Source organism: Streptomyces sp. NPDC051576, assembly GCF_040681835.1.
GTDB lineage: Bacteria > Actinomycetota > Actinomycetes > Streptomycetales > Streptomycetaceae > Streptomyces.
The window spans coordinates 283,776-339,186 of record NZ_JBFAZO010000004.1; the positions used below are offsets into that span (position 1 = coordinate 283,776).

The following is a 55,411-nucleotide window of genomic DNA, read 5'->3' on the forward strand; positions in this document are numbered from 1 at the left end:
CGTCGACGTCCTCGGACTCGAAGCCGTCCACCCCCTCGACCACTTCCTCGTCCTCGGACGCGAAGTCGAAGTCGTCGAGCTCGGGCTCCTCGTCCAGCAGCAGCTCCGCCGCGTAGGACTCTTCGTCGCGGGACCCTGTCGTCGTCGACGACAGGGTCCTCGGCGTTTCCGGAGCCGCCTCCTACGGGCTCGTCGGCGGCGGCTAGGGTGCTGGTCATGGTGAACGCAGAGATCGGCGTAATCGGCGGCTCCGGCTTCTACTCGTTCCTCGACGACGTGACCGAGATCCAGGTCGACACCCCCTACGGGCCACCCAGCGACTCCCTCTTCCTCGGCGAGATCGCCGGCCGGCGGGTCGCCTTCCTGCCCCGGCACGGACGCGGCCACCATCTGCCGCCGCACCGCATCAACTACCGCGCCAACCTCTGGGCGTTGCGCTCCGTCGGGGTCCGCCAGGTCCTCGGCCCGTGCGCGGTGGGCGGGCTGCGCCCCGAGTACGGGCCGGGCACGCTGCTGGTGCCGGACCAACTGGTGGACCGTACGAAGTCCCGGGCGGGGTCGTACTTCGACGGGCTGCCGCTGCCCGACGGCGGAGTGCCGAACGTGGTGCATGTGTCCCTGGCCGACCCCTACTGCCCGACCGGCCGGGCGGCCGCGCTGAAGGCGGCGCAGGGGCGGGACTGGGAGGCGGTCGACGGCGGCACGCTCGTGGTGATCGAGGGGCCGCGCTTCTCGACCCGCGCCGAATCCCTGTGGCACCGGGCACAGGGCTGGTCGGTGGTCGGCATGACCGGCCACCCCGAGGCCGCGCTCGCCCGTGAACTGGAGCTCTGCTACTCCTCGTTGACCCTGGTCACCGACCTCGACGCGGGCGCCGAGACCGGCGAGGGCGTCTCCCACGACGAGGTGCTGCGGGTGTTCGCGGCGAACGTGGACCGGCTGCGGGGCGTGCTGTTCGACGCGGTGGCCGCGCTGCCGGAGAGCGGGGCACGGGACTGCCTGTGCGTGAACGCGCTGGGCGGGATGGATCCGGGGTTCGAACTGCCGTAGTAGAGGGAGCGGGGAGGGCTTCCGGGGCGCGGAACGTCCCGTTCGGGTGAGGGAGTTGTCCACAACCGGCGGGTGACACACGGGCTCCGGCGGGCGGCGGCGCGGTGCCTCATCGTGGGACCGCAAGCCGATCCCTCGTCGCAGGTGGTGGTCCACATGTCCCTCTCCCCCTCCCCTTCGTCCGTTCCGAGCGCGCTGGGCACTGATTTCTCTCCGCGCCCGTTGGGCACCGACGCTCCGGCCACGTGCGAGGTGCCGCACTTCGCGCCCGTGCGGGTGCGCGGCGGGTGGTATCAACTGCGCCGGTTGCTACGGCATCGCAGGCGGGCCGTGGCGGCCGGGCTCGCGGTGACCGCGGCCGCCCTCGTGGCGGCGGGCCCGCGCGAGGCGGTGGAGGCGCGGCACAGCGAGCGGCCCCGCGGGCACCCGGTGGCCGATCCGGTACGGCAGCACCGGGCGGTCGAGTGGGTGTCGGCGGCGGTGCGGATCGCCGATGCCGGCACGGTCCGGCTGCTGCGGTCCGGCGACCGGGTCGATGTGATCGCCGCCGAGGAGTCGGCGGCGGGCGGTGACGCCCGGGTGGTAGCGCGCGGTGCGCGGGTGACGAAGGTGCCCGAGCCGCTTCAAGAGGCGGACGGCGGCGGGGCGTTGGTGGTGCTCTCGGTGCCGCGTGCCACGGCGGCCCGGCTGGCCGGTGCGAGTGCCACGGCACGGCTGGCGGTGACGATGTGTTGAACCGTGCTCTCCGTATCGTGAGCCGCGCCTTCAGCCGCCTGTGCGAATTCGTGTCAAGTCCCTCGTTCGAGTTACTGAATTGGACAGGATGGCCGGGCATTGACGTAGGTTGCGGAGCTGTTCGTTCCACACCGTGCGCGTGCGAGAAGAGGCTCCGAGTTGAGCGAGAAGAAGAAGGAACCGGGCGTCTGGCAGGGCTTCAAGACCTTCCTGATGCGCGGGAACGTCGTCGACCTGGCAGTCGCGGTGGTCATCGGCGCCGCCTTCACGAACATCGTCAACTCGGTGGTGAAGGGGCTCATCAACCCGGTCGTCGGCGCGATCGGCACCCAGAACCTGGACACCTACAGCTCGTGTCTGAGCGACTCCTGCTCGGGCGACAAGGGCATCCAGTTGATGTGGGGCTCCGTCCTGGGAGCCACCCTCAGCTTCGTGATCACCGCGGCGGTCGTCTACTTCCTGATGGTGCTGCCGATGTCGAAGTACCTGGCCCGGGTGGAGGCCCAGCGCAGGGCCAAGGAGGGCACGCACGAGGTCATCGAGATCACCGAGCTGGAGGTGCTCAAGGAGATCCGCGACGCGCTCGTCGCACAGCGCGGCGACGGGCACCGGGAGCAGTAGCCGACGGCTCAGATGTGGTGGGGCGGCTTCTCGTCGAGGAAGCGCTTGAGATCGGCGGCGCCGTCGCCCTCGGCCCGCTCGCCCCACCCGCGATCCGTGTCGTCCGAGGAGGGCCGGCTCAACGGATCGTCGAAGACCAGCGCGGGCTTCGGATCGCGCGGCTCGGGGGCGGGGGCGGTACTCATGCCTCCAGGGTACGGCCCCGGGTGGACGTCATCTGCTGTGCTTGGCCTCATGACGTCCGAAATTCAAAGACCCCTGCGTCCGCTCACCGCCCGCGGCCGGGACGAGTCGCACCGGGTCGCCTCGCCACTGGAGCTCTTCTTCGACCTGTGCTTCGTCGTGGCCATCGCGCAGGTGGGCATCCAACTGGCGCACGCCGTCGCCGAGGGGCATGCGGGCGAGGGCATCCTCAACTACGCGATGCAGTTCTTCTCGATCTGGTGGGCCTGGATGAACTTCTCCTGGTTCGCGTCGGCGTACGACAACGACGACGTGCTGTACCGGATCGTCACGCTGGTGCAGATCGCCGGCGTCCTGGTCCTCGCGGCCGGGGTCGCGCGAGCCTTCGAGCAACACGACTACCTGGTGGTCTGGCTCGGCTACGTGATCATGCGGCTGGCTATGGCCACTCAGTGGCTGCGGGCGGCACGGAGCGCCACCGGGCCGGAGCGGACGATGGCATTGCGGTACGCGGGCGGCGTGCTGCTCTGCATGGTCGGCTGGACGGGACTGGTCGTCCTGCCGGAGCCGGCCCGGGGCTGGGTGTTCCTCGTGATGGTGATCGCCGAGCTGTGCGTGCCGCGCTTCGCGGAGAAAAACTTCCCTACGCCGTGGCATCCGCACCACATCTCCGAGCGGTACGGGCTGTTCACGATCATCGTGCTGGGCGAGACGATCGCCGCGGCCACGGTCGCCGTGAAGTCGGGGGTGGACGAGCACGACGCGCTGGGCGAGCTGCTGCCCATCGCGGCGGGCGGGCTGCTGATCGTGTTCGCCGCGTGGTGGATCTACTTCGTGGTGCCGATCCACGGACACCTCCGGTCCAACCAGCAGGCATTCCTGTGGGGCTACGGCCACTATCTGATCTTCGCCTCGGCGGCCATGATCGGCGCCGGCCTGGAGGTGGCGGTCACCCAGGCGGTCGGCAAGGCACACATCTCCACCCTGTCCGCCTCCGCCGCGGTGACGCTGCCGACGGCCCTGTACCTGCTCAGCGTCTGGGCCCTGCACGCCCGCCACTACAAGGTGGGCATCACCCAGCAACTGGTGCTCCCGCTGGCCGCGTTGCTGGTGATCTGCTGCACGTTCCTGGGCTCCTGGGCGGTACTCGCGGCGGGCCTGGTGTCGGCGCTGACGGTCGCGGCCGGGGTGACACTGACAGCACGCACGGCAGCCGGGCAGCGCAGGGAAGAGGCGACGGCACCGGCGAGCTGACGACGAACACCAAGCCGACCGCCCCCGGATCCGACCCTCGTTGGGCAAGACTGAACCCCATGACAGTTGACGCGTTGACGGACGTGGCCGGCGTGCGGGTGGGGCATGCGACGCGGTCGGGAGGTGGGTGGCTTACCGGTACCACCGTTGTGCTCGCGCCGGAGGGTGGGGCGGTGGCTGCCGTGGATGTGCGGGGCGGGGGGCCCGGGACCAAGGAGACCGACGCGCTCGACCCGCGCAATCTGGTGCAGCGGGTCGAGGCGATCGTGCTGACCGGTGGGAGTGCGTACGGGCTTGATTCCGCGTCCGGGGTGATGGGCTGGCTGGAGGAGCAGGGGCGCGGGGTGCGGGTCGGGGTCGATCCGCTGCATGTCGTGCCGGTGGTGCCCGCGGCCTGTGTCTTCGATCTGGGGCGGGGCGGCGACTTCAGGGCCAGGCCGGACGCGGCCACAGGGCGGGCCGCGGTCGAAGCGGCCGCGATCAGCGGGCCCGGGGTGCGGGTGCGTGAGGGGTGCGTGGGGGCCGGTACGGGCGCCGTGGTCGGGGCGATGAAGGGCGGGGTCGGGACCGCGAGCATCGTGCTGGAGTCCGGGATCACGGTGGCCGCGCTGGTGGTGGCCAACGCGGCGGGGTCGGTGATGGATCCCGAAACGGGTGTCCTGTACGGGGAGTTGTTCCAGGGACGCGTGACCTGCCCGGAAGCGCAGGTTCACGAGGCCGCGCGTCGGCGCCTCGCCGAGACCGCCGCGAAGAACACGCCTCCGCCGCTGAACACCACGCTCGCAGTGGTCGCCACGGACGCCGAACTCACCAAGGCGCAGGCGCAGAAGCTGGCCGGCACGGCGCACGACGGCATCGCGCGCGCCGTACGGCCGGTGCACCTGCTGCACGACGGGGACACGGTGTTCACCCTTGCCACCGGAGCCCGCCCGCTCGACGCCGAGAACCCCCTCGCCCTCAACGACATTCTCGCGGCCGGCGCGGACGTGGTGACCCGCGCGATCGTGCGCGCGGTGCGGGCCGCCGAGTCGGTGGACGGGCCGGGCGGGGCGTGGCCGTCGTACGAGGAGTTGTACGGGAGGCGGTAGGCGCCCGGTGTTTGTCGCGGTTCTGTCACCGGATGGCGTCCGTGGGGAACGGCGGGAACCCGTGCGGGGGTGTGGCCCCTCTTTGTCCACGCATCACAGCGGATCACGCACACCACACGAACCTGGAGCAGCCCGTGACAACGCCGGACATAGCAGCGCGGCGCGTACTGGGGGCCATCGCCGCCCTGGTGGTCGGCACCCTCACCCTCAGCGCGTGCGGCGGCAACGCCAGCGCGGACACCGACACCAACAGCAAGGGTGGCGGCGGGACGTCCGCCAAGACGTCCACCGCGAAGATCGTCATCTCGGCGAAGGACGGTTCGACGAACGCGTCCATCAACGCCACCGGCGTGCGGGTCAGCGACGGCACGCTGACGGACGTGAAGATGACGGTCGCGGGGTCGGGGCAGGCCGTGGACGGCGCGATCTCCGCGAACGGCTCGAGCTGGAAGCCGAAGGAGCAGCTGGAGCGCGGTACGAAGTACCAGATATCGGCGACCGCGAAGGACTCCAGCGGCAAGACCTCGGCCGCCAACTCCATCTTCACCACGGTCACTTCGAGCAACAGCTTCATCGGGACGTACACGCCGGACAACGGGACGACGGTCGGTGTCGGGATGCCGGTGTCGTTCAATTTCGACAAGGCGATCAGCGACCAGAAGTCCGTGCAGTCGCACATCACGGTCACGTCCAGCAGCGGGCAGCAGGTCGTGGGGCACTGGTTCGGGGCGCAGCGGCTCGACTTCCGGCCCCAGGACTACTGGAAGGCCGGTTCCAAGGTCACGATGAAGATCGACCTGGACGGCGTGGAGGGCGCGAACGGCGTCTACGGCGTGCAGAAGAAGACGGTGACCTTCACCATCGGCCGTTCGCAGGTCTCCACGGTCGACGTCAACACGCAGACCATGACGGTCGTGCGGGACGGGCAGACCCTCAAGTCGCTGCCGATCTCCTCGGGCAGCCCCGAACACACCACGTACAACGGGCAGATGGTGATCTCCGAGAAGTTCACCCAGACCCGGATGAACAGCCAGACGGTCGGCCTGGGCGGCGAGTACGACATCCCGGACGTGCCGCACGCGATGCGCCTGACGTCGTCGGGGACGTTCATCCACGGCAACTACTGGTACAGCAGGTCGAACCCGCCCTTCGGGCAGACCGGCACCAGCCACGGCTGCGTCGGACTCGCGGACGTACAGGGCGCGCAGGGCGCCACGAACGCCAAGTGGTTCTACGACAACTCCCTCATCGGGGACGTCGTGATCGTGAAGAACTCCCCCGACAAGACGGTCGCCCCGGACAACGGGCTCAACGGCTGGAACATGGCGTGGAGCGAGTGGACCGCCGGAAGTGCCGCCTGACCGGCGGGTTTTGACGGATCTTCGGGCCGCGCGGGAACATCTCGCGCGGCCCGCGCGTTTTCCGGGCATACGTTTTCTCGGTTCCCGGACATGATGTCCGACCGAGGGGCTACGGTATGCACCCACAAGGTGACATGCAGCAACGCCGGGAGAAGCCTTGAGCGTTCCGTACGACACGGCAGCGTACGAACCACCCGAGTCGCCCGAGTCTCCGGAGGAGCACCTCGCGCGGCTCCTCGGTCGTGCCCTGAACTCCTTCGAGCTGCCGGACGAGACGATACGGCGTCTCGACTGCGCGCTGGCGCACGACAGTTCGCTGCACTCCGCGCACCACAGCGCCGGCCTGCACCGGGAGACGTACCGGCACACATGGCTGCTCGCCGACGGTTCGGCCCTGACCCTGTGGGAGCTAGTCCACAACACCGTGCTCGGCCGTGAGGCTCAGCACGAGGTGTATGTCGACGAGGAGGAGGTGCGGGCCGCGACCGCGCGCCTGCCGCTGCCGCCGGACGCACCGGACTTCGAACTGCCGGTGCTGGTGCACCTGTCGACGGTCCCCGAGCCCCGGCACGCGTATCTGGCGGACCACTCCGCCGACCACGCGCGCCGTTTACTGCGCCGGGCGGAGAACCCGGACCGGCCGGACGACGAGACCGCCGCGCTGCTGGCGACGGCCTTCGCGCACCAGATCACCCAGGCCTTCGGCCGCCCCTACCGCGCGGGCCGTCCCGCGCTGTCCTTCTCGCTCTACGAGCACGCGTTCCTGCTGCGCGACGGCGCGGAGATCTCCCTGTGGGAGGTCGAGCACACGGCGACACCCGACGGCCGCCACATGTGCGAGGTGTACGCCGACGAGGACGCGGCCCGCGACGCGATGGAGCGGCGGGCGGCGCAGGTCTCCTAGGACCTGGCCCTGGCCCCGACCTTCGGGCCGCTGCCTCAACGCCCGTCGCTGAGCTGTCGTACCAGGCCCGCGAAGGCGTCGCGCTCGGCCGGGGTCAGGTCGACGGACTCCAGGTGGGGCGCGGTGGCGCGCTGGTTCGGAAGGCCGTACAGCGGGTGGGCCGCGTGCCACACGGTGGGCTCCGCGAGGGAGCGGCGCAGGATGCGCGTCAGGCCGAACACCCAGGCGACGGTCGCCAGGGCGAGAACGGCCACACCGGTCAGCTGGAGGATCGAGACGTGCTCAGGCATGCGTTCCAGTAGACACCACGGTCCGGGACTGTGGTCCCGGACCGTGACGTATCTCGCAGTTGCCGTGAACACCTCACAGCGGCCCAAAAGAGGCTAGGCGGCGACCGGCTGCTTCGCGTCCGCCGTGGGTGCCGCCATGTCGTCCGGCGTCCCGGCGGCCGTACCGCCTGCGGCCGGCTTGCGCATGCCCTTCAGTGCGACGACCAGGCTCGCCGTGACGCACATGCCGATCGCGATGGCGATCAGGTAGAGGAACGCGTTGCCGATCAGCGGGACCACGAAGATGCCGCCGTGCGGGGCGCGCAGGGTCGCGCCGAAGGCCATCGACAGGGCGCCGGTGATCGCGCCGCCCACCATCGAGGACGGGATGACACGCAGCGGGTCGGCCGCCGCGAACGGGATCGCGCCCTCGGAGATGAAGGAGGCGCCCAGCACCCAGGCGGCCTTGCCGTTCTCGCGCTCGGTCTCGGTGAAGAGCCTGCCGCGCACGGTGGTGGCCAGGGCCATCGCCAGCGGCGGGACCATGCCGGCCGCCATGACCGCGGCCATGATCTTCATCGCCGAGTCGCTGGGGCTGGAGACCGCGATGCCCGCCGTGGCGAAGGTGTACGCGACCTTGTTGACCGGGCCGCCGAGGTCGAAGCACATCATCAGGCCGAGCAGGGCGCCCAGCAGGATGGCGTTCGAGCCGCTGAGGCCGTTCAGCCAGTCGGTCATGCCCTTCTGCGCGGAGGCGATCGGCTTGCCGATGACCACGAACATCAGGAACCCGACGATCGCCGTGGAGATCAGCGGGATCACCACCACCGGCATGATCCCGCGGACCACCGCCGGGATCTTCACCTTCTGGATCGCCAGCACCACACCACCGGCGATCAGACCGGCCGCGAGGCCGCCGAGGAAGCCGGCGTTGATGGTGGAGGCGATCATGCCGCCGACGAAGCCGGGCACCAGGCCGGGCCGGTCCGCCATGCCGTAGGCGATGTAACCCGCGAGCACCGGGACAAGGAAGCCGAAGGCGACGGCGCCGATCTGGAACATCAGCGCGGCCCAGCTGTCGGTCTGCGTCCACACGAAGTGCTGCATGACCGAGGGCGCGGACTTGATCTCGTAGCCGCCGATCGCGAAGCCGAGGGCGATCAGCAGACCGCCGGCCGCGACGAACGGGACCATGTAACTGACGCCGGACATCAGCCACTTGCGCAGCTTGGAGCCGTAGCCCTCGCCCGGCTCGCCGCCGCGCTCGACGGGGGTCGCGGCGCCGGAACCGGCCGTCACCTCACCCCGTTCCGCCTTGCCGCGGACCTCGGTGATCAGCTCGGCGGGGCGGTTGATGCCCGCCTTGACGCCGACGTCGACGGTCGGCTTGCCGGCGAAGCGGTCCTTCTCCCGTACGGGCACGTCGTGGGCGAAGATCACGCCGTCCGCCGCCGCGATCACCGCCGGGTCGAGCCGGGTGAAACCGGCCGAGCCCTGCGGCTCGACGACGAGTTCGACGCCCGCGTCCCGGCCGGCGTTCTCCAGTGACTCGGCCGCCATGTAGGTGTGCGCGATACCGGTCGGGCAGGAGGTGACGGCGACGATACGGAACGGGCGGTCGTCGTCGGACTCCGGTGCCGCCGGTGTCGTGGTGCCCGTGGCGGCGTCGGCGGAGGCCGCCGCCGACGTCGCCACGGAGTCTGTGGTGCCCGCAGCCCCGGACTCGGACTCGGGCTCGTCCCCACGGATCAGCGCCGCCGCCGACTCCGCGTCGCCCGCCGACCGCAGCGCGGACGTGAACTCGGCGTTCATGAGCTGCCGGGCCAGCGCGGACAGGATCGTCAGATGGGCGTCGTCGGCCCCGGCGGGCGCGGCGATCAGGAAGATCAGGTCGGCGGGGCCGTCGGGGGCGCCGAAGTCGACACCCTCGGCGCTGCGGCCGAAGGCGAGCGTCGGCTCGGTGACGTACTCGCTGCGGCAGTGCGGGATGCCGATGCCGCCGTCGAGGCCGGTCGGCATCTGCGCCTCGCGGGCCGCCACGTCGGCGAGGAAGCCGTCGAGGTCGGTGACCCGGCCCTGGGCGACCATGCGCTCGGCGAGGGCACGCGCCGCCGCCTCTTTGGTATCGGCGGACAGGTCGAGGTCGACCAGGTCCGCGGTGATCATCTCGCTCATCGCGGGCTCCTTCGCACGCGTATCGCCCGGGAACTGCCGTGGGCGGGGGTGGGGACGGGGGTACAGCTGGGTGTCGCGGTGGTGCGGGTGGTGGCGGAGGCGGAGGCGGGGCCGGGGAGACCCCGCCTCCCCCGGGTCGCGGCGAGTAACGGGGAGTGTCGCCGCTTGAGGGTCGGTTCGAGGGGCGCCGGGATGGTCGTAGCGGAATCGGCCGTGACGGTCGTCGCCGTAGAAACGTTCATGCCACCGGCTCCGTCAGTACGAGGTCCACCGGGACGTCGGCCGTGACCGTGACCGCGGCCGGGTCCAGGTCCGCGGGGGTGGGCATCACGCTGCCCGGGAGCTGGACGGCCGCGGCGCCGTGGGCGACGGCCGAGGCGAGGGCCTCCGGGCCGCTGCCGCCGGCGATCAGGAAGCCGGCCAGCGAGGAGTCGCCCGCGCCGACATTGCTGCGTACGACGTCGACGCGCGCGCTGCCGTACCAGGCGCCCGAGGCGTCCACGAGCAACTGGCCGTCGGCGCCGAGGCTCGCGAGGACGGCGCCCGCGCCCAGCTCGCGGAGTTCCTCGGCGGCCTTGACCGCGTCGCCGACGGTGGCCAGGGGGCGGGAGACGGCCTCGGCGAGTTCCTCGGCGTTGGGCTTGACGACGTCGGGGCGTTCGCGCAGGGCCTCGATGAGCGCGGGGCCGGAGGTGTCCAGTGCGATGCGGACGCCGGCGGCGTGCGCGCGGGCGACCAGCTCGGCGTACCAGGACGGCGCGAGGCCGCGCGGGAGGCTGCCGCAGCAGGCGATCCAGTCGGCGTCGCGGGACTGCCGCCGGACGGTGTCCAGGAGCAACTCCTGTTCGGCGGCGGTCAGTTCGGGGCCGGGGGCGTTGATCTTCGTGAGCACGCCGTCCGCCTCGGCGAGGGCGATGTTCGAGCGGGTGGCCCCGGCGACCGGGACCGGCGCGACCTCGATGCCCTGCGCGTCGAGCAGGTCCGCGACCAGCGCGCCCGGTGCGCCGCCCAGGGGCAGCACGGCGACCGTGCGCCGGCCGGCGGCGGCGACGGCGCGCGAGACGTTGACGCCCTTGCCGCCCGGGTCCATGCGCTCGCCGGTGGCCCGTATGACCTCACCTCGGTCCAGGGAGGGGACCTCGTAGGTGCGGTCGAGGGACGGGTTCGGGGTGACCGTGAGGATCATGCGCGCACTACTTCCATGCCGCCGCGCTCCATGGCGGTGGCGTCTTCTGGGCTCAGCCCGGTGTCGGTGATCAGGAGGTCCACATCGCTCAGGGCACCGAAGCGGGCGAAGTGCTCCTGGCCGTGCTTGGCGGAGTCGGCGAGCAGCACCACCCGGCGGGCGGCGCCCATCGCCGCGTGCTTGACCGCGGCCTCGGCGAGGTCGGGTGTGGTCAGCCCGTGCTGGGCGGAGAAGCCGTTGGCCGCCACGAACACGACGTCGGCGCGGATCTCGCCGTAGGCCCGCAGCGCCCAGGCGTCCACGGCGGCGCGCGTACGGTGCCGCACGCGCCCCCCGACGAGGTGGAGCTGCATGCCCGGGTGGTCCGCGAGGCGGGCCGCGATGGGCAGCGAGTGGGTGACGACGGTCAGTTCGGCCTCCAGCGGGACGATGCCCGCGAGGCGGGCCACCGTCGTGCCGGCGTCGAGGATCACCGTGCCGTGGAGGGGCAGTTCGGCGAGGGCCGCCTTGGCGATGCGGTCCTTCTCGTCGGCCGCCGTGGACTCGCGCTCGGCGAGATCCGGCTCGAAGTCGAGCCGTCCGGCCGGTATGGCACCGCCGTGCACCCGGCGGAGCAGGCCCGCGCGGTCCAGAGCCTTCAGATCCCGGCGGATCGTCTCCGCCGTGACCTGGAACTCCTCGGCCAGCGACACCACGTCCACCCGGCCGCCGTCACGGGCCAGCCGGAGGATCTCCTGCTGCCGCTCCGGTGCGTACATGTCCGTTCGCCTCCGTCCAGTGCCCGAACTTGTGGTTTCGCTCGGAGGCTACGCCCGCATTTCCGGAAAGTAAACAGGTTCGGGCATTAGATGGACATGAACGGGCAGGGCGCTCCCTGTCGGGAACGCCCTGCCGGTGTCTCGTCAGCTGTGCCGTCGCGTCGTGATCTTCTGCTGGGCCGCGATGATGGCGTGCGCCAGTTCGTCGCGGGCGGCCTCCTGCCGCATCGCCCTGACGAGCAGACCGCGGTGCTCCGGGAGGGGGACTCCCCGCACGGCCGGGCCCGGCTCCGGCAGCGCGGTGGCGACGTATTCGCCGACGCGCTCGACGACCTTCGTCAGCTCGGGGCGAATGGCCTCGACGTGGTCGGCGATCCCCTTGATCATGGTGCCGGTCTGGGCGATGTCCTCGAAGTCGTCGGCGCGACAGGGCTTCTGGGCGAGGCGGCACTGGGCCTTGTAGAGGTCGGCGAGCCACTCGGAGGGCTTGTCGAACGCGGTGTTGGTCTCGTCCTTGCGGCGGATCCGCCGCGTCCAGGCGAAGACCCGTCTGTGGTGGACGAGGGTGTACGCACCGAGGGCGCCCATCACCAGAAAGGACAGGGCACCCAGCACGAGGGAGCCGGCGCCGGTCGTCATGCCGGGCTCCCGGCGTGGAAGTGCCGCAGTTCATCGATGTCGTGGACGACGAACTGGCGGTACCTGGCTTCGATGACGCCCTGGTAGCGCAGGGTCCGGACCGCGTTCTCCACCGTGGAGACGGCGACCTGGAGGGAGGCGGCGATGTCCTTCTGCCCCGGGCCGGTGATGACGGTCCAGCCCGTCCGCGGATCGGGCACGCCCGTGGTGTCGGCGAGGTGCGCCAGGAGTCGGCTCACGCGCTCGACGGGCGGCCGGGTGGCCATGGTGTAGACGAGTTCGTCGCTACGGCTGCGGTCCTCCAGGCTGCACAGGAGCGCGACCTGGATGTCCTGCCGCCTGCGCAGCAGGACGTTGAGATGGCGCGCGCGGCAGGGGATGGCCACGGTCGGGGTCAGGCACTTGGTGACGACGGCGGAGTCGGGCGTGATCAGCTTGGCCTCGCCGACGAGCTGGCCCCGGCCCCGGAACCGCGTGACGGTGGGCACGTGCTCCCCGCGGCCGAGCGGGAAGCGGTCCTGCCGGACGACGCCGTCCCAGATGAGGTAGACGTCCCGGCCGTCCGGCCCCAGGGGCAGGCACTCGTCGCGGACGAAGCCGCTGCCGTCCAGCTCCGACTGGAGCAGGGCGAGCAGCGCCGGCCAGTCCTCGGCCTTCAGGCGGTGCAGGAAGCTTCCCTCAGGCTTGTTCTCATGGCCGAGGAGAAGGTCGGCCGGCCGGGGGATGTCGACGGTCGAGGGCATGCTCACTCCCCCGCTCCGGCGGCCGTGGTGGCGCGTGTCCCGGCGTACGCGCCCCGGGGAGTGTGATGGTGACGATGTGTCACGGGTGAGATACCGCGGGGTCCGCGGCACGACGGCGGAATGACGCCGTCGGCGGTGACGGTGCGCATTGACCTGATCCCTTGTTCCGTTGACGCTGTGGAACCCCACTGGCCAGCGGGGTTCCGGTGGTGGGTCCTGCTCCCTCTCCGGGAGGTGCGACAGCGCCCGGGTGGTGAGGCCGGGCGGGTGGAGACAGTTGAGCGAGAGAAACCGTACCGCTCACCGTGAGCGAAGAGCCAGTCGCCATTTCCAAGGGGGTCGCGAAGAATGGTGATCATGCGGGAAACCCCTCGCGGTGGGGCTTTGTTACAGAAGATCGCGCGTAATCATGACGGGAAAGTCGCCGCTCTTTTCACGCAATTACCGATCCCGGTTATCCACACGGCCTCGCAGTGGGCGGTAGGACCCTTCTCGGATGAGCAACATATGACGTCCGCACAAACCCCCGGCAAAAACGAGAGGCCCCGGGGCACCACCCCCAGGACCTCCCGGAAAGGTCCGGACCCACCAGGGATCAGACCGGTGCCCAGTAAACACCACGGATGGCCTTTAGGTCACTCCCCGTCAGGCAAACGGCAGCCCTCAGTACCCGGCGGCCAGCCGGAACCCCGGCCGCGGGGCAGACGCGAGGAACGTCACGCCACCCCGCGCACACCGCCGGAACATCCTGCCCCGCGGCACGTTTTACCCCCTTTATGCACGCAGGGGCGAGACGATCCCGACCTCACAGGGCACTGACAGCGTTATCAAGCGAAGGCCATCGATCAAGAGTCAACAGATCCGGCCAATACGGCTCAGCCCGACCGGCGACACCGTCGACCGGAACCCCACCCGCCGGAACAGGTGGAGGGGGCCGCTCCGGTCCGCCGAATTAGGCCGCCACAGCTTCGGGAATTTCTTTTCGAGAGGCAATCGAAGGCAACAGGAAATGCGGTGGTTCCGGGCGGCGGCGGAATCCCGTACGGGAATGCACAGTTCGCCGCCGCACATCACAAATTGTCGACTAAGGAACAAGGTAACCAACACCCGGTCCAGGGCCGGCACTCCCGTCGAACCCGGCCGTCCCGCGTGCCCCACCGTGAACTTCCGTCCAGTCAGTTTTGTTACAGGGCAGGTGGGTTGGGGTGCGTCCGACCCGGAGGCCGACCTCGGATCCTCCCGCCGCACGCCCCGCTCCGGCCACCGGCGTACGCCACCGTCCGGCCGACTGCGTCGAGCGCCCCGCCCCCGGTACGGCCTCGGGGCGGGGCGCTGTCCTGCGGTGCCGAGCGGCATCAACTCCCGCTCGGCTCGGCCCCCTTGACCGCCTGACCGGCGCCCCGCCCCGGCAGCGCGAACATCAGCAGGAAGATCGCGACCATCACCGCGGCGACCCAACCCAGCGCGTGCTGGAACGCGTTCACGAAGGCCGGGCCCACCTCGCTGGGAGTCAGCCGGTCGCCGATCACACCGAAGAAGACGACGGACACCAGCCCGAGCCCGAGCGCGTTGCCCATCTGCTGCACGGTGTTGATGAGCCCGGACGCGGAACCCGCGTGCTCACGCGGTACCTCGGAGAGGATCGTGTCGGTCAGCGGGGCGAAGATCAGGCCCATGCCGACGCCCATCACGACCAGCGGCAGCGCCATCTGCCAGGAGGCGATGGCCAGTTGGTACCGGTCGGCCTCCCAGAGGTAGAGCAGCACGCCCGCGACCATCACCAGCGCGCCCGTCTGGAGGACGTTGCGTCCACCCAGGCGCGGCACCAGTTTCTGCACGGACATGCCGGCCGCCGCCGAGCAGGCGATCGAGAACGGTACGCCGGTCAGCCCGGCCCGCAGCGGGCTCCAGCCCAGGCCGATCTGCATGTACAGGGTCCAGACGAGGAAGAAGATGCCGAGTCCGACGCCGAACACGGTCTGCACGGCGATGCCGGCCGCGAAGCTCTTCACCCGGAACAGGGACAGCTCGACGAGCGGGGAACCGTCCTGCTCGGCCTTCCGCCTCTCGTACGCCACCAGGCCGACGAAGACGCCGATCGAGCCGGACATCGACACGAACCCCCAGGCGGGCCAGCCCAGTTCGTCGCCCCGGGTGAGGGGGTAGAGCAGCATCAGCAGGCCGAGGGTGACCAGGGCGACGCCGACGAGGTCGAGCTTGAGGGCGCGCGGGGCCCTGGACTCGGTGATGAAGCGGCTGCCGAGGAGCAGGCCCGCGATGCCGACGGGCAGGTTGATCAGGAAGATCGGGCGCCATTCGAGGCCGAAGAGGTTCCACTCGGTCAGCAGGGCGCCGAGCAGCGGCCCGGAGACCGCGCCCAGGCCGACGATCGCGCCGAACAGCCCGAACACCTTGCCCCGCTCGTGCGCCGGGAAGGTGGCGTGCACGATCGACAGCACCTGCGGCACCATCATCGCGGCCATCCCGCCCTGGAGGATGCGCGAGGCGACCAGCATCTCCGGGTTCGCGGCGAAGCCGCACAGCGCGGAGGCGAGCGTGAAGCCGCCGATCCCGAGGAGGAACAGCCGCTTGCGGCCGTAGATGTCGCCGAGCCGCCCGCCGGTGATGAGTCCGGCGGCGAAGGCGAGCGCGTACCCGGCCGTTATCCACTGGATCTGGCTGAAGGAGGCCCCCGCGTCCCGCTGGATCGAGGGGATCGCGACATTGACGATCGTGACGTCGACGAGGTCCATGAAGGCCGCGGTCATCACGATCGCGAGGGCGAACCAGCGCCGCCGGTCGGCCGCCCCGGACGCCGTCACTACGGGGGCCGGGCTTTCCACAAGGGTTTCGGTGGAGGTCATGTCCTGAAACTACGACCCCACTAGGTCAGATCGTGTCCTAGTTCTACGGCATCCTCGAACCCATGACGACGGACACCCCGGCACGGCTGCTCCAACTCCTCTCCCTCCTCCAGACGCCCCGCGAGTGGCCCGGCGGCGAATTGGCCGAGCGGCTCCGGGTCTCCCGGCGCACGGTCCGGCGGGACATCGACCGGCTGCGCGAACTCGGTTACCCGGTACAGGCGACGCTCGGCGCCGACGGCGGCTACCGGCTGGTCGCGGGCAAGGCGATGCCGCCCCTGGTGCTGGACGACGAGGAGGCGGTGGCCATCGCGGTCGGGCTGCGGGCGGGCGCCGGGCACGCGGTGGAGGGCGTGGACGAGGCGTCGGTGCGGGCCCTGGCCAAGCTCGAACAGGTACTGCCCTCGCGGCTGCGGCACCGGGTCGCCACCCTCCAGGCCGCCACCACCCCGCTGACCAGCGGGGACGGGGCGAGCATCGCCCCCGAGACACTGACCGTGATGGCCTCGACGGTCGCCGGCCACGAGCGGCTGCGCTTCGCCTACCGCGCCAAGGACGGCACCGAGTCGCGCCGCGTGACGGAGCCGTACCGGCTCGTCTCGACCGGACGGCGTTGGTATCTCGTCGCCTACGACCTCGACCGCGAGGACTGGCGGACCTTCCGGGTGGACCGGGTGAGCAGGCCGCTGGCGACGGGGGCGCGGTTCACCCCGCGTGAGCTGCCCACGGGAAACGCGGCGGAGTTCCTGCGGCAGTCGATGTACCGGCGGCAGGAGACGTACGAGTACACCGTGACCTTCGCCGCCCCCGCCGAGATGATCGCCGCCCGCATCCCCGCCTGGCTCGGCACCCCCGAGCCGCTCGACGAGCAGAGCTGCCGGCTGCGCGCCACGACCGGCGACGCGGTGTCCTGGCTCGCCGTACGGCTGGCCATGCTGGAGTGCGAGTTCACGGTCCAGGAACCGGAGGAACTGGTGCGGTGCGTACGGGAGTTGGGAGAACGGCTGAGCCGGGCCGGGAGCGCGTGACCCCGACCGCCTACCGGGCCGCCCCGCCGATCTCCGTCCACGGAAAGTGCCGCAGCACCCGCAGGTTCCGCAGCGCCAGGTCCGCGGGTCCCGCCTGCGCGGCCGCCCCGGTCGGCTCCTCCCCGAAGGCCCAGCCCTCAACGGCCGTGCGGACGGCGGCACTTGCGACGGCGGCGGCGAAGCGCAGTTCCGGTGAGGTCACGGACGGGATCCGCGCGGTGCCGATGTCGTCGGCCTGGGCCATCCGTTCCGCGAGCACTTCCGCGAGGGTGTGCTCTCCCGCCTGGCAGACCTCCGCCCACACCCTGCGCAGGCCGGAGCTGGACTCCGCCATGCGGATCAGCGGGCGGACCCAGGTCCAGGAGGAGTGGGAGACCCCCACCCCGGGGGTCAGGGTGTGGAGCGCCCCGTGTTCCAGCGCCTCCGGTACCGAGAGCGCGGGCGGGGCCGTGCGCACCGCGTCCGCCCAGCGCTCGTTGCCGGCCGCGTAGAGCGGGGCGACGGCCTCTTCCTTGGTGGCGAAGTAGCGGTAGAAGGTGCGGGGGGCGATGCCGGCGGTCTGGGCGATGTCCTCGGCGCGGGTGGCGCGCAGCCCCTGTCTCACGAAGAGTCCGGCCGCCGCCCGGGCGATCTCCATCCGGGTCTCGGCCTTGCGCCGCTCGGTCAGCGAGAGCGGTGCGGAGGGGGAGGCGGTAGGGGAGTCCGGTGCTGGGGTGGGGCTGCTCACACCGGCAGGCTATGCCGCTGTGGCAGAATCTGCCATTCGGCGGGCCACCCCGGGGTTCAGGTACGGGGTGCCCCGCCGTCCTGGCATGCCCGCACGCCGTCCGCCCCGCGCGTGAAAAGAGCCGGGCCCCGACGCCCGGGGGGACAGGCGCCGGAGCCCGGCTCGGGAGAGTCCCGGCGCCGGGGGGGTTGCGTCGGGACTTGGCTCAGGGGGTCTCGGGGCGTGGCCCCGGACGCGAACTCCTGGGCCCTGAAGTCTTGTTCCCAGGGCCCCGTAGGTTGAAGCGGCTTTCCCGGCCATGTTTGCGCGGGCTCCCGCCACCCGGCGTACGCGGCCCGGCGTGCGCCACATGTGTACGCGCCCCAGCGGGCCGCCGCAGACGCCGGGCGGGAGGCCGGAGGCTCACGCCCCCGGCACACCTCCCGCCGCGCTCACGGCCGCTACGCCGCCGCGTCGAAGCCGGTCTGGCTGGCCAGCTTCTTCAGTTCCAGCAGTGCGTGCTTCTCGATCTGGCGGATGCGCTCGCGGGTCAGGCCGTGCTCCTTGCCGACCTCGGTCAGCGTGCGCTCCCGGCCGTCCTCGATGCCGTAGCGCATCTTGATGATGGAGGCCGTGCGCTGGTCGAGGCGGCCGATCAGGTCGTCCAGCTCCTCGCTGCGCAGCAGCGTCATCACGGACTGCTCGGGCGAGACCGCGGAGGTGTCCTCCAGGAGGTCACCGAACTGCGTGTCCCCGTCGTCGTCCACCGACATGTTCAGCGAGACCGGGTCACGGGCCCAGTCCAGGACGTCCGTCACGCGCTCGGGGGTCGAGTCCAGCTCGGCGGCGATCTCCGCGTGCTCGGGCTCCCGGCCGTTCTTCCGGTTGAACTCGCGCTGCACGCGGCGGATCCGGCCCAGCTCCTCCACGAGGTGGACGGGGAGCCGGATGGTCCGGGACTGGTCGGCGATCGACCGGGTGATGGCCTGGCGGATCCACCAGGTCGCGTACGTCGAGAACTTGAAGCCCTTGCGGTAGTCGAACTTCTCCACCGCGCGGACCAGGCCCGCGTTCCCCTCCTGGATCAGGTCGAGCAGGGGCAGGCCGCTACGGGGGTAGCGGCGGGCCACGGCCACGACCAGACGGAGGTTGGACCGGATGAAGACGTCCTTGGCACGCTCCCCTTCGGCGACCAGGGCCTCCAGCTCGGCGCGGCTGGCGTCCGCCTGGGACTCCTCCTCGCCTTCGAGGACCTGGCGCGCGAACACGCCCGCTTCGATGGTCTGTGACAGCTCGACTTCCTTGGCGGCGTCGAGCAGCGGTGTGCGCGCGATTTCGTCGAGATACATGCCGACCAGGTCGCGGTCGGCGATCTCGCCGCCATGGGCGCGAACACTGCGCGCACCGTCGGAGGTCTCGCCGGTGGCGGACTTACGACGGGCGACGGCACGGGTTGCCATGCGTGCTCCCTTGCGATGGTGGGTCAGCAGGTGTTCGTCGGATGCTCTTGCTTCGGCACTCTTCTCGTGTGCCCTGCATCTGATGGAAACAACGACTGGAATCCGGACAGAATTCCCGACCCGCTCCCCTATTTTTCTGATCTTGCAGTACCCTGTCCGGCCACAAAGGGAGGCATGATGCCGTCGGAACGTACAGAGGTGCAGGTCAGGCCAGGAGTCGAGAGCGACCTCGATGCCCTCACCGACATCTACAACCACTACGTACGCGAGACCCCGATCACCTTCGACACCGCCGCCTTCACACCGGAGGAGCGCCGCCCTTGGCTGCTCTCCCACCCTGAAGACGGCCCATACCGGCTGAAGGTTGCCGTCGACGGGACCTTCCAAGGAAACACGCAGCGAATCCTCGGGTACGCCACATCCAGCCCTTACCGGCCCAAGCCCGCCTACTCGACCTCGGTCGAGGTCACCGTCTACCTCGCCCCGGACGCGGGCGGCCGGGGCGTCGGAACACTGCTCTACAAGGCCTTGTTCGCGGATCTGGCGACCGAGGACGTCCACCGGGCGTACGCGGGCATCGCACAGCCCAACGAAGCGTCCACGCGGCTGCACGAACGCTTCGGCTTCCGGCCCGTCGGCACCTACCGGGAGGTGGGCCGCAAGTTCGGCCGCTACTGGGATGTCGCCTGGTACGAGAAGGAGTTGTAGGCCCCGCGGGCCCTGCGGCCGTCAGCCGAACTGCACCGACCGCTTCGCCATCCCCATCCAGAACCCGTCGATCACGGAGTGCTGCGCGTCCAGCTCGCCGCCCGCCTCCGCCGCGCCCATGGCGACGAACAGCGGGGCGAAGTGCTCGGTGCGCGGGTGGGCGTAGCGCCCGGCCGGTGCCTTGTGGAGGAAGTCCAGCAGGCCGTCCCAGTCGCGGGCCTCCAGCGCGCGCCGGCCCCAGTCGTCGAACTCGGAGGACCAGGTGGGCACTCCCCCGCCGGTGTGGCGCAGGGCGGCCAGGTTGTGGGTGAAGAAGCCGGAGCCGACGATCAGGACGCCCTCGTCGCGCAGGGGGGCGAGCCTGCGCCCGATGTCCATCAGCTTCGCCGGGTCGAGGGTCGGCATGGAGACCTGGAGGACCGGGATGTCGGCGGCCGGGAACATCTCGACGAGCGGGACGTACGCCCCGTGGTCGAGGCCGCGGTCCGGCACGTCCTGCACGGGTATGCCCGGGGCGCGCAGCAACTTCCGCACGGACGCGGCGAGTTCGGGGGCGCCCGGGGCGTCGTAGCGGACCTGGTAGTAGTGCTCTGGGAAGCCCCAGAAGTCGTAGACCAGGGGGACCGGTTCGGTGGCGCCGAGGGCGAGGGGGGCCTCCTCCCAGTGGGCGGAGACCATGAGGATCGCCTTGGGGCGGGGGAGGTCGGCGGACCAGGCGGCGAGCTCGCCGGGCCAGATCGGGTCGTCCGCGAGGGGCGGCGCGCCGTGGCTCAGATAGAGGGCGGGCATGCGCTCCGGTGCGGCGGTGGACATGACGGTCACTCCCCATGCTTGAAGTCTCAAACTTCCCGGTACGACCTTACGCCCGATTTGTTTAACCTTCAAGGAGAGCTCTCGTACAGTGGATCCATGAATACGGCATCCACCTCCGCTGAAACCCCTTGGCTGACCGACGAGGAGCAGCGCGTCTGGCGCTTCTACATGCACGCCAGCACCCTCCTGGAGGACCATCTGGACCGTCAGCTCCAGCGGGACGCGGGCATGCCGCACATCTACTACGGCCTCCTCGTCAAGCTCGCCGAGACCCCGGGCCGGCGGCTGCGGATGACCGAGCTGGCCATGAACGCGAAGATCACCCGCTCCCGGCTCTCGCACGCGATCGCGCGGCTGGAAAAGAACGGGTGGGTGCGCCGCGAGGACTGCCCCTCCGACAAGCGCGGCCAGTTCGCGGTGCTGACCGACGAGGGGTACGAGGTGCTGCGCCGCACCGCGCCGGGCCATGTGGCCGCCGTACGGCAGGCGCTGTTCGAGCGGCTGAGCCCACAACAGCAGAAGTCCCTCGGCGAGATCATGGAGATCGTCGCCGAGGGACTTCAGCCGAACGAAGCGGGCGCGGACCTGCCCTGGCTCCGCTGAGCCGCTCAACTCAGCCGGAGACCAGGGCAGTTCCTGGGAGTCGTACGTACGGGGCGTCCCCTTCCCCGTACGTACGGATGGTGCGAAGGGGGTACGACCGGGCCGGGCGCCGTCAGTGCGCGACCACCGGCACCTTGAACTCGTCCTCGACGCCGTCACCGGAGGCGACCGGGTCGGAACCCTGCTTGCCCGCGTTGACGAGGACCGAGACGATCGCGGCGGCCGCGACCAGCATGCCCACGGCGAACCAGATGGCGTTGGTGTAGCCGTGCACCTGACCCTGCAACTGGACGAGCTGCTGCTGGGTCTTGGAGGTACCGGCGCCGGCGATGTGGTCCTTGATGTACGCGGTCGTCGCGGAGGCGGCGATCGTGTTCAGCAGGGCCGTACCGATCGCGCCGCCCACCTGCTGCGAGGTGTTGACCATCGCGGAGGCGACACCCGCGTCCCGGGGCTCGACGCCCAGGGTGGCCAGGGACATGGCCGGCATGAACGCCGTACCCATGCCGAGACCGAGCAGCAGCATCGCGGGCAGGATGATCGAGGCGTACGACGAGCCGATCTCCAGCCGGGTCATCAGCAGCATGCCGACCGCGGCGACCAGGAAGCCGGGACCCATCAGCAGACGGGCCGGCAGACGGGTCATCAGGCGGGTGCCGATCTGGGTCGAGCCGACCATCATGCCGACGATCATCGGCATGAAGGCGAAGCCGGTCTTGATCGGCGAGAAGCCCTTGACGACCTGGAGGTAGTAGGTGAGGAACAGGAAGGTGCCGAACATCGCGATGATGGCGATGCCGAGCGAGAGGTAGATACCGCCGCGGTTGCGGTCGGTGATGACGCGCAGCGGCAGCAGCGGGGCCTTGACCTTCGACTCCACGATCACGAACGAGATCAGCAGGACCGCGGAGGCGATGAACAGGCCGACGGTCGTGGTGTCGCCCCAGCCGTCGGACTCGGCGCGGGTGAAGCCGTAGACGAGCGAGACCAGGCCGAGGGTGGAGAGCAGGACACCCGGGATGTCGAGCGGGTTGCGGTTGCGGCCGCCCTCCGGCTCACGGATGACGAAGTACGCGCCGAGCGCGGCCACGATGGCGAACGGGATGTTCACGAAGAACGTCCAGCGCCAGTCCAGGTACTCGGTCAGCACACCGCCGAGGATGAAGCCGACGGCGCCGCCGCCACCGGCGATCGCGCCGTAGATGCCGAACGCCTTGGCGCGCTCCTTGGCGTCCGTGAACATCACGGCGAGCAGGGAGAGCGCGGCGGGCGCGAGCAGTGCGCCGAACGCGCCCTGGAGGGCGCGGGCACCGAACATCATGGCGCCGGAGGTGGCGAGACCGCCGAGCGCGGACGCGGCGGCGAAGCCGGTCAGGCCGATGACGAAGGCGCGCTTGCGCCCCCACAGGTCGGCTATGCGGCCGCCGAAGAGGAGGAGTCCGCCGAAGGCGAGGGCGTAGGCCGTGACGACCCACTGCCGGTTGCCGTCGGAGATGCCCAGGTCGGTCTGGGCGGACGGGAGGGCGATGTTCACGATGGTCGCGTCGAGCACGACCATCAGCTGGGCGAGCGCGATGAACGCGAGCGCCTTCCAGCGGTTGGAATGGGCTTCGTGCTCGGCGGCCTCGGCCGCCTTGTCGAGGGCGCTTGGCGCGCCGCTTCGAGCTGTTTCAGACATGGTGGTACCCACTTCGGGACTTCGTGACGGAAAAATTCGGAAGAAGGACGTCGAAGACGTGGTCGGGGACGCTTGTGGTTGAGACAGGCGAGACGCGCTGAACTAATCGGTCAGGGCTGCCGGAGATCCTCCATCGTCGCGGCCGCGCCGGGCAGGACCGAGCGGGCCGGGGCCCGCAGTCCGTCCAGGAACAACTGCAGGTGTCGGTGTACGAAGCGGTCGGCGCTGACGCATCCGGTACCGGCCGGGGGCCTGCTGAGCTGGGCCACGGCGACCATCACGTCACCGACACCCACATCGGGGCGGAGCTGTCCGGCCCGCGTCGCGCGGTCCATGACCTCCCCGATGAGTTCCTCCCCGCGCTCGCGGGCGGCTTCCAGGTCCGGGTGGTACTGGTCGAAGGTGCTGGCGACCATCGGGCACAGCGCGCCGATCCGCTCGTCGGCGGCACCGTGCACGAAGCGCTCCAGAGCGGCGAAGGCGTCGCCGGTCTCGGCGAGCGCCTGCTCGGCGGCCTCCGACAGTCGGTCCATGACCGAGCAGACGACCTCGCGGACGAGGGCGTCGCGGTCCGGGAAGTTGCGATAGAGCGTGGCATTGCCGACGCCGGCCCGGCGGGCGACCTCGTCGAGCGGCACATCGGCGCCGAACTCGACGAACATCTCGCGGGCGGCGGTGACGATCCGCTCCCGGTTGCGCAAAGCGTCGGCGCGCGGCCGGGTCACCTTTCGCTGTACGGGGGTCGCGGTCGTCACGGCGTACTCCTGAAGATCTTGGACTGCTGGAGGCGATCCGGGGATGGAGTCCCCGTTTCGCTCGGACACATGGCTAAACGGGGAAACGCTCCCCGGTTATTTCCCACTCAGCGGGACATTCGATGTGACCTGAGTCACATTCTGTTTCGCCCCCGATTCAGCCCCCTCGCGGCGAGAAACACACGGTCGGTCTCCTCCAGCGCGCGCCCTCGCACCACACGACACAGGGTGATCGAAAGGGTGCAGCCCGAGACCGGCGGCTGCCGTGGCGCGAAGGGTCCATGCATGCAGCCCAGCCGTCGGATACGCCCGCGCCGCGTGGCCGCCCTCGCGTCCGTGACCGTCCTGACCCTCGCGGTCAGCACCTCGGCCGGTACCGGACACCTCACCCCGGGCGCCATGACGGCGGCGGGCCCGGTCGCGCTCGCCCGCACCTCCGCACTCGGCCCCTGCATGATCAACGGCCCCGTCGACGTGGAGATGTCCGAGGGCATCCCCACCCCCGGCGGCTACTCCCGCTCCACCGGCACGGTCCACGCCCTGACCCTGATGGTCGACTTCTCCGACGCCCCCGGCCAGGGCAGCGCCATGGACCGCTACCGCGAGTTCTTCCCCCAGACGCAGGACTGGTTCCGCACCAGCTCCTACGGCCGCCTCGACTACCGCCCCGAGACCCCGGTCGACCACTGGCTGCGCATGCCCAAGCCCTTCAAGTCCTACGGCATAGAGCGCGGCGCGCCCTTCGACCCCGGGTACCGGCAGCTCGTCCAGGACATCGTGGCCGCGGCGGACCCGAGCGTGGACTTCCGCCGCTACGACCTCCTGAACGTCCTGGTCACCCCGAACGCCGGGCCGTCCGCCCTGGACACCGTCCTGTCCGTGACATTCGCCGGCAACACGGAGGCCCCGGTCGCGGACGGCGTCCCGGTCGCCAACGCCTCCTTCGTCTACTCCCGCCAGGACGACGGCTCCGGCACCTACTCCCGCACCGGCTACCGCGTCCTCCCCCACGAGAACGGCCATGTCTTCGGCCTCCCCGACCTCTACACCCAGGAGGGCGGAGGAGCGGTCGGCCACTGGGACATCATGAGCGAGGACTGGGGCGCCGACAACGACTTCCTCGGCTGGCACAAGTGGAAGCTGGGCTGGCTCGACCCGGCCCAGGTGGGCTGTGCGATGACGCGCGGCACCACGGAGTACACCCTCACCCCCCTGGAACGCCCCGACGCCACCGGCTCAAAACTCATCTTCGTCCCCCTCTCCCGCCGGACGGGCTACGCCCTGGAACTACGGACCCACGAGGGCAACGACGAGGCGGTCTGCCGACCCGGGGTCCTCATCTACAAGGTCGAGGCGGACGTCGACACAGGCATGGGCCCGGTCAAGGTCTACGACGCCCACCGCAACAGCGGGGGCTGCACCCGGAGCCCCAACGTCCACGCCGAGTTGTCGGACGCGCCGTTCGGGGTGGGGGAGACGTTCCGGGATCCGGGGAGGGGGGTTCGGGTGGCGGTGACGGGGGTGGACGCGGCCGGGAATTATCGGGTGACGGTCAGTCGGGGGCGGTAGGGGTGGGGGAAGTGGCGGGGGCGCGGATCGGCGGTGCTGTGGATAGAGCACCGCTCTCCTAAAGCGGGTGTCGCGGGTTCCGTGGTGCGCGGCAGGTCTGCCGGAAGGGGGTCCGCCGTAGGACCTTCGGCGATGTGGGTGGCGGGCGCGGGCTTACCGTAGGGCTGCCGAGATTGCCGTACCGGAGAATCGATGCCCGCTGATACCGCCGATGCCCGTCCGCTTGCCGATGCCGTGCCCGCCGAGGCGGTCGCCCCGCTGATCCGGGGGGTCGCGGTGTTGCGGCAACTGACCGATGTGGGCGGCACGTTGAGCCTCAGTGGGCTGGAGCGGGCCACCGGGCTCGCCCGGTCCACCGTTGACCGGATCACCGCGACCCTCGCCCGGATGGGATACGTCCGTCTCGATGGCCGGGACGCGATTCTCACCCCTCGGGTGATGGAGCTGGGCAACGCCTATCTGGGCGCGCTGCGGCTGCCGGCGCTGCTGGACGCCCGGGCGGACGCGCTGGCCGACGAGTTGGACGAGTCGGTGTCGTTGGCGGTGGCCGACCGGGACGGGATCCGTTTCATCCACCAGGCGACCCGGCGCCGCGCGATGTCCCTGAGCTTCCGTATCGGCGACCTGCTGCCGGCCGAACGCACCGCGCCCGGACCGCTGTTCGCGACGGAGTGGACCGAGCGGGACTGGGCGCGCTGGCGGGAGCGGCGGGCGGCGGACCCGGAGGACCGGGGTTTTCCGGCCGTACCCCCGCGGTCGTCGTCGCCGGGACCCGACTTCGAGCAGTCGGCCGTACAGGCCCGCGAGGACGACTGGGCGCTGGACGACCAACTGATCGAACCGGGGTTGGTGGCCCTGTCAGTGCCGGTACGCGATCCCCGTACGGGCGCGATCACGTGTGTGGCGAGCGTCGTGAGCCATACCAGTCGGCACACGGCGGAGGATCTGCGGGACTCGTTGCTGCCGCGGCTCCGGGCGGCGGTGCGGACGATGGAGGAGGACCTGCGCGAAGCGCCCGAGGGTGATGCCGTCGCCGCCCCCTCCGGGCTGGCGACCTGGACGGGCGCGTCCAAGCAGGAGTTGGGGCGGGAGTTCGTCGAGTCCCTGGCCCGCGGGCTGACGGTCCTGACCGCCTTCGGTACGGGCCGCGCCGAACTGACCCTGACGGAGGTCGCCCAGGCCACGGGGCTGGCACGGGCCACCGCGCGCAGGGCCCTGATCACCTACGAGCACCTGGGTCTGGTGAGCCCGTCCGGCGACCGCCGCTTCGCCCTCACACCCCGGGTCCTGGCCCTCGGCTTCCCGCCCCTGTCCCGTACGACCCTGCCCGACCTCGCGCTCCCCCACCTCACCGCCCTCACGACCCGCATCCACGAGTCGGCGTCCCTGGCGATCCTCGTGGACCGGGACATCCAGTACACCGCCCGGGTCGCCACGAGCCGGGTGATGAGCGTGAACCTCGCGGTCGGCACCCGGCTCCCGGCGTACGCGACGGCACTGGGCCGAGTACTGCTGGCGGAAGGGCCGGCGGACCCGGGTGAGCTGCGCGCCCTGACCCCGTACACACTGACCGACCCGGCGGCGTTGGCAGCGGCCCTGGAAACGGTCCGCTCCCAGGGGTACGCCCTGGTCGAGGAGGAGTTGGAGGTCGGCCTCCGCTCCATCGCCGTACCGGTCCGCGACCACACCGGCCGGGTCGTCGCCGCCCTCAACACGGCGACCCATGTGGCCCGCCGGACGGCCGAGGAGTGCGTGCGGGACATCCTGCCCGAGCTGAAGATCACGGCGGGGTGTATCGAGGCGGATCTGCGGGTGGCGGGACGGTTCACGCGGGTGCCCGTGTCCTGACCCCACCCCCGCCGAACCGGGCGGCATCGGCCCACCCGAATCGGCTACCCTGTCCACAGCGTCCCGCCTTCGTAGCTCAGGGGATAGAGCACCGCTCTCCTAAAGCGGGTGTCGCAGGTTCGAATCCTGCCGGGGGCACAGCTTGCACAGCAGGTCATGGGCGTCTCGGGCCTCTCGTTCTCTTCGGACGGGAGGCCCGTTCCATGATCGCTCACATCGCCTGGTCAGGCCGGATTCCGTCCCGGTTCGCGGGTGGTCGTTCTCGGACGGGAGTCAGACCTCAGGCTGACCATGGATGGGCGCGGAGGATGACGCAATCGGGATTCCGGGGCGGGCAGGATGGCGTCAGAGGAGGTTCCCCCGGCCGGCGAACTCCGAGCATCCCCCCACCAGCAAGAGGAGACAACCGGTGCAGGCGCAGTTCACACACCAGACAGCCCTGGGCGATACGGGCCACCTCATGATCGCCTGGGCAATCGTTGCCGTAGGCGTGGGCCTTCTCGCGTTGTTCTTCGGCACCCTGCTCAGCATCGTCAGGTCCGACCTCACCGGCGGGATGAAGCTGGTCTGGATCATCTTCGCCCTGATGGCCCCGTTCCTCGGGTGCCTGTTCTGGTTCCTCGTCGGGCGCCGTGACTCCCGGCGCCGGCCACGCATGGCCTGATTCCACGGGCGCGCCGTCACCTCACGACGGTCCGGCCGCCGTGTCGAACCGACCTCCGCGGGAGCGGCGTGGTACGCGGCCGGCTCGCGGTGGGCGTGATCGTGACGACGGCTGCCGTCGACGTACCCGAGCTGCTATCGCCGAAGAGACGTTCCCAGCCCGGCCACCCAAGCAGTGCTCGATGTGGTCGGGCTGGGAGCGGATTCAATGTGACGGCAGTCCCCCCACAGGGGCAGAGGCCCAGTACCCGTACCTGTATCCGTACCTGGCGGCTATTCGGACTGCCAGGTCGCGAGGTTGAACGGGTTGCCCTCCGGGTCGGCCAGCACGCTCAGGCGGATCGGCGGGAGGTAGGCCTCGTTGACGAGCTTGGCGCCCAGGCCGGTCAAGCGCTCGGTCTCCTCGTCGTGGTCGTCCGTGAGCAGGGTCGGACGGAAGCCGCCCGTGCCCTTCGCGGCCTCGGTGGCCGGGTGGAAGATCATCTGGAGGCCGCTCCCGGAGTCGGGGGCGTCGACCGTCATGACCCCGGGGGTCGCGCCCGGCGTCACCGGGCGGCCGAGGGCCTTTCCCCAGAAGTCCGCCAGGCCGGCGGGATCGGCGGAGTCGATGTTCACGGACGCGAAACTCAGGCTGACAGCGGTGATCATGGCTTTTCCCCTTTCCTTCCGATGGGTTCGTGACTGCGGCGCTGTTACGACGCCTCTGCGATCAGGTCGAATTCGTTGCCCTCGGGATCCAGGAGAGTGGTCCAGCGCATGCTGCCCATCTCGATGTCCTCCTTCCGGCTCGCACCGAGGCCGATCAGCCGCTCGGTCTCCGCCTCGAGGTCCGCGGTGATCAGGTCGGGGTGCATCCGGTTCTTCGCCGTCTTGCCTTCGGGGACCTGGGCGAAGCACCAGCGCGGCTCGGTCCGGCCGGAGTCCCCCATACCGATGGAGGCGAACGCCATGCCCGCGCCCGGATCCAGTTCCTGGCCGAGCGCCCGCGCCCAGAACTCGCCGAGTCCGGCGGCGTCCGCGCAGTCGAAGGTCACTGCGAACAGTCGGTTCGTCATGATTCCTTTTCCCCTCTTCTGGAGAGCACCGGCCAGCACACCTCGGTGACCAGACCGTGCTCGTTGTCCGTGTCGAACCGGCTCACCAGGTAGTTCTCCCGGATCGCCGTGCGTGTGCGCGAACCCATGCCCTGCTCGGCGACGAAGCCGCCCAGTGCGGCATAGGTCCGGTCGAGCTCCCGCAGCGGGCCGTTGTGCACCGTCACCGCCATGGGGCCCTCGGGCAGCGGGTCCCCGGTCTGGCCGGCGGCGGCGCTGAGCGGGATGAAGGCGGTGACCTCGCCGACGTGCGACTCGAAGATCTCGGCGCTGTAGATCGCGCCGTCCGGGCCGGCGCGCAGACCGGCGTCCGAGCCGATCCGCCGACGCAGGTCGGTGAGCGTGTCGGGCAGCCACTCGAAGACCTCGTTCCAGGTCACCCGCGCGCTCGCCACGAGGGCCGGCCCGGCGTCCGGTGTCCGGAAGTCGACGTTCAGCGGGTGTGACCCGCCGCCCTCAAGGAGCTGACGCAGCGACGCCACGGCCGATCGGGTCTGCTCCAACTGGCGTTCCATACCGCGCAGATGATCGGCGATGATCTCGTCCCGTACCGTCGGATCGGTCGCCTCCAGCACGACCTTGATCCGGTCCAGCGGCATGTCCAGATCCCGGAAGCGCCGGATGAGCTGGGCCGTGGGGGCCTGTGCCGTGGCGTAGAACCGGTATCCGCTGCCCGGGTCGATCCGCGCCGGACTCAGCAGGCCCAGATCGTGGTAGTGGCGCAGCGCCTTGACGCTGACATGGGTCAGCCGAGAGAACTCCCCGATGCTCAACAGAGCAGCCCGTTCTTCCAGCGCGCTCATCGAGGGACCTCCTTCCAGTCGTCGTCCGGCCGATGCCAGGACTCTCCACTCTCCCTTTACAGGAGAGTCAAATGAGGCTCGTACGGGGGACTTTCAGGACGTGGAAACGCGCCGGAGCCGGCCACTGCGTGGAGACGCAGTGGCCGGCTCCGGCCGGTGCGGTGTTACTGGGCTGCCGAGTCGAGCCGCAGCAGCCGGACCTCGGCGAGGTTGGTGAAGCCGCCGTGGCCGTCGTAGATCCGCAGCAGTGGTGTTGTCGTGCGCTGGGGGAACTTGAAGGTGTACCAGTCCTGGTCGCTGGTCATGCCGTTGACCGTGACGAGGGTCTTCCAGGTCTGGCCGCCGTCGGTGGAGCTCTGGATCAGGGTGCCGTTGCCCCGGCTGACGAACGTGGCTCTCGGGTGGACCATCACCGCGTCGAGGGTGAGGGAGGAGCCGTCGGCCGGTTTCACGGTCACCCAGCCGTTGCCCGAGGTGGTGTCCGTGGCGGTGGTGAGGTCGCCGTCGAACATCCGCCAGCCGTTGGCGGCCGTCGTGCCGACGCCCGGGAACTGCGGACTGGACGCGTCCACCCAGTTCTGGGCGACGGGCACCTGCGAGACGTGGGTGTTCCAGAGGGCCAGGGTCGAGCCGTCGGTCGTGGTGGTGACCGTCGAGCAGGTGCGGCCGTCCGCCGTCGTGCAGTCGACCGTGAAGCGCAGGGCGCGGCCGAAGTCGACGTCGTCGGGGAGAACGGCCGTGGCCTGCCAGTGTTCGGCGTCGGTGTGGGTGAGCTTCGCCGTGACTCCCTCGATCTTCGCCTGTACGTCGGCCAGTTGCTCGGTGGCGGTCAGGTCGAGCCGTACGGTGTCGCCGTTGACGGCCTTGCCGGTGTCCGGGTCGTCCGAGGTGAGCGACACCGCCGACAGGGGCTGCGCGGTCTCCACCCGTTCGCCGTGGATACGGAACTCGCTGAACGACGACAGGCCGGGGTAGTTCGGGTCCGTCGGGATGCCCGGGTCGTCGACCTGGATCTTGAGGTAGCGGAACGACTCGTCCTGGACCTCGGGCCGGACCGGGATGGTCTCCATCGGGAACGTCGGAGTCGTGTCGGTGGTCTCCCGCGAGGTCAGCAGGGTCCAGGTGTAACCGTCGTTCGAGCCGTAGACGTTGGCGCCCTGGGAGCGGTTGGCGAAGTTGTAGCGGGCCCGCAGCCCGAAGGAGTCGGCCCGCACGCGGTAGCCGGCGCCGAAGTCCATGGTGGACGGGGCCGTCAGATCGCCGGAGTAGGTGTTGACGTCGTCATCGGTCATGTTCCATACGGCGGTGGCGGGGAGGGATGAAGTGACCGCGCCCGTGTAGTCGAGCGTGCCGTCGGGCAGCTTCGGGTTCAGCAACTTCAGCCCCGCTACGGCATTTTGGAGATCGGCCAGCGCGGTGAGGAACCCGGCGTCGTCAGCCGTGCTGAGAGCAGCCTGGGCGGCGGCCAGCGAAGTCTCGTAGGCCTGGCGGGACTTGGTGACGTACGTGGCTTTCGCGTCGAAGCCGGACTCCGCCAGCTTCAGTGCCTCCTGCCGGTCGGCGGCGACCTTCAGTGTGACGGCGAGGACGGTGTCGACCTTGCTGCCGGAGGCCACGACGCTGGTGTGGAAGATCCCCTGCTGAGCCTTGGACGGGGTCCAACCGAACTGCCCCGTCGTCCCGTCGACGGTCGCGCCCTTCGGCAGGCCCGGCGCGGTGTACGTGACGGTGTCGCCCGCGGCGGGGGTCGCGGCCAGCGAACGTTGAAGTGCCGTGCCGGCCACGCCGATGAGGGTGGTCTGCCGGCCCTGGGCGAAGGTCGGGGTGCCGAGTTGCGCCTTGGCCTGGAGGTTGACGCTGTCGACGTCGACCGTCACGCCGGAGGCGCCGGTGATCGTGTAGTAGGCGAGGTTCTCGCCACCCGTGCTTCCGGGTACGACGGCGTAGTCCATGTCGTAGGTGACGTACCGCCAACTGCCGTGTGTGTCAGGGAGGTTGACCGTGTGGTACGGCGCCAGCGACATGCTCTTGCGGAGCTGGAGGGTCGCCGGGCCCGTCGTGCGGACCAGGACGCCGACCGGGCTGGATCCGTTGCGGTTGTCGTACATCAGGGTGCGGACGGCGATGGTCGTGCCCTTCTTCGACGCCGTCATCCTTACGACGTCGTGCCCGTCGTCGGCCTCGTGGATCTTGGAGCGGCTGTCCAGCGCGATGCTGCGCTGCGCCACCGAGACGAGAGGGGTGGTCTGTTGGGGGCGGGTCTCACCGGCGATGCGTGCGGGCAGCGAGAGCCAGTAGTCCGGGTTGTAGTCGGGGTTGCTGTTCCAGAAGTTGTAGGCGGCCGTGCCCCAGTAGAGCTTTGGTCCGTCGGCCTGCGCGTGGACCTGGGCGACGCTGGGGGCCTGCTTCTCGACGTTCACACCGAGGTCGTAGCGGTAGACGTCGTAGAGCTCGTCGATCGGGTCGAAGAGCCGTCCCCGGTAGGCCTCCGAGACCTTGCCCGGTCCTCCGGTGGTGTCTATCCAGGGGATGGTGCGGCCCATCATGTGGGCGTAGTACGCGTCGAGTCCGGCGAGCAGGCGGTCGTTGCCGAAGCGGTACGGGGACACCGCGTTCCGCTTCGTGGAGACCTTGCCGGTGACCGGGTCCAGGAGGGTGCCCTGCACGGTGAGCAGGCGGGCGCTCTCGGCCAGGGCGTTGATGCCGTCCCAGGCGTGGGCCTGGTCGCGGCCCATCTCCTGCTCCTGCACGAAGGAGCGGCCGTAGGGGTTGAGCGGGTCGCTCGCCTTGATCTCGCGGATCAGGGAGGTGAGCCCGCCGTTGGTGTTCTTGTCGGGGTTGCCGGAGTTGACCGAGAACCACTCGACCGTACGGTCGTATCCGGTGCGGTCGTCGGTGAAGATGTAGCCGGCCAGCTCGCCGACGACGGGGTAGGTCTGCTGGCTCATGAAGAACGTGTTGCCGTACAGCAGGGTGTCGATGACCGGGGTCACCAGGTTCTTGGTGAGGTTCGTGGTGTCCGCGTCGGTCCAGGTGGTGTCGTAGCCGTCGGACGTGGCGTTGACGCTGGAGTAGCGGAAGATCTCGGCTGCGGCGAGCATGCGCATCAGCGGGATGGGGGCGTGGATGTGGTCGTCGGGGTAGTTGGCGACCTTCGCCGGGTCCATGTGGGACCACGTGCGGATGATGTGCATGCCGTTGGCGCGGTAGACGGGGTCACCGGTGATGAAGTAGCGGATGGCCTGGGTGTAGGCGCCGAAGGCGTCCTCGATGAACTGGGCCTCCACGCCTTGGGAGTTGAACGCGTCCGTCTTCGGAGTGTCCACCTGTGAGCCCTTGTTGACGGGGGCGAGGGTGGCGGAGGCGTACTTGGTGTCGAGCATCGCCGAGTAGTAGGAGGCCCACGGTTCTTCGCCGGCCAGCACCTGGCTGCGGGCCTGCTCCAGGTCGGACGCGCTGACGGCGATTCCGGGGTGGACGAATCCGGCGGCGCTGGTGACCTGGTTCAGGGTGACGGTGGGGAACGCGTCCTGCGGGGCGGCGGTCGCCGCGCTCGCCGGTGCCGCCGTCAGCGCCGGGATCATGACCACCAGCAGCGCACAGAGCGCGGTCACCGTCCCCCACCATCGGGCGGCCCCGCGCCCGCCGTGCCATCTCGCCGGTCTCCGCCGTATGCAACTCTTCATCGAGTCAGGCACCTCGCTTGAGAAAACGGTTTCTGCGAAGGTAGGGGCGCGTTGTTGGGAGAGGCAAGGAGTGTGCGGGTCTCGAATGTTTCGGTGGCGGTTTTCGGGGCGATAGTGGGGCTATACCCGCATAAAAGGCGCGAGGGGCGCGAGGGCGCTCGGAGACCCTTGCCGGGATGCAGCTAGCAAACGGTTACCTTTTTGGTGGGGCAACGGGGCGTGGTCCTGCGTTCCGGGCCCCCGTCAGACGTGCTGCGGCAGTACCGCGTCCGGCTGGTCGCCGAAGCCGGCGTCGCGGGCGCGTAGTACGGCGGCGGCCCGGTCGTGGACCTCCAGTTTGGTGAAGATGCGGGAGACGTAGTTGCGTACGGTCTTCTCGGCGAGGAAGAGGCGGCGGGCGATCTGGCGGTTGTTCAGGCCGTCCGCGAGCAGTTGCAGTATCTCCGTCTCCCTGCTGGTCAGTTGGGAGAACTCGGGTGGCTCGGGGAGTCTCTGTATGGTCGCGAAGAAGCTGCTGAAGCGGGCCGCGATCGTCGGGCTGAACGCGGCACCCCCGCGGGCCACGATGTGCAGGGACTGGAACAGTTCCTCCGGGGACGCGATCCGCGCGAGATAGCCGTTCACGCCGAGGCGGAGGGCGGAGACGATCACGTCGTCGTAGTCGTTCTGCGAGACCATGACGATCTGTGGGCGTGACTTCTCCTGGCGGTACAGGGAGACGATCCACGCGATGTTCCTGCAGATGGCGCGCTTCGACGGTGGTTCACCGAGGATCACGACATCGGGCCGGAGCGGGTTGTTCTCCAGACATCGAAGGCCGTGGGACTCGTCGACCGCCGTGCCGATCAGGTTGACGCTCTCGTCCTGTTCGACGATCGCCTCAAGTCCGGCCAGGGACACCGGGTCCTCACTGAGAATGAACAGATTGATCCGCATAGCTTTGCACCCCCGTGGTCAGCGTTCCTACATCGCAAAAACCGCTTGCAAAGACGCTGCCACCCTAGGCAGACGAAACGGACGACCCGTATCGAGTTGAACGGTCAGGGTCCGGTTCCGGCCGCGTTGGACGTCCGGCTGACCGGGCACATAGGTTCGGGGCATGGGAGATGTCTCGCGCCGACGCCTGATCCTCCTCGACGGGGCGGCCGCCCTCGGGTTCGCCCTGCTTCCGCAACTGACGCTGGTACGGCCCGCCGACGGCGGCGCGCCCGGCGCTCTCACCGTGTCGCTGCTCTCGCTCGCCACCGCTCTGCCGCTCGCCGTACGGCGGTTGTGGCCGGTGCCGGTGTTCGCGGTCGTCCTCACCGCGTCCTGCGCGGCGCTGGCCGCCGGTCTCGGCCCGGTCGTCTTCCTCGCCGCCGCCTACGCCCTGTACCTGGTCGCGACGACACGGCGACGGCGGTCGGGGCGGTCGGCGGTGATCGTCGGCGGGGCGAGCACGGCGGGCGCGGCCCTGCTGACGATGACGGGCGGGCAGCACTACACGGGCGGCACCCTGGCGGTGCAACTGCTGTTCGGCGTCCTGCTGTCGGGGGCGACATGGGCCGCGGGGACGGCCGTACGGGAGCGGCGCGAGGGCCTGCGGCGGACCATCGTGCAGGCGGCCGAGCAGGCCAAGGTCGAGGAACGCATACGGATCGCGCGGGACATCCACGACGTCGTCACGCACAGCGTGGGTCTGATCGCGATCAAGGCCGGGGTCGCCAACCACGTCATCGACACCCGTCCCGAGGAGGCCAGGGAAGCCCTCGCCGTCATCGAGGACGTCAGCCGCCGGGCGCTGCGCGACATGCGGGCCACCCTCAAGGTGCTGCGCGGGGAGGACGGCGACCAGCGGCAGGACCTCCGGCCGGTCCGCGGGCTGTCGGACCTGCCCTCCCTGGTGCGTACGGCCGAGGCGGCGGGCGTCAGTGTCGACCTGCGCTCCGACTGCGCGGAGGAACCGCCGGACGGAGTCGCGCTGACCGCGTTCCGGATCGTGCAGGAGGCGCTGACCAACGTTGTCAAACACGCGGCCCCGACCCGCTGTCTGGTCAGCGTCACCGCGCGGGAGGGCGTGCTGACGATCGGCGTCACCGACGACGGCCCCCGACCAGGGCACCGGCCGACCGTGCCCGGCGGCGGCATGGGGCTCGTCGGGATGCGGGAACGGGCCGTCGCACACGGCGGGACCCTGACCGCAGGGCCGCACCCCGGCGCGGGATTCCGGATCCTCGCGACACTGCCGTACTAGAGCCACTCCAAGCGTCGTACGTCCCGTTCACCGCATATGGCCGAAAGGAACTCATACTGCGGTATGGGTCCGGTCCCGGGAACGGGTCCGTGCCGTCCCGACCCCGGTCCGATGTGCGGGGCGGCGGCCGCGGCCAGACTCGTGGCGTGATTGACGTCCAGAACCTGACCAAGCGGTACGGGCCGGCCACCGTCGTGGACGGCCTGACCTTCACGGTGCGGCCCGGAGCCGTCACCGGCTTCCTCGGCCCCAACGGCGCCGGCAAGTCGACCACCCTGCGGATGGTGCTGGGCCTGACCCGCCCCGACGCCGGAACCGCGCGGATCGACGGGCACGCCTACGGCGACCTGACCCACCCGCTGCGCCACGTCGGCGCCCTGCTGGAGACGGCGGCCCCGCACCGCGGTCTGACCGCGCGCGACCATCTGCGCTGGCTCGCCCAGAGCAACCGGATCGCCGGCCGCCGGGTCGACGAAGTGCTGGAGGAGGTCGGGCTCGCGGACGCGGCCCGGCGGCGGACCGGCACCTTCTCCCTCGGCATGGGCCAGCGGCTGGGCCTGGCCGCCGCGCTGCTCGGCGACCCGTCCGTGCTGGTGCTCGACGAACCGGTCAACGGCCTGGACGCCGAGGGCATCCGGCGACTGCGCGAGCTGCTGCGCTCGATGGCCGCCGAGGGCCGTACCGTCCTCGTCTCCAGCCATCTGATGTCCGAGATGGCCCTGGTCGCCGATCACCTGATCGTCATCAGCCGGGGCAGGCTCCTCGCGGACACCGGGATGTCGGACTTCATCGAGCGCCACGGGCGGTCCTACGTCCGCGTCCGCACCCCCGAACCCGACCGGCTCGCACGGGAGTTGGAGGCCGCGGGCGCCACGGTGACCCGAATCCCCGCCCGCGGCCTGGACGTTGTGGGCATGGCGGCCGCGGACATCAGCCGGATCGCCGCGGCGGGCGGCTTCCCGCTCGACGAACTCGGCACCCACGCCGGGTCGTTGGAGGAGACCTTCCTCGACGTCATCGGAGAAGGCCAGGGGGCCCTCGGCCAGGAAGGCAGGAACACGCATGTCTGAGACGCTCGCGGCCGTCCGCGCCGAGACCACCAAGCTGCGCGGCATCCGCGGCACCCAGATCTCGCTGCTGCTGTTCGCGGCGGTCAGCGTGCTCATCGCCGCCCTCGACGGCTGGTCCGCGAAGAACGCGCTGGAGTCCGACAACCCGAGTCTGCGTTCCGACTTCACCCCGGAGCAGGCCGGTCTCGACGGCATCCTCTACGGCCAGTTGGCGCTGATCGTGTTCGGCGTGCTCGTCGTCACCAGCGAGTACACGTCCGGCATGATCCGGGTCTCGCTGCTCGCCGTGCCCCGGCGCGGGCGGCTGTACGCGGCGAAGATGAGCGTCACCGCCCTGGCGGCGGTGGCCGTCTCGGTGCCCGTCACCGTCGTCGGCTATCTGATCACGCAGGCGGCTCTCGGGTCCCACGGTTCCTCGCTCGGCGCGAACGGTGTCCCGCGCGCCCTGGCCGGGGCGGTCGTCTATCTGACCCTGATGTGCCTGTTCGCGGCGGGGATCGCGGCGATCGCCCGCAACGCCGTCGTACCGCTGGCCGTTCTGCTGCCGATGGTGCTCGCCGGGACGCACATCCTGTCCCTCATCGGGGCGACCAAGGAGATGGCCAGGTACTTCCCCGACCAGGCCGGGAACGAACTCCTCACCGTCCGCTCCCCGCACACGGCCTTCGGCGCCACGGTGCTGCTGGCCTGGACCGTCGCCGCCCTCGGCTGGGGCTGGGTGCGCCAGCGGCGGTGGGACAGCTGACAGGACGGGCGTGGGACAACTGCCCCACGCCCGTGGGACATTCCGCCACGTAACTTCCGTGACAGATCACAGGCCGAACAAGGTCGGCCTGACCGATCCACTACGGGAGGACACCCATGTCCGCGATCTACGAACCCCCCATGCTCCAGGAAGTCGGCGACTTCGAGGAGCTCACGAAGTGCCTCGGCGTCGGAAGCTGCAACGACTTCGCCGGCTGCGGCTACGCGATCGTCTGCTTCTGGTGATCACGCCCGGTGCCGGTGCGTTCACACGCACCGGCACCATCCGGGCCGACGAGGAGACGGGGAGCGAGACGACATGGAATTCGTGGTTCTTCCGGACTGCCCGGCCGGTGCGGCGGTGGCGGGCCGGCTGCGGGCTGCACGGCGCGTCGACCACGCGTCGGGACGTCCCTGGATCGTCGGCGACTGGCCCGAGACCGAGGCCGTGCTCGTCGAGGCGGGCCCACGGCGGATGGTCGTGCTGGGACACACCCGGCTCGACCCGGCCGCCGCGACCGCCGCGCTCGGCCGGCTGCGCTCACCGCACGACGTGGACGCGATCGCGTCCCGGCTGCCGGGAGCCGTCCACCTGGCGGTCTCACTGGACGGCAGGACCAGGGTCCAGGGTTCGGCCGTCGGCGTACGACAGATCTTCACGACCGTCGTCGACGGGGTGACCGTCGCCGCGAGCGGAGTGGCGCCCCTGCTGCGGCTGACCGGCGCCGACCTCGACGAAAGCGTGCTCGCCGCCCGCCTGCTGGCGCCGGGCGGACCGCCCTGGCCGCTCGCCCAACGCCCGGTCCGCCGGGGCGTCGAGGCGCTGACCACCGGCCACTGGCTGGAACTGGACACGGACGGCCGGGCCCGGCAGCACCGCTGGTGGGAACTCCCGGAACCGTCCCTCACCCTCGCGGAGGGAGCCGCCGCCGTCCGCTCCGCGCTGGACGACGCGATCACCACCCGGGTCGCCGCGGGCGGCACCCTCAGCGCCGACCTGTCCGGCGGCCTGGACTCGACCTCGCTGTGCTTCCTCGCCCACGCGGCCGGCGCCGACCTGGTCACCTACCACGTGATGCCGATCGACAGCGCCAACGCGGACACGGTCTGGGCCCGCCGGGCCGCGGAGTGCCTGCCGGCCGCCCGGCACCACACGCTGTCCGCCGACCGCGCCGAGAACCTCTTCGACATCGGCTACACCGCCGACCTCGTGGGCGCGGCCCCGGAAGGGCCCTCGACCTGGGCCTCCGGACTCGCCCACATCCAGGACCTGGCCAAGCGGGCCACGGCCGAGGGCGCCGCGCTGCACCTGACCGGCTTCGGCGGCGACGAACTGTTCGGCCGGATGCCGGCCTGCGCCTGGTCGCTGGCCCGGGCCACCCCGCTCGGCGGACTGCGGCTGGTCAACCGCTACCGGCTGGCCAATCGCTGGCCGTGGCGGGCGACCGTACGCTCGCTCCTGGACCGCTCGACGTTCGCGCGGAACCTCGGCCGGGTCGCCGCCCGTATCGACGCCCCGCCGCCGCCCGTGGACGAGCCGGACTTCGGCTGGGTGTTCGCGCCGCGCATGCCGGCCTGGGCGACGCCCGACGCGGTGGACGCGGTCCGCGCCCTGCTCACCGAGGCCGCGACCGAGGGGCCCGGGCCGCTGGACGCCGACCGGGCCCGGCACCAGGCGCTCGCCTCGCTCGTCTTCGAGGGAACCACCGTCCGCCAGGTCAACACCGCCCTCGGGGACACCGGCATCACCTGGGACGCGCCCTTCCTCGACGACCGGGTGGTGGAGGCGGCCCTGGCCACCCGGATCGACCAGCGGCTGCTCGGCGGGCGGTTCAAGCCGCTGCTGACCTCGGCCGCGCGGGGTCTGGTCCCCGCGGACATCCTGGGCCGCCGCGACAAGGGCGAGTTCAGCGCGGAGGCGTTCCGCGGCCTGGCCCGCAACCGGGCCCGGATCCTGGAGCTGTGCGAGGACTCCCACCTCGCCCGGCTCGGTCTCATCGACCCGGCGGCCTTCCGGTCCGCGGTGCTGAACCCGGGGCCGATGTCCCACCATCTCCAGCCGATCGACACCACCGTGGCCTGCGAGAGCTGGCTGCGGACGCACCCGGAGACCTACCCCCCGCCCCTCGCCGAGACCACGCACACGGGAGAACTCCGATGAAGCTGACCCTCGCCCGCGACGTCACCCTCACCGACATCGAGTCCGGGGCCGTCCTGCTCGACGGGCGCCGCGGCCGCTACTGGCAGTTGAACCACTCCGGCGCGGGCGTCCTGCGCCAGCTGCTCGACGGGACGGCGCCCGACGCGGCCGCCGCCGGCCTGTGCGCCGCCGCCCCGGTGAGCGACGACCAGGCACGGCAGGACGTGCGGGCCCTGATCGACGCGCTCAGCGCGGCCAAGCTGGTGGAGGTGGCCTCGTGACCACCCCCGCCGTCGCCGAACAGGCCAGGCGGCTGCCCTGGCACCGGCAGTTGGGCCCCCGGTGCGCCGCCGGGGCGGCACGTCTGCTGGTCCGGCTGCCCCCGGCCCGGCTGCACCGCGTGCTGGGCGTGGTCAGCAAGGGGTCCCGCCCCGCCGGATACGCCGAGGTGGCGTACGCCCGCCGGTCCGTCGTCTCGGTCAGCACCCGCTGCGCGGGCCTCGGCTGCCTCCAGCGTTCCGTGGCCACTGTCCTGCTGTGCCGGGCGCACGGCAGGTGGGCCGACTGGTGCACGGGTTTCAGAACCGAACCGTTCGGCGCGCACGCCTGGGTGGAGGCCGACGGACGGCCGGTGGACGAGTCCGGTGAAATCGGCGTGTTCCGCACGGTGTTGGCGGTCCGCCGCCCCGACGGGCGAGGGACCGCCTCCGACGACCGGCCACTGCACCCCTCCGAAGGGAGTCGCTCATGACGGCGGTCCGGGCCGAGGGCCTCTACGCGTACTACGGCACCACACCGGCCGTGAACGGGCTCGACCTGACGGTGCCCACGGGCAGTGTCTACGGCTTCCTGGGGCCGAACGGCGCGGGCAAGACCACCACCATCAACATGCTGATCACCCTGTTGCGGCCCACCGCGGGCCGCGCGGAGGTGGCCGGCTTCGACGTCGCCGCCCGGCCCGCCGAGGTCCGCCGCCGGATCGGCGTCGTGTTCCAGGAGTCGACCCTCGACCTGGATCTGACCGCCGCCGAGAACCTCCGCTTCCAGGCCGACCTGTGCGGCCTGTCCCGCCGCGCGTCCCGCGAGGCCATCGCCTCGATGCTCGACCTGATGGACCTCTCCGAGCGCCACCGGGTGCCGGTACGGCAGTTCTCCACCGGACTGCGCCGCCGCCTGGAGATCGCCCGCGGTCTGCTCGCCGAGCCCAGTGTGCTGTTCCTCGACGAGCCGACGACCGGACTGGACGCCCAGACCCGCGCCGCCGTCTGGGACCACCTGGAGCGGCTGCGACGGGAGCGGGGCATCACGGTCTTCGTCACCACCCATCAGCTGGACGAGGCCGAGCACTGCGACCGGATCGCGATCATCGACCGCGGCAAGGTGGTCACGGAGGGCACCCCCGCGGACCTCAAGGCCGTCATCGGGGCCGACCTCGTGGTCCTGCGCACCGACGACGACCCGCGGGCCGCCGACGTCCTCGCCGACCGGTTCGGTCTCCCGGTGGAGTCCACCCCGGACGGTCTGCTGCTCCGGGTGGAGCGCGCGGCGGCCCTGGTGCCGCGGCTGTGCACCGAACTCGGCGTGACCGTACGGGAGGTGGCCGTCGCGCCGCCCACCCTCGACGACGTCTTCCTGCACCACACCGGTCTCGCCATCCGGGAGAGCACGACCGGCCCGCGCACGCTCGGCAACCTCGGGGAAGGACTGCGATGAGCCGGACCGACACCGCACCCGCCGCACTCGACGACGTAAAGGCCGCACCGCCACCGGCCGACCGCTCCCGCCACCCGGCCCGCCCCGTACTGCTGCTCTGGCGGCGGGAGATGACCCGGCTGCGGCACAACCCGGTGCGGCTGGCCATGGGGCTCGTGACACCGCTGCTGTTCCTCGTCGTCCTCGGCACCGGCCTCGACGCCGCGTCCTCCAGCCTCGGCAAGGCCCAACTGAACGACTACCGGGCCTACTTGTTCCCCGGCACGCTGGTCATGTCGGTGCAGGCACCGGCCATCGCGGTGGGCATCTCGCTGGTGTGGGACCGCAGGCTGGGGGTGCTGCGCCAGATGCTGGTGGCGCCGTTCCCGCGCGCGTCCATCGTCTTCGGGCTGGCCTTCGGGGGCGCCACCACGGGCGCGGTCTACGGCCTCATGGTGCTGTCCGTCGGCGGGATCGCGAGCATCCGCTACACGCCGATGCTGCTGGTCGTGCTGCTCGAACTCCTGCTGGTCTCCCTGATGTTCACCGCGCTCGGGCTGCTGGCCGCCGTCACCATCCGGCAGGTCGACACCTTCCAGGTCGTGGTGAATCTGAGCCTCATGCCGCTGATGTTCTTCTCCGGCGCGATGTTTCCGCCGGGCGGACTGCCCGGCTGGCTCGACACCGTCGTCAAGCTCAACCCGCTGACGTACGGCGTCGACGCGGTCCGCCGGACCCTGCCGGGCCCGAGCGTGCTCACCTCGGAGCAGACCCGGCTGATGCTCGGCGACTGGCATCCGCCCGTGGTCGCCGAACTGGGTGTCCTGGCCGCCCTCACGGCGGTCGCGCTGGGCCTCGCCGGCTACCGGTTCTCCCGTACGTCATGAGCCGGGGAGGGCACGACACGATGGCCGCGGGCCCGACGGAGGTCACCACGACGGCCAACACCCGGGCCCCGGAAGGGAATTGGGCGGGCAGGGCCCGGCTCGCGGCCCGACTGCTGCTGGCGGCGGTGCTGGCCTACGCCGGTCTGGTGAAGATCGGGGACCTCACGGAGGCCGGACGGACGGTCGCGCTCTACCGCATCGTGCCCGCCGACTCCGCCCAACTCGTGGGCGGTGTCCTGCCGTTCGTCGAGGTGGCGCTCGCGCTGCTGCTCGCGGCCGGGCTGGCCACCAGGGCGGCAGCGGCGGGCGCGGCCGTCCTGCTGCTCGCCTACGCGGCGGCCATCGCCTCGGTGTGGGCGCGGGGCATGTCCATCGACTGCGGCTGTTTCGGCGGCGGAGGCACGCTCAGCGGCGACGCCGTACGCGGCTACGCGCTCGACATCGCGCGCGACCTGCTGCTGCTCGGCGCGGCCGCCCCGCTGATCCGGAATCCGCGCACCCGGTACGCGCTGGACGGCTGGGTCCTGGACCCGAAGGAGTGAGGGCATGACGGACACGGAAACAGGCACGGGCACAGACACACGGACGACGGACGCCATGGTGCGTCGGATGGTGCACCGACGGCACCGGCGGCGCCGCACGGTGGTGGTGTCGCTGGTGGCCGCCCTGGTGGTGGTCGCCGCCGCGCTGATCGGCGCGGGCCTGGTCCGGGCGACCAACTCGGGCCCCGGTAAAGCCCCGAGCCGGCTGCCGGCCGGGATCGCCGCCGACAAGTCGGGCGTGGCCGCCTCCACCGGCGCCGTACGCGTCGACGTGTACCTCGACTACCTCTGCCCCGAGTGCCGTCGTACCGACCGGGCCCTGACCACCGCCCTGGACGGTCTGAAGGCACACGGCGGGGTGGGCGTCGTCTACCACCCGGTCGCCTTCCTCGACGACCGCAGCGCACCCGCGGGCTACTCGACCCAGGCGGCCTCGGCGGCGGCCTGCGCGGCGGACGCGGGACGGTTCGAGCAGTACTCCACGGTCCTGTTCTCGAAGCAGCCCGCCGAGCAGGGCCCCGGGCTCAGCGAGGCGCAACTGATCGCGGCGGGCCGGGACGCCGGCATCACCACGGCGTCCTTCGCACGCTGCGTCGAGGACGCCCCGTACCTGCCCTGGGTGCGGTACGTCTCCGATCTCGCCGCCTCCCACAAGGTGGCGCTGACCCCGACCGTCATGGTGGCGGGCAGCCGCGTCGACGTCACCGGTTCCGATCCGGGCGGCGCGCTGACCCGCGCGGTCACGGCGGCCCGGCGGTGACCCGGCTGACCGTGGCCCTCTCCGGTGACTTCATGGCGACCCGGGGAGCGGTGATCACCTCCGACCCGGCCGCCGGACGCCTCCGCGACCTCCTCCACGGCACCGACTTCGCCGTCACCAACCTGGAGGCGGTCCCCTACGACGGCCGCGGCCACCCGGTGCACAACGCGGCCGGCGGCGGCTGCCTCATCGCGGACTCCGGGGTACTGGACGAGATCACGGCGTCCGGGTTCACCGTGCTGGGCTGCGCCAACAACCACGCCATGGACCTGGGCACGGAGGGCGTGCTCGGCACGGTGGACCAACTCCGGTCCCGGCGGCTCCCGTTCGCCGGGATCGGCGCCGACCTGACCACGGCACGCCGGCCCGCCTACGTCGACCGGCCGGCCGGCAGCCTGGCGCTGCTCGCCTGCACCACGACCTTCCTGCCCGGCCAGGAGGCGGCCGATCCCTCGCCGGAACTGCCCGGCCGGCCGGGCCTCAGCCCGCTCCGGCACTCCGCGACCCTGCGGGTGACGGCCGCGCAGATGGACGTACTGCGGACGATCGACGCCGACACGGGGCTACGGGCCCGCCGGGCCGAGGCCCGCACCCTGCTCGGCGTCGATCCCGCCATCCTCGCGCCCGACCGGCTCACCCTGTTCGGCACCCGCTTCCTGACGGCGGACGAACCCGGCTTCACCACCGAGTGCGATCCGCGCGACCTCGACGAGATCGCCCGCTGGGTCGGCGAGGCCCGCCTGCGCGCGGACCTCGTCGTGGTGAGCGTGCACTCCCACGAGCCCGGCCCGACGCCCGAGACACCGGGCGAGTTCCTACGGGTCTTCGCGCACCGCGTGATCGACGAGGGCGCGGACGTCGTGGTCGGGCACGGCCCGCACTTCCTGCGCGGTGTCGAGTTGTACCGGAACCGGCCGATCTTCTACAGCCTCGGCAACATCGTCAGCCAGATCGACCTGACCGACCGCGTCTCCGCCGAGGACTACGCCAAGGTCACCACCGACCGCCCGCCCACCCCGGGCCGCTTCTACGACCGGCTGAGCGGCCACGGCACCCGGCTGTTCGCTCCGCACCGCCGCTACTGGCAGTCGCTCCTGCCGGTCCTCACCTTCGACGACGGCACCCTCACCGCGGCCCGCCTCCACCCGGTCGACCTCGGCTTCGGCCTGCCGGTGCACCGCAGGGGCCGCCCCCGCCTGGCGGACCAGACCGAGGCCAAGGACATCCTCACCGAGGTCGCCCGGCTGTCGGAGCCGTACGGCACGACGGTCGGGGCGGGTGCCGACGGCACGGCCGAGCTGGTACTGGACCTGGCGTGAACGGCCCTGCGGAGCAGGCGGGTTGACGAGGGAGCCTGGCTAAAATGCCCCAAGTCACCAAGTTCTACGAGCACACGAGGAACCGGGGAACACGCATGGCCGAGGCGGTCCGGGTACTGATCGCGGACGACCAGGCACTGCTGCGCGGGAGCTTCCGCGTCCTCGTCGACTCCACCCCCGGCATGGAGGTGGTCGGTGAGGCGGCCGACGGTGCCACCGCGGTCCGGCTCGCCCGTGAACTCGCCCCGGACGTCGTCCTGATGGACCTCCGGATGCCGGTCCTCGACGGCATCGCGGCCACCCGGGAGATCTGCTCCGACGAGACACTGGCCGGGGTGAGGGTGCTCGCCCTGACCATGTTCGACATGGACGAGTACCTCTATCCGGCCCTCCAGGCGGGTGCCAGCGGCTTCATGCTGAAGGACGCCTCACCGTCCGACCTGGTCGACGGCATCCGGGTCATCGCCACGGGCGAGGGCGTACTGGCCCCGACGGTCACCCGGCGCGTCATCGCCAACTTCTCCCGCCGCGGCGAGACGCCCCGGCCCGCGCCACGGCTCGTCGGCCTCACCAAACGGGAACACGAGGTCCTCGTCCTGATCGCCAACGGCCTGTCCAACGCCGAGATCTCCGCACACCTTGTCATCAGCATGCCGACCGTGAAGACCCACGTCGGCAGCCTCCTGGCCAAGCTGCACGCCCGCGACCGTGCCCAACTGGTCATCATCGCGTACGAAAGCGGCCTGGCCGAGCGGGGGATGCCGACGTGAGCAGTGGGCCTCAGCTGTGCGTGCCGTTCCAGGTCCAGCGGGCGAGCTCGATGCCGGACTGGCCCCAGGGGGTGGAGTAGACGGCGTCGCCGTTGGCCGAGGTGCGGAGCTCGTCTCCGTCGAGGTTTCTCAGCTCGTCGTAGTCGGCGTTCCAGAACTGATAGCCGTTGCCGCCGCCGCAGGGGGACATCCACACGGCGTTGGTGTTGGTCTTCTGGTCCGTGGTGAGGCAGTCGCCGGTGCCGCGGCTCACCAGGCGGCGGTACGTCCGCTGGGTGGAGACGTCGTACCAGGTTTCGCTGCCCCAGAACCAGTAGGTGCCGACGCTCTGGTCGCAGGAGCCCGACCAGACGTTGTCGGTCACGGTCGACGCGGTGAGGCAGTTGCCCTCGTAGGAGTTCTTGTACACCCAGTAGGTCGTCGCCGACGCGGTGGACATGGAGCCCGTCACGGCGAGCACCAGGGCGGCGAGCCCCACGGGCAGGGTCAGTTTCAGAGCCTTCAGCGATTTCATGAGGGTGAGGATCGGGGGCGTAGACGATCACCGCGTGAATTCGCCATGAACATGCCGCTCCCCACCGTCAGGGAACCCTCGCAGCGTCGGCCGGCGAGGCCTCCCCCTCCGTCTCCGCCAGCGCGCGGTTGCGGCGGACCGAGGACCAGAAGGACCAGCCGATCAGGACGACGCCGACCAGGCCGGTGATGACCTCGTTGATCTGGTACTGGATGGTCACCATGAGGATCACGGCCAGGGCGCCGATCGCGTAGTGCGCGCCGTGCTCCAGGTAGACGTAGTCGTCCAGCGTGCCCTGGCGGACCAGGTAGACCGTCAGCGAGCGGACGTACATCGCGCCGATACCCAGACCCAGCGCCATCAGCACGATGTCGTTGGTGATCGCGAACGCGCCGATCACGCCGTCGAAGGAGAACGACGCGTCCAGCACCTCCAGGTACAGGAACATGAAGAACGCGGCCTGGCCGGCGAGGACCACCGCCGAGCGCTCGCCCTCGCGTTCGCGTTCCTCCTCCGCCTCCAGGCGGGCCTCGAAGAAGCCGGAGAGGCCACCGACGACCAGGTAGGTGATGAGGCCGGCGATGCCGGAGACCAGGACCGTCTGTGCCTTGTCCGCGTGCGCGCCGCCGTGCTGGTGGGCGTGGGCCGCGAAGGTGAAGGAGGTGATCAGCAGGACGATCAGCGCGATGCAGACCGACAGCATGTCGACCTTGCCGAGCCTGGCCAGCGGGCGTTCCAGCCAGCCGAGCCACTGGATGTCCCGGTCCTCGAAGATGAAGTCCAGGAAGATCATCAGCAGGAACATGCCGCCGAAGGCCGCGATCGCCGGGTGGGCGTCGGTGACCAGCTGCTGGTAGCGGTCCTTGTCGGTGAGCGCGAGATTGACGGCGTCGTAGGGGTTCAGCTTGGCGGTGACCGCGACGATGACGACCGGGAAGGCCAGGCGCATGCCGAAGACCGCGATCAGGACGCCGACCGTGAGGAAGATCTTCTGCCAGAAGGCGGACATCTTCTTCAGGATCCCGGCGTTGACCACCGCGTTGTCGAAGGACAGCGAGATCTCCAGCACGGCGAGGATGGCGATGACGCCGAACGCCGTCCAGCCGCCGTACCAGACTCCTGCGGCCAGGCCGAGCGCGGTGACCGCGAACGACCAGCGGAAGGTCTTCAGAAGCACGGGTTGCCCCTTCCTGTTGTCGCGCGGTCGCCCGCGGGCCGGGCATCAACATCCTTGACCGTCATCGGCGTTGTCTACCACGAACGCCTGTCGTCCAGGCGTCGGCGCAGGTCGGGCCGTCCTGGGCGGAAACACGGCAGGGGCCCTGGACCTTCCCGGTCCAGGGCCCCTGCCGCCGGCGCCGCGACGTCACTTCCTCGGCGTCGCACGGCCCGATGTGCGCAGCGTGCCCACCGTCTTCAGGAGGCGGTCAGCCGGGTCGCGCAGCGACTGGTGGGCCAGGACCGTGTTACGCAGGCCGCGGACCGGGCGGCGCCACAGGCGGTGGGCCGTCGCCACCGGGTGGGGGCGGGTGGCGAAACCTTCCCCCACCCGCAGCTCACGGGTCTTGAGCCAGTCCTTCCACTCCTTGTCGCCGCGCCCCAGGTCCATGAGACGCACACCGTGCCGGCCCGCCTCCTCGGCCATCCTGAGGTGCATGATCAACCCGGGTGAGTAGTACCGGAGTTCGGGGTCGTACGCCGTGAACCAGGCCGCGAACAGGGTGCGGGAGGTCGGTCCGAAGTGGGCGGCCACCGGGCGGTCCCCGGCGTAGAGGACCGACAGGACACCGGTGAAGTGTTCCTCGCGGACCCGGAACAGATGGTCCACCAGGTCGACGATCCAGGGGCGCGCGAAGCGGTCCATACGGCCGGTCCTGCGGTACTGGGCGGACTTCCACCGCATCAGCGTGTGCAGCACCTCGGGGTCGCGGTCGTCGTAGACGAACCGCATCTCGCCGAGGTCGCGGCCCAGCCGGCGCTCCTTCTTCAGGGTCGTCTTGGCGATGCCCGGGTAGGCGGCGCGCAGCCACTCGGCGTAGGTGCCCTCGCCGTCGCCGTCCTTCAGGTCGATGACCGGGGAGGCGAAGGTGCCCGTGACATGACGGCCGAAGGGCTGCTGTTCCTCCACGAGATGGTCGAACTCGAAGACCGACAGGCCGCAGGCCCGCAGGAGTTGCTGGACGTCCCAGGTGACACCGGGCCGGTGCACCAGAGCCTGGCAGTCGGAGAGACCGAGGCCGATGGCCCGGCCGACGCCGACGGGGTTGCGCTCGTACGGGAAGAAGCCGACCGGTTCGCCGCCCTCGTGCAGCACCGCCACCTGCGCCCCACCGCGATGGCGGGCGACGCCGTCCGCGAACTCCGGTGCCAGGAAAGGGTTCGCGTAGTCCGGCGACTCGTCCATCGCCTTGTGCCAGGCCTGGCGGAGCGTGCTGCTGAGCTCCTCCGGTCTGTGGATCGTGATGTCCGCCTTGCTGTTGGATCGCATGGGCGACCGTCCCCCCATTCCCCCACGACGCGTCGTCCGCGTCCTGCCTACGTATCCCAAGGTACGACGAGACACGAACAGTTCGGCAGGGCTCAAACGTCGCGAAACAGTACGCACGCTGTCAAGGATGCCTCTGGTCACGGAAAAGTACGGATCACCCGACCTCGGTAGAGACGCCCCGAAATCCCCACCTGTACTGCCGGGCGAGGGCGGCCAGGGTCAGGGTCACCACGACCGACGTGACCGCCATCAGGGTCATCGCCGTTGCCGGTGAGGTGAGTTGGGCGATCGTGCCGGCGAGGGCCGCGCTCACGCCCTGCATGGTGAGCATGCCTGCGGAGCGGAGGCCGAAGGCGTGGCCCGCGAGTTCGTCGGGGGTCAGGGACATCAGGCGTTCCTGGAGGACGAGGCTCGCGCCGAAGCCCACGGAGGCGACGCACACGGCGACGGCGGCCCACGGCATGGTCGGCCGCAGGACGAAGAACAGGTACGGCGCGGCCAGCAGGAGGCGGAGCGGGACGTCGAGGCGGGTGCGCAGGGCGGGCGGTACGAAGCGGCCCAGGGTCAGGTCGGCGGCGAACATGCCCAGTGCCGCCGACGCGAACAGCGTGCCCGCGGACCCGGGGTCGTAGGAGACGTAGAGGGATTCGCAGCCGACGACCAGGCCGTTGGGGAGCCACATGCCCAGGAAGGTGAGGCGGCGGGGGCGGGAGGACCACAGGAGGGCGTTCGTGCGCCAGGTCGCGGCGACGGACGGGCGGCCCGCGGTGCGGGGCGGGCGGGCGGTCAGGCCGAAGCGGACGAGGAGGGCCGCGAGGGCGTACAGGGCGGCCGCGAGGAGGAGGCAGACGCGGGGGGAGAGGAGGGTCAGCAGGGCGCCGCCCATCGCGAAGCCGCCTACCTGCATCAGGCCGAAGACCATGTTGAACACCGAACGGCCCAGCACGAAGCCGTTCTTGGGCAGGATCTCGTTCAGCAGACCCCCGCTCACTCCCCCGCCCAGCGAGGCGATCAGCCCCTGGAGGAACACGATGCCGAAGACCGCCCCGACCGGCAGTCCTGGCAGCGCCAGCAGGGCCGTACAGGCCGCGAAGCCGAGGTCCATGCCGGCCAGCGTCGCCCGTGGGGGCAGGCGGTCGGCGCCGGACAGGAGGAAGGTCGCGCCGAGCATCTGCGCGAGTTGTGGCCCGAACATGCTCATCGCGGAGAGCAAGGGCGAGTCGGTGGCCCGGTAGACCAGGGTGGCGATCGACAGCCCGCTGATCGTCAGGGCCGCCGTCTGGACGGCCGCGGAGAAGAAGAACGGCGTGTACTCGGGGGTGCGGAAGAGCTCGCGGTAGCTGCGCATGCGCGGAGTCTGCGGGGGTGCGAGCGAGGGTCGTATTCTTTCGCGCTGACGCGAAACACGGGGGGTGTGTTCATGGGGTGGTGGCAGCTCAATGCCGACACCCTGGCCCGAAGCCGGTTCGTGCTGTCGTCGTTCGCCGAGACCTTCGCCGCGCTGAAGCTGCTGCACGCGGGGGTGGGCGCGCACCCCGGTGAACAGGTGTGGCTGCGGGATCATCTGCCGGGCTACCGGCGGCTGTTGGCGGACGATCCGGCCACCGGGGCGCTGGTGCGGGCGGCGCTCGGGCGGTCCTGGATCGCCGACTTCGTCTGCCCGACGCAGACGGACCGTGAGTCGTTCGCGGAGACCGTCGCCCGGGTGCGGGAGACCCCGCCCGCCGTCGCCCGGACCCACCTCACGGTCTCCCTCGCCGGGCCGCTCCCCGCCGCCCTGGAGCGCGACGACCTGCCCGAGCGGGCGGCCCGGCTCCTGGAGTACGTCTGGGAGGCGACCGTACGGCCGTACTGGGCGCGGCGGCGGCGCGTGCTGGAGGCCGATGTCGTGGCCCGGACGGCACAGGTGAGCCAGGGCGGCTGGGCGGCCGTGCTGGACGCCCTGCAACCGGGCCGCACGCGATGGCTCGGGGAGAACCGGCTCCAGATCAACCTGCACGCGAACCCGCCGCGCGAGATCTCCGGCGCGGAGCTGCTCTTCATGCCGGTCACTCCCAGGACAGGGTGGGCGTCATGGGAGGAACCTGACCGGTACGCCATGATCTACCCCTGCGCGGGCGTCCTCGCCGACCGCGACGGACGGCCGGTGCCCGAGAGTCTGGGGACGCTGCTGGGGGTCTCGCGTGCCGAGGTGCTGCTGCTCCTCGGGTCGCCGATGAGTACCAGCCAACTGACCGCCGTGACCGGACAGGCGCTCGGCTCGGTGGGCCGCCATCTGCGGGTGCTGCTGGACGCGGGTCTGGTGGAGCGGCGGCGGGCGGGGCGTTCGGTGCTGTACTCGCGGACGGCGGCCGGGGAGGTCGTGGTGAAGGCGGCCGGCCGGTAGACACAGGTGCCTCTCAAGAACGCCTGGGCCCCGTGGGGAGAACGACATTTACCGGAGCTAGCATCCGGTTATGACGACTACAGAGAACACGGGTCCCCTCGCCGTCGAGATCGGGTCGCTCAAGGGCGGCTCGGCGGACCTCGCGCAGTACGCGGGCCAGGCCGTCCTCGTGGTGAACGTGGCCTCCAAGTGCGGGCTGACCCCCCAGTACACCGGCCTTGAGCGACTCCAGGAGCGGTACGCGGCCCAGGGCTTCACCGTGCTCGGCGTGCCCTGCAACCAGTTCCTCGGGCAGGAGCCCGGCAGCGCCGAGGAGATCGCCGAGTTCTGCTCGGCGACGTACGGCGTGACCTTCCCGCTGACCGAGAAGGTCGAGGTCAACGGCGACGGCCGGCACGAGCTGTACGACCGTCTCGTCGGCTTCGCGGACGCGGAGGGCCACACCGGCGACATCCGCTGGAACTTCGAGAAGTTCCTGATCGGCCGCGACGGCACGGTCGTCGCCCGCTTCTCCCCGCAGACCGAGCCGGAGTCGGCGGAGGTCGTGGCGGCGGTGGAGAGCGCCGTCGCCTGACCTGTATTGACCTTGCCCCTGGGGCAGGGCGGAGCGTCCTGGTCACCGGGCGGACAGGAACCGCCCGGTGACGGAGGACGGCTGAGGTGGACGACGAACTGCTGACCATCGGGGCGTTCGCGGCCCGGGCACGGCTTTCGGCCAAGGCGCTACGGCTGTACGACCGCCTCGGGCTGCTCTGCCCGGCCCGGGTCGACGAGGCCAGCGGTTACCGCCGCTACCGCGCCGACCAGGTCGAGCGGGCCCGACTCGTGGCGCTGCTACGGCAGTTGGACATGCCGCTGGCGCGGATCGCCGAGCTGGTGGAGGCGGACCGGAGCGACGCGGCGGAACTCCTCGCCGTGTACTGGTCGGACGTCGAGACCCGGGTCGCCGGACAGCGCACGCTCGCCGAGTACCTCCGTGCACGACTGTCGGGGAGGAGCTCCGAGATGTACGGAAAGTTCGTGGTCGAGACGGTCGAGGTACCGGAACAGGTGCTGATCACCGAGGCCCGGCACACCCTCGCGGCCGAGTTGCCGGCCTGGATCGGGGCCTCGCTGGGGCGCCTGGAGGCGGGGGCGGAGGAGTGCGGGGGCGTGAGCGCCGCGCCGTTCGTCGTCTACCACTCCGAGGTGTCGATGGAGAGCGACGGCCCGGCCGAGTCCTGCGTACCGGTCGCCGACGAGGCGGCGGCGCGGGCGTGGGCGGCACGGCAGGGGTGGGCCCGGCAGACGGCGGTCCGGGTGGAGCCGGCCCGGCGGCTGGCGTACGCCCGGATCACCAAGGCGCAGGTGGCGTACCCGCAGATCCTGGCCGCGTTCGAGGCGGTGGAGCAGTGGATCGCCGGGCAGGGGCTGCGCTACGCCGGTCCGTGCCGCGAGGTGTACTTCGCGGACTGGGACGCGGCGGGTCCCGAAGACCCGGTGTGCGACGTGGCGTTCCCGGTGGCACTCCGGGAGGAGTGAGGCACTGCCGGAAGCGGTTCGCCGTCCTGTCGCCGGGCACAAGCCGAGCCCCCTCGGCCAGGACGGCGGGCCAGTCGAGAGGGCTCTTTCATGAAGTGCTTGTGCTGCTTATGGAGTTGTGGAAGGTGACCGAGCCACATCAGTGAAGGTCGCGCGCCCCCCGGGCGACATCGGCCACGAAGGCGTTCCACGAGTCCGCGGGAAAGGCCAGCGTCGGCCCCTCGGTGACCTTGGAGTCCCGTACGGCCATGGCCGCGAGAACCGGTGACTTGATCTCGACGCACGCGCCGTTGCCGGTGGAGTACGAGGACTTGGTCCACGAGTCCGAGACGCCCTGACGAATTGCCATTTTTGCTCCGGTTATTGCCAGTTGATGAGTAGCTGTCACCGCGCGTCATCCGGCCACGAACACTCCGGACACACAACGCGGTTTGCGCCAACGTTCGTTACTTGATGGCGTGATCGACGCTACTCGCCAACATCGGCTACCGCAGGGGCCATTCACTCGACCGGGTGGCATATACCCTTGGCGCCTTCCATCGCACCCGGCGGAAGGTGTAGTGTGCGCCACCTTCCGCCGGAGGCGCCCCCTCAGCGCGCGTATTCCTTCGCGGCGTCCGCGATGAACTGGCGGGACTGGTCCACGTTCAGGGCCTGCGCCCGCAGATGCTCGTACATCACGCTGTACTTCTGGACGTCGTTCGCCTTCTCCAGGTACAGGTCGCTGGTGACACCCTCGATGTAGACGACGCTGGAGTCCGCCGCGTCGGGGAACTCCAGGATCGCGTACTGCCCGTTGAGCCCGGGATGGGCGCCCATGTCGAAGGGGATCACCTGCACGGTCACGTGCGGCAGTTGGGACTGCTCGACGAGGTGCTCCAACTGGTCCCGCATCAGGGAGCGGTTGCCGACCACCCGGCGCAGCGCGGACTCGTCCATCACCGTCCACAGCCGCAGCGGGTTCTCCGGCGCGGAGATCCGTTCCTGCCGGCGCAGCCGCACCTGGACCCGCTTCTCGACATCGGCCGACGCGGTCTCCGGCAACGCGCCGGTGATCAGCGCCTCGGCGTACTCCCGGGTCTGCAACAGGCCCGGGACGACCTGGGGATCGTAGACGCGCAGACTCGCCGCGTCCGTCTCCAGACCGATGTAGACGCTGTACGGGATGTCCCCGAAGGAGTGCCACCAGCCCTGCTGGCGCGAGTCCTTGGCCATCTGCATGAGCGAGTCGACGATGCGGAGGTCCTCAACCTCGTAGACACCGCACAGGTCACGGACGTCGCGCTGGCTGATGCTGCGCCGCCCGTTCTCCAGCCGGCTGATCTTCGACTGGGACACCAGCAACCGCTCGGCGACCTCTTCGGCCGTCATGCCCTTGAGCTCTCGGAGCCGACGCAACTCCTGGCCCAACCGGCGTCGCCTGACGGTGGGATTGACACTTGACGCCACGGGAACGTGCACCTCCGGCTGCGTGCTTCAACTTGCTGCTACGTGCTGCTCACTGCTTGCCACTTTGCGTATCTGCTGTTGAGCAGACTGCCACCAAGGTGGTTTCTACCGCTGGGAAACGGTGGATATGCGGCAGGTACGAGCCAGGTTGCGTTGCCTGCGGTGCCCGTAGATGCGGCCGAGCGGGGTGGAGAGACGTTACGTCTACTCCACCCCGCTCGGACCAGCGGCTCCCGAACCGGGTCTTTGGGGACTGGCGGTGCGGCGGTACTGCCTGTGCTGCGGTCGTGCGGTGGTGCGGTCCTGTCGTGATGCGGACGTGTGCCGTGGGACTGCGGCTCAGTGAGCCACGGCGCGCGCCATGGTGCCGCGGTGCGGCTGCATCGGAACACCACGAGCCGGTTCCGGTGGCCTTGATCCGGGCACGGCCTGACGGCCGGCCGGGGCCGGGCTGCGGCGTGGCTGGGCAGCCACACCGTTCTGGACGTCCATCACGGCGTGCGCCACGAGTCCGCCCATGGGGTCGTGCCTGATCAGGTCCCGCAGCCGGGAGCGGGACGAGCGTCCCTCATTACCCGGATACAGGTGTTTGCCCAGACCCACCGCGTGCGCCAGTGCGGCGAGCGCGGCCGTCCGCGGGTCCGGCGGTACGCCGGTGCGGATCGCGGAATCGAGTCGCGCCCTGATCTCACGGCTGATCTCGGTTTCCGTCGCCTGATAGCGAGTCGTAGGCAGCACCCCGCACATCTGTCCCGCCACGGCATGCACCATGCCGCACCGCTCCAGATGCGAGAGGTAGGTCTGGCGAAGTCCCAGTCGGGGCCCGCCAATCCAGTTCACTGCACGCACGGGAGCGCCACGCCTTCGCAGCAACTCCAACGCGCAGTCCAAAGTTGGATCTCCAGTCGGCCGTGGGACTACCACGGCGATACGATCCCCGTCTGGGGCTATCCGTCCGGCCAGCGCCAGCTCCACTAGCTGTGCTCCGGCCAGACCGAGGTCGAGCGACTGCGGCTGTGCAGTGGTACCCGTGGCCGGGTCCAATGCCAGCAGCAGAAGCTCCTCCGGAAGTGTTCTGCGGCTCCTGCCCATCCATGCCTCCCCGCGTGGATGAATGACAGGGTGACCCCTCTCACATTGGTCTGTCGAGAGTGCGTGACCGCTTCGTAGTGGAACCGGTAGGTATGTCGTTCTCGTCTACCGCAGGGGTTAAGCCCGCACACAGGACACTGGTACATGGTTCGGACAGCGGTGGTTGATGCGTTGTCCGGACGACGGGTAAGAGATTTTCCAGCGGATTTTCTAGCTGATTCTGTAGCTATCTCGGTTATCTCGGTCGGTTCGGTTGGCGCACGCAGGGCGTGCGGCGCAGGAGGAGGCATCGGTGGCGGGCGAGTCCCCCGACAGGTCGAAGCAGCGCGAGTCGTCGGCAGAACCGACGCCGGGGAGCGCGAGTCCGGTTCCCGAGGCGAGGGGTGAGCGCGATCCCCGCCTGGCGGTGGCCCGCGAGGGCACGGCGCCGTCCGGGCGCGGGGGTGTGGACACGGCGACGAAGGTTTTCTCGATCCGGGAACTGCGGGAGGAGACCCCCGAGACGGACGAGACCGCCTCCCCCGAGGCCGGAGAGAGCACCGAGGACCCCGAGAGCCCCG

55 protein-coding genes, 1 tRNA gene and 1 pseudogene (2 of these 57 only partly in view) are annotated in these 55,411 nt (G+C 70.6%); 32 read left to right on the forward strand and 25 right to left on the reverse strand.

What is annotated here, in order from left to right:
* The 4 genes from AB0M63_RS14920 to mscL all read left to right on the forward strand — a co-directional run.
* A protein-coding gene (locus AB0M63_RS14920; protein WP_355905344.1) for an FmdB family zinc ribbon protein crosses the window boundary here: on the forward strand, positions 1 to 116 show its end. 211 nt of this gene lie to the left of the window's left edge; only the last 116 of its 327 coding nucleotides appear in the window; its start codon lies off the left edge, out of view; the stop codon is at positions 114 to 116.
* A gap of 100 nt (positions 117 to 216) precedes the next feature.
* Positions 217 to 1,050 carry an S-methyl-5'-thioadenosine phosphorylase gene (locus tag AB0M63_RS14925; protein ID WP_355905347.1) on the forward strand — a complete coding sequence of 278 codons (834 nt, stop codon included), beginning with the start codon at positions 217 to 219 and terminating at the stop codon, positions 1,048 to 1,050.
* A gap of 156 nt (positions 1,051 to 1,206) precedes the next feature.
* A complete protein-coding gene (locus AB0M63_RS14930) occupies positions 1,207 to 1,785 on the forward strand; it encodes a hypothetical protein (protein WP_355905350.1) in 579 nt (192 codons plus the stop codon).
* 159 nt (positions 1,786 to 1,944) lie between these two features.
* Positions 1,945 to 2,406, forward strand: a complete 462-nt coding sequence (gene mscL / locus AB0M63_RS14935; RefSeq protein WP_355905353.1) for a large conductance mechanosensitive channel protein MscL — start codon at positions 1,945 to 1,947, stop codon at positions 2,404 to 2,406.
* An 8-nt stretch (positions 2,407 to 2,414) separates the two neighbouring features.
* Here mscL and AB0M63_RS14940 read toward each other — a convergent pair whose 3' ends face one another.
* Positions 2,415 to 2,591 (reverse strand): hypothetical protein, encoded by a 177-nt coding sequence (locus tag AB0M63_RS14940; protein WP_355905356.1) that lies wholly within the window; start codon positions 2,589 to 2,591, stop codon positions 2,415 to 2,417.
* 49 nt (positions 2,592 to 2,640) lie between these two features.
* Between AB0M63_RS14940 and AB0M63_RS14945 the strand changes: the two genes are divergently transcribed.
* From AB0M63_RS14945 to AB0M63_RS14960, 4 genes are all read left to right on the forward strand, one after another.
* Entirely contained in the window at positions 2,641 to 3,843 is a 1,203-nt protein-coding gene (locus AB0M63_RS14945; RefSeq protein WP_366019644.1) for a low temperature requirement protein A, read from the forward strand.
* A gap of 59 nt (positions 3,844 to 3,902) precedes the next feature.
* Positions 3,903 to 4,931: a P1 family peptidase gene (locus AB0M63_RS14950; protein ID WP_366019645.1), complete on the forward strand. Its 1,029-nt coding sequence runs from the start codon at positions 3,903 to 3,905 to the stop codon at positions 4,929 to 4,931.
* Positions 4,932 to 5,065: 134 nt separating this feature from the next.
* A complete protein-coding gene (locus AB0M63_RS14955) occupies positions 5,066 to 6,292 on the forward strand; it encodes an Ig-like domain-containing protein (RefSeq protein ID WP_366019646.1) in 1,227 nt (408 codons plus the stop codon).
* Between the two features lie 157 nt (positions 6,293 to 6,449).
* Entirely contained in the window at positions 6,450 to 7,196 is a 747-nt protein-coding gene (locus AB0M63_RS14960; RefSeq protein WP_355905368.1) for a DUF6227 family protein, read from the forward strand.
* Between the two features lie 35 nt (positions 7,197 to 7,231).
* On the opposite strand, the gene AB0M63_RS14965 is transcribed toward AB0M63_RS14960, so the two are convergent.
* The 7 genes from AB0M63_RS14965 to AB0M63_RS14995 form a co-directional block, all read right to left on the reverse strand.
* Positions 7,232 to 7,486, reverse strand: coding sequence for a hypothetical protein (locus AB0M63_RS14965; protein WP_355905371.1), 255 nt, complete (start codon positions 7,484 to 7,486; stop codon positions 7,232 to 7,234).
* Positions 7,487 to 7,579: 93 nt separating this feature from the next.
* Positions 7,580 to 9,640, reverse strand: a complete 2,061-nt coding sequence (locus AB0M63_RS14970) for a fructose-specific PTS transporter subunit EIIC (protein ID WP_366019647.1) — start codon at positions 9,638 to 9,640, stop codon at positions 7,580 to 7,582.
* A gap of 238 nt (positions 9,641 to 9,878) precedes the next feature.
* Complete coding sequence (pfkB, locus tag AB0M63_RS14975) at positions 9,879 to 10,826, reverse strand: 1-phosphofructokinase (protein ID WP_355905377.1); 948 nt, start codon at positions 10,824 to 10,826, stop codon at positions 9,879 to 9,881.
* Positions 10,823 to 11,584 (reverse strand): DeoR/GlpR family DNA-binding transcription regulator, encoded by a 762-nt coding sequence (locus AB0M63_RS14980; RefSeq protein WP_355905380.1) that lies wholly within the window; start codon positions 11,582 to 11,584, stop codon positions 10,823 to 10,825. Before AB0M63_RS14980 ends, pfkB begins: the two co-directional genes overlap by 4 nt.
* 144 nt (positions 11,585 to 11,728) lie before the next feature.
* The gene (locus AB0M63_RS14985) at positions 11,729 to 12,223 is read right to left on the reverse strand and encodes a hypothetical protein (RefSeq protein WP_366019648.1); all 495 of its coding nucleotides are present in this window, start codon (positions 12,221 to 12,223) and stop codon (positions 11,729 to 11,731) included.
* On the reverse strand, positions 12,220 to 12,966 hold the full coding sequence (locus AB0M63_RS14990; protein WP_355905386.1) for a Crp/Fnr family transcriptional regulator: 747 nt from the start codon (positions 12,964 to 12,966) through the stop codon (positions 12,220 to 12,222). Before AB0M63_RS14990 ends, AB0M63_RS14985 begins: the two co-directional genes overlap by 4 nt.
* Positions 12,967 to 14,321: 1,355 nt before the next feature.
* The gene (locus AB0M63_RS14995; protein ID WP_366019649.1) at positions 14,322 to 15,830 is read right to left on the reverse strand and encodes an MFS transporter; all 1,509 of its coding nucleotides are present in this window, start codon (positions 15,828 to 15,830) and stop codon (positions 14,322 to 14,324) included.
* A gap of 62 nt (positions 15,831 to 15,892) precedes the next feature.
* On the opposite strand from AB0M63_RS14995, the gene AB0M63_RS15000 reads away from it, so the two are divergent.
* Entirely contained in the window at positions 15,893 to 16,858 is a 966-nt protein-coding gene (locus AB0M63_RS15000) for a YafY family protein (protein WP_366019651.1), read from the forward strand.
* A 10-nt stretch (positions 16,859 to 16,868) separates the two neighbouring features.
* Here the strand turns inward: AB0M63_RS15000 and AB0M63_RS15005 are convergent, their stop codons facing one another.
* Together AB0M63_RS15005 and AB0M63_RS15010 are read right to left on the reverse strand one after the other, a co-directional pair.
* A complete protein-coding gene (locus AB0M63_RS15005; protein WP_366019934.1) occupies positions 16,869 to 17,495 on the reverse strand; it encodes a TetR family transcriptional regulator in 627 nt (208 codons plus the stop codon).
* A gap of 530 nt (positions 17,496 to 18,025) precedes the next feature.
* On the reverse strand, positions 18,026 to 19,024 hold the full coding sequence (locus AB0M63_RS15010; RefSeq protein ID WP_355905395.1) for a sigma-70 family RNA polymerase sigma factor: 999 nt from the start codon (positions 19,022 to 19,024) through the stop codon (positions 18,026 to 18,028).
* A 177-nt stretch (positions 19,025 to 19,201) separates the two neighbouring features.
* Between AB0M63_RS15010 and AB0M63_RS15015 the strand changes: the two genes are divergently transcribed.
* A complete protein-coding gene (locus AB0M63_RS15015) occupies positions 19,202 to 19,732 on the forward strand; it encodes an N-acetyltransferase family protein (protein WP_366019652.1) in 531 nt (176 codons plus the stop codon).
* Positions 19,733 to 19,753: 21 nt separating this feature from the next.
* Here AB0M63_RS15015 and AB0M63_RS15020 read toward each other — a convergent pair whose 3' ends face one another.
* A complete protein-coding gene (locus AB0M63_RS15020; RefSeq protein ID WP_366019653.1) occupies positions 19,754 to 20,545 on the reverse strand; it encodes a class III extradiol ring-cleavage dioxygenase in 792 nt (263 codons plus the stop codon).
* Positions 20,546 to 20,641: 96 nt separating this feature from the next.
* Between AB0M63_RS15020 and AB0M63_RS15025 the strand changes: the two genes are divergently transcribed.
* Positions 20,642 to 21,148 carry a MarR family transcriptional regulator gene (locus tag AB0M63_RS15025; protein ID WP_355905404.1) on the forward strand — a complete coding sequence of 169 codons (507 nt, stop codon included), beginning with the start codon at positions 20,642 to 20,644 and terminating at the stop codon, positions 21,146 to 21,148.
* Between the two features lie 112 nt (positions 21,149 to 21,260).
* On the opposite strand, the gene AB0M63_RS15030 is transcribed toward AB0M63_RS15025, so the two are convergent.
* Positions 21,261 to 22,826, reverse strand: coding sequence for an MFS transporter (locus AB0M63_RS15030; protein ID WP_355905407.1), 1,566 nt, complete (start codon positions 22,824 to 22,826; stop codon positions 21,261 to 21,263).
* Positions 22,827 to 22,936: 110 nt separating this feature from the next.
* Positions 22,937 to 23,581 carry a TetR/AcrR family transcriptional regulator gene (locus AB0M63_RS15035; protein ID WP_355905410.1) on the reverse strand — a complete coding sequence of 215 codons (645 nt, stop codon included), beginning with the start codon at positions 23,579 to 23,581 and terminating at the stop codon, positions 22,937 to 22,939.
* Positions 23,582 to 23,866: 285 nt separating this feature from the next.
* Between AB0M63_RS15035 and AB0M63_RS15040 the strand changes: the two genes are divergently transcribed.
* The 4 genes from AB0M63_RS15040 to AB0M63_RS15055 all read left to right on the forward strand — a co-directional run bounded on the left by AB0M63_RS15040 (position 23,867) and on the right by AB0M63_RS15055 (position 27,662).
* Positions 23,867 to 25,150: a M6 family metalloprotease domain-containing protein gene (locus tag AB0M63_RS15040; protein ID WP_355905413.1), complete on the forward strand. Its 1,284-nt coding sequence runs from the start codon at positions 23,867 to 23,869 to the stop codon at positions 25,148 to 25,150.
* Between the two features lie 192 nt (positions 25,151 to 25,342).
* Positions 25,343 to 26,998 carry an IclR family transcriptional regulator C-terminal domain-containing protein gene (locus tag AB0M63_RS15045; RefSeq protein ID WP_366019654.1) on the forward strand — a complete coding sequence of 552 codons (1,656 nt, stop codon included), beginning with the start codon at positions 25,343 to 25,345 and terminating at the stop codon, positions 26,996 to 26,998.
* A gap of 65 nt (positions 26,999 to 27,063) precedes the next feature.
* Positions 27,064 to 27,136 (forward strand) — tRNA-Arg (locus tag AB0M63_RS15050).
* 322 nt (positions 27,137 to 27,458) lie between these two features.
* Entirely contained in the window at positions 27,459 to 27,662 is a 204-nt protein-coding gene (locus AB0M63_RS15055) for a PLDc N-terminal domain-containing protein (protein WP_358849597.1), read from the forward strand.
* Positions 27,663 to 27,934: 272 nt separating this feature from the next.
* On the opposite strand, the gene AB0M63_RS15060 is transcribed toward AB0M63_RS15055, so the two are convergent.
* The 5 genes from AB0M63_RS15060 to AB0M63_RS15080 form a co-directional block, all read right to left on the reverse strand.
* Entirely contained in the window at positions 27,935 to 28,309 is a 375-nt protein-coding gene (locus AB0M63_RS15060) for a VOC family protein (protein ID WP_366019655.1), read from the reverse strand.
* 44 nt (positions 28,310 to 28,353) lie between these two features.
* On the reverse strand, positions 28,354 to 28,716 hold the full coding sequence (locus tag AB0M63_RS15065; RefSeq protein WP_366019656.1) for a VOC family protein: 363 nt from the start codon (positions 28,714 to 28,716) through the stop codon (positions 28,354 to 28,356).
* Complete coding sequence (locus AB0M63_RS15070; protein WP_366019657.1) at positions 28,713 to 29,558, reverse strand: MerR family transcriptional regulator; 846 nt, start codon at positions 29,556 to 29,558, stop codon at positions 28,713 to 28,715. Before AB0M63_RS15070 ends, AB0M63_RS15065 begins: the two co-directional genes overlap by 4 nt.
* A gap of 164 nt (positions 29,559 to 29,722) precedes the next feature.
* On the reverse strand, positions 29,723 to 33,172 hold the full coding sequence (locus tag AB0M63_RS15075; protein ID WP_366019658.1) for a putative Ig domain-containing protein: 3,450 nt from the start codon (positions 33,170 to 33,172) through the stop codon (positions 29,723 to 29,725).
* A 315-nt stretch (positions 33,173 to 33,487) separates the two neighbouring features.
* The gene (locus AB0M63_RS15080) at positions 33,488 to 34,180 is read right to left on the reverse strand and encodes a response regulator transcription factor (RefSeq protein ID WP_366019659.1); all 693 of its coding nucleotides are present in this window, start codon (positions 34,178 to 34,180) and stop codon (positions 33,488 to 33,490) included.
* Positions 34,181 to 34,343: 163 nt separating this feature from the next.
* Here AB0M63_RS15080 and AB0M63_RS15085 point away from each other — a divergent pair, with 163 nt between their 5' ends.
* The 13 genes from AB0M63_RS15085 to AB0M63_RS15145 all read left to right on the forward strand — a co-directional run bounded on the left by AB0M63_RS15085 (position 34,344) and on the right by AB0M63_RS15145 (position 45,401).
* Positions 34,344 to 35,477, forward strand: coding sequence for a sensor histidine kinase (locus tag AB0M63_RS15085; RefSeq protein WP_366019661.1), 1,134 nt, complete (start codon positions 34,344 to 34,346; stop codon positions 35,475 to 35,477).
* Between the two features lie 146 nt (positions 35,478 to 35,623).
* Positions 35,624 to 36,547, forward strand: a complete 924-nt coding sequence (locus AB0M63_RS15090; protein ID WP_366019662.1) for an ATP-binding cassette domain-containing protein — start codon at positions 35,624 to 35,626, stop codon at positions 36,545 to 36,547.
* Complete coding sequence (locus AB0M63_RS15095; RefSeq protein WP_366019663.1) at positions 36,540 to 37,292, forward strand: ABC transporter permease; 753 nt, start codon at positions 36,540 to 36,542, stop codon at positions 37,290 to 37,292. Before AB0M63_RS15090 ends, AB0M63_RS15095 begins: the two co-directional genes overlap by 8 nt.
* A gap of 116 nt (positions 37,293 to 37,408) precedes the next feature.
* A complete protein-coding gene (locus AB0M63_RS15100; protein WP_103079660.1) occupies positions 37,409 to 37,537 on the forward strand; it encodes an aborycin family tricyclic lasso peptide in 129 nt (42 codons plus the stop codon).
* A 73-nt stretch (positions 37,538 to 37,610) separates the two neighbouring features.
* Positions 37,611 to 39,452 carry a lasso peptide isopeptide bond-forming cyclase gene (locus tag AB0M63_RS15105; protein WP_366019664.1) on the forward strand — a complete coding sequence of 614 codons (1,842 nt, stop codon included), beginning with the start codon at positions 37,611 to 37,613 and terminating at the stop codon, positions 39,450 to 39,452.
* Positions 39,449 to 39,712 (forward strand): lasso peptide biosynthesis PqqD family chaperone, encoded by a 264-nt coding sequence (locus tag AB0M63_RS15110; RefSeq protein WP_355905447.1) that lies wholly within the window; start codon positions 39,449 to 39,451, stop codon positions 39,710 to 39,712. The genes AB0M63_RS15105 and AB0M63_RS15110 overlap by 4 nt, the downstream gene beginning before the upstream one ends.
* On the forward strand, positions 39,709 to 40,182 hold the full coding sequence (locus tag AB0M63_RS15115; RefSeq protein WP_366019665.1) for a lasso peptide biosynthesis B2 protein: 474 nt from the start codon (positions 39,709 to 39,711) through the stop codon (positions 40,180 to 40,182). The genes AB0M63_RS15110 and AB0M63_RS15115 overlap by 4 nt, the downstream gene beginning before the upstream one ends.
* Complete coding sequence (locus AB0M63_RS15120; protein ID WP_366019666.1) at positions 40,179 to 41,144, forward strand: ATP-binding cassette domain-containing protein; 966 nt, start codon at positions 40,179 to 40,181, stop codon at positions 41,142 to 41,144. The genes AB0M63_RS15115 and AB0M63_RS15120 overlap by 4 nt, the downstream gene beginning before the upstream one ends.
* Positions 41,141 to 42,010, forward strand: a complete 870-nt coding sequence (locus tag AB0M63_RS15125) for an ABC transporter permease (RefSeq protein ID WP_355905456.1) — start codon at positions 41,141 to 41,143, stop codon at positions 42,008 to 42,010. Before AB0M63_RS15120 ends, AB0M63_RS15125 begins: the two co-directional genes overlap by 4 nt.
* A gap of 20 nt (positions 42,011 to 42,030) precedes the next feature.
* A complete protein-coding gene (locus tag AB0M63_RS15130) occupies positions 42,031 to 42,552 on the forward strand; it encodes a MauE/DoxX family redox-associated membrane protein (RefSeq protein ID WP_366019667.1) in 522 nt (173 codons plus the stop codon).
* Between the two features lie 4 nt (positions 42,553 to 42,556).
* Positions 42,557 to 43,312: a thioredoxin domain-containing protein gene (locus tag AB0M63_RS15135; RefSeq protein ID WP_366019668.1), complete on the forward strand. Its 756-nt coding sequence runs from the start codon at positions 42,557 to 42,559 to the stop codon at positions 43,310 to 43,312.
* Positions 43,309 to 44,631 carry a lasso peptide C-terminal Trp epimerase gene (gene mslH / locus AB0M63_RS15140; RefSeq protein WP_366019669.1) on the forward strand — a complete coding sequence of 441 codons (1,323 nt, stop codon included), beginning with the start codon at positions 43,309 to 43,311 and terminating at the stop codon, positions 44,629 to 44,631. The genes AB0M63_RS15135 and mslH overlap by 4 nt, the downstream gene beginning before the upstream one ends.
* A 95-nt stretch (positions 44,632 to 44,726) precedes the next feature.
* A complete protein-coding gene (locus AB0M63_RS15145) occupies positions 44,727 to 45,401 on the forward strand; it encodes a response regulator transcription factor (RefSeq protein ID WP_355906047.1) in 675 nt (224 codons plus the stop codon).
* A gap of 10 nt (positions 45,402 to 45,411) precedes the next feature.
* On the opposite strand, the gene AB0M63_RS15150 is transcribed toward AB0M63_RS15145, so the two are convergent.
* The 4 genes from AB0M63_RS15150 to AB0M63_RS15165 all read right to left on the reverse strand — a co-directional run bounded on the left by AB0M63_RS15150 (position 45,412) and on the right by AB0M63_RS15165 (position 49,751).
* Positions 45,412 to 45,915, reverse strand: coding sequence for a hypothetical protein (locus tag AB0M63_RS15150; protein ID WP_355905468.1), 504 nt, complete (start codon positions 45,913 to 45,915; stop codon positions 45,412 to 45,414).
* A 67-nt stretch (positions 45,916 to 45,982) separates the two neighbouring features.
* Complete coding sequence (locus tag AB0M63_RS15155; RefSeq protein ID WP_366019670.1) at positions 45,983 to 47,092, reverse strand: DUF475 domain-containing protein; 1,110 nt, start codon at positions 47,090 to 47,092, stop codon at positions 45,983 to 45,985.
* Positions 47,093 to 47,281: 189 nt separating this feature from the next.
* Positions 47,282 to 48,403, reverse strand: coding sequence for a GNAT family N-acetyltransferase (locus tag AB0M63_RS15160; RefSeq protein ID WP_355905474.1), 1,122 nt, complete (start codon positions 48,401 to 48,403; stop codon positions 47,282 to 47,284).
* 154 nt (positions 48,404 to 48,557) lie between these two features.
* On the reverse strand, positions 48,558 to 49,751 hold the full coding sequence (locus AB0M63_RS15165) for an MFS transporter (RefSeq protein ID WP_366019671.1): 1,194 nt from the start codon (positions 49,749 to 49,751) through the stop codon (positions 48,558 to 48,560).
* Between the two features lie 72 nt (positions 49,752 to 49,823).
* Between AB0M63_RS15165 and AB0M63_RS15170 the strand changes: the two genes are divergently transcribed.
* From AB0M63_RS15170 to AB0M63_RS15180, 3 genes are all read left to right on the forward strand, one after another.
* Positions 49,824 to 50,789 carry a helix-turn-helix domain-containing protein gene (locus AB0M63_RS15170; RefSeq protein WP_366019672.1) on the forward strand — a complete coding sequence of 322 codons (966 nt, stop codon included), beginning with the start codon at positions 49,824 to 49,826 and terminating at the stop codon, positions 50,787 to 50,789.
* A 70-nt stretch (positions 50,790 to 50,859) separates the two neighbouring features.
* Entirely contained in the window at positions 50,860 to 51,363 is a 504-nt protein-coding gene (locus tag AB0M63_RS15175; RefSeq protein WP_355905483.1) for a glutathione peroxidase, read from the forward strand.
* 86 nt (positions 51,364 to 51,449) lie between these two features.
* Entirely contained in the window at positions 51,450 to 52,310 is an 861-nt protein-coding gene (locus AB0M63_RS15180) for a MerR family transcriptional regulator (protein WP_355905486.1), read from the forward strand.
* Between the two features lie 139 nt (positions 52,311 to 52,449).
* On the opposite strand, the gene AB0M63_RS15185 is transcribed toward AB0M63_RS15180, so the two are convergent.
* The 3 genes from AB0M63_RS15185 to AB0M63_RS15195 form a co-directional block, all read right to left on the reverse strand.
* Positions 52,450 to 52,659 carry a DUF397 domain-containing protein gene (locus AB0M63_RS15185; RefSeq protein ID WP_355905489.1) on the reverse strand — a complete coding sequence of 70 codons (210 nt, stop codon included), beginning with the start codon at positions 52,657 to 52,659 and terminating at the stop codon, positions 52,450 to 52,452.
* 242 nt (positions 52,660 to 52,901) lie between these two features.
* Entirely contained in the window at positions 52,902 to 53,759 is an 858-nt protein-coding gene (locus tag AB0M63_RS15190) for a helix-turn-helix transcriptional regulator (protein ID WP_366019673.1), read from the reverse strand.
* Positions 53,760 to 54,098: 339 nt separating this feature from the next.
* A complete protein-coding gene (locus tag AB0M63_RS15195; RefSeq protein WP_355905495.1) occupies positions 54,099 to 54,851 on the reverse strand; it encodes a GPP34 family phosphoprotein in 753 nt (250 codons plus the stop codon).
* 292 nt (positions 54,852 to 55,143) lie between these two features.
* On the opposite strand from AB0M63_RS15195, the pseudogene AB0M63_RS15200 reads away from it, so the two are divergent.
* A pseudogene (locus AB0M63_RS15200) lies at positions 55,144 to 55,411 on the forward strand (D-alanyl-D-alanine carboxypeptidase) (its annotated part continues 506 nt past the right edge of the window); the annotation flags it as partial.

Coding starts and splice junctions, on each gene's coding strand:
- AB0M63_RS15185 (WP_355905489.1), bottom strand. CDS start 52,659: ATGGCAATTCGTCAGGGCGTCTCGGACTCGTGGACCAAGTCCTCGTAC.
- AB0M63_RS15095 (WP_366019663.1), top strand. CDS start 36,540: ATGTCTGAGACGCTCGCGGCCGTCCGCGCCGAGACCACCAAGCTGCGC.
- AB0M63_RS15070 (WP_366019657.1), bottom strand. CDS start 29,558: ATGAGCGCGCTGGAAGAACGGGCTGCTCTGTTGAGCATCGGGGAGTTC.
- AB0M63_RS15175 (WP_355905483.1), top strand. CDS start 50,860: ATGACGACTACAGAGAACACGGGTCCCCTCGCCGTCGAGATCGGGTCG.
- AB0M63_RS15165 (WP_366019671.1), bottom strand. CDS start 49,751: ATGCGCAGCTACCGCGAGCTCTTCCGCACCCCCGAGTACACGCCGTTC.
- AB0M63_RS14930 (WP_355905350.1), top strand. CDS start 1,207: ATGTCCCTCTCCCCCTCCCCTTCGTCCGTTCCGAGCGCGCTGGGCACT.
- AB0M63_RS15195 (WP_355905495.1), bottom strand. CDS start 54,851: ATGGGCAGGAGCCGCAGAACACTTCCGGAGGAGCTTCTGCTGCTGGCA.
- AB0M63_RS15080 (WP_366019659.1), bottom strand. CDS start 34,180: ATGCGGATCAATCTGTTCATTCTCAGTGAGGACCCGGTGTCCCTGGCC.
- AB0M63_RS14985 (WP_366019648.1), bottom strand. CDS start 12,223: ATGACGACCGGCGCCGGCTCCCTCGTGCTGGGTGCCCTGTCCTTTCTG.
- AB0M63_RS15150 (WP_355905468.1), bottom strand. CDS start 45,915: ATGAAATCGCTGAAGGCTCTGAAACTGACCCTGCCCGTGGGGCTCGCC.
- AB0M63_RS15160 (WP_355905474.1), bottom strand. CDS start 48,403: ATGCGATCCAACAGCAAGGCGGACATCACGATCCACAGACCGGAGGAG.
- AB0M63_RS15105 (WP_366019664.1), top strand. CDS start 37,611: ATGGAATTCGTGGTTCTTCCGGACTGCCCGGCCGGTGCGGCGGTGGCG.
- AB0M63_RS15065 (WP_366019656.1), bottom strand. CDS start 28,716: ATGACGAACCGACTGTTCGCAGTGACCTTCGACTGCGCGGACGCCGCC.
- AB0M63_RS15025 (WP_355905404.1), top strand. CDS start 20,642: ATGAATACGGCATCCACCTCCGCTGAAACCCCTTGGCTGACCGACGAG.
- AB0M63_RS14965 (WP_355905371.1), bottom strand. CDS start 7,486: ATGCCTGAGCACGTCTCGATCCTCCAGCTGACCGGTGTGGCCGTTCTC.
- AB0M63_RS15135 (WP_366019668.1), top strand. CDS start 42,557: ATGACGGACACGGAAACAGGCACGGGCACAGACACACGGACGACGGAC.
- AB0M63_RS14940 (WP_355905356.1), bottom strand. CDS start 2,591: ATGAGTACCGCCCCCGCCCCCGAGCCGCGCGATCCGAAGCCCGCGCTG.
- AB0M63_RS15110 (WP_355905447.1), top strand. CDS start 39,449: ATGAAGCTGACCCTCGCCCGCGACGTCACCCTCACCGACATCGAGTCC.
- AB0M63_RS15170 (WP_366019672.1), top strand. CDS start 49,824: ATGGGGTGGTGGCAGCTCAATGCCGACACCCTGGCCCGAAGCCGGTTC.
- AB0M63_RS14980 (WP_355905380.1), bottom strand. CDS start 11,584: ATGTACGCACCGGAGCGGCAGCAGGAGATCCTCCGGCTGGCCCGTGAC.
- AB0M63_RS14970 (WP_366019647.1), bottom strand. CDS start 9,640: ATGAGCGAGATGATCACCGCGGACCTGGTCGACCTCGACCTGTCCGCC.
- AB0M63_RS15055 (WP_358849597.1), top strand. CDS start 27,459: ATGATCGCCTGGGCAATCGTTGCCGTAGGCGTGGGCCTTCTCGCGTTG.
- AB0M63_RS15085 (WP_366019661.1), top strand. CDS start 34,344: ATGGGAGATGTCTCGCGCCGACGCCTGATCCTCCTCGACGGGGCGGCC.
- AB0M63_RS15020 (WP_366019653.1), bottom strand. CDS start 20,545: ATGTCCACCGCCGCACCGGAGCGCATGCCCGCCCTCTATCTGAGCCAC.
- AB0M63_RS15010 (WP_355905395.1), bottom strand. CDS start 19,024: ATGGCAACCCGTGCCGTCGCCCGTCGTAAGTCCGCCACCGGCGAGACC.
- AB0M63_RS15145 (WP_355906047.1), top strand. CDS start 44,727: ATGGCCGAGGCGGTCCGGGTACTGATCGCGGACGACCAGGCACTGCTG.
- AB0M63_RS15030 (WP_355905407.1), bottom strand. CDS start 22,826: ATGTCTGAAACAGCTCGAAGCGGCGCGCCAAGCGCCCTCGACAAGGCG.
- AB0M63_RS15015 (WP_366019652.1), top strand. CDS start 19,202: ATGCCGTCGGAACGTACAGAGGTGCAGGTCAGGCCAGGAGTCGAGAGC.
- AB0M63_RS15045 (WP_366019654.1), top strand. CDS start 25,343: ATGCCCGCTGATACCGCCGATGCCCGTCCGCTTGCCGATGCCGTGCCC.
- AB0M63_RS14925 (WP_355905347.1), top strand. CDS start 217: ATGGTGAACGCAGAGATCGGCGTAATCGGCGGCTCCGGCTTCTACTCG.
- AB0M63_RS15125 (WP_355905456.1), top strand. CDS start 41,141: ATGAGCCGGACCGACACCGCACCCGCCGCACTCGACGACGTAAAGGCC.
- pfkB (WP_355905377.1), bottom strand. CDS start 10,826: ATGATCCTCACGGTCACCCCGAACCCGTCCCTCGACCGCACCTACGAG.
- AB0M63_RS14945 (WP_366019644.1), top strand. CDS start 2,641: ATGACGTCCGAAATTCAAAGACCCCTGCGTCCGCTCACCGCCCGCGGC.
- AB0M63_RS15120 (WP_366019666.1), top strand. CDS start 40,179: ATGACGGCGGTCCGGGCCGAGGGCCTCTACGCGTACTACGGCACCACA.
- AB0M63_RS15130 (WP_366019667.1), top strand. CDS start 42,031: ATGGCCGCGGGCCCGACGGAGGTCACCACGACGGCCAACACCCGGGCC.
- AB0M63_RS14990 (WP_355905386.1), bottom strand. CDS start 12,966: ATGCCCTCGACCGTCGACATCCCCCGGCCGGCCGACCTTCTCCTCGGC.
- AB0M63_RS14995 (WP_366019649.1), bottom strand. CDS start 15,830: ATGACCTCCACCGAAACCCTTGTGGAAAGCCCGGCCCCCGTAGTGACG.
- AB0M63_RS15060 (WP_366019655.1), bottom strand. CDS start 28,309: ATGATCACCGCTGTCAGCCTGAGTTTCGCGTCCGTGAACATCGACTCC.
- AB0M63_RS15100 (WP_103079660.1), top strand. CDS start 37,409: ATGTCCGCGATCTACGAACCCCCCATGCTCCAGGAAGTCGGCGACTTC.
- AB0M63_RS15000 (WP_366019651.1), top strand. CDS start 15,893: ATGACGACGGACACCCCGGCACGGCTGCTCCAACTCCTCTCCCTCCTC.
- AB0M63_RS14950 (WP_366019645.1), top strand. CDS start 3,903: ATGACAGTTGACGCGTTGACGGACGTGGCCGGCGTGCGGGTGGGGCAT.
- AB0M63_RS15005 (WP_366019934.1), bottom strand. CDS start 17,495: ATGGAGATCGCCCGGGCGGCGGCCGGACTCTTCGTGAGACAGGGGCTG.
- AB0M63_RS15040 (WP_355905413.1), top strand. CDS start 23,867: ATGCAGCCCAGCCGTCGGATACGCCCGCGCCGCGTGGCCGCCCTCGCG.